Annotated in this window: 51 protein-coding genes and 2 pseudogenes (1 of these 53 cut by a window edge); 33 read left to right on the forward strand and 20 right to left on the reverse strand. The window is 64.0% G+C overall.

Annotation, left to right across the window (positions count from 1 at the left end; all coding sequences use genetic code 11):
* Positions 1–31: 31 nt before the first annotated feature.
* Together AC1DNE_RS04885 and AC1DNE_RS04890 are read right to left on the reverse strand one after the other, a co-directional pair.
* Positions 32–2,266, reverse strand: a complete 2,235-nt coding sequence (locus AC1DNE_RS04885) for a xanthine dehydrogenase family protein molybdopterin-binding subunit (protein WP_441513505.1) — start codon at positions 2,264–2,266, stop codon at positions 32–34.
* Positions 2,267–2,278: 12 nt separating this feature from the next.
* Complete coding sequence (locus tag AC1DNE_RS04890) at positions 2,279–2,725, reverse strand: (2Fe-2S)-binding protein (RefSeq protein WP_441470816.1); 447 nt, start codon at positions 2,723–2,725, stop codon at positions 2,279–2,281.
* A 337-nt stretch (positions 2,726–3,062) separates the two neighbouring features.
* Here AC1DNE_RS04890 and tehA point away from each other — a divergent pair, with 337 nt between their 5' ends.
* From tehA to AC1DNE_RS04905, 3 genes are all read left to right on the forward strand, one after another.
* Positions 3,063–4,034 (forward strand): dicarboxylate transporter/tellurite-resistance protein TehA, encoded by a 972-nt coding sequence (gene tehA / locus AC1DNE_RS04895; RefSeq protein ID WP_441470817.1) that lies wholly within the window; start codon positions 3,063–3,065, stop codon positions 4,032–4,034.
* 62 nt (positions 4,035–4,096) lie between these two features.
* Positions 4,097–4,678: an NAD(P)H-dependent oxidoreductase gene (locus AC1DNE_RS04900; RefSeq protein ID WP_441470818.1), complete on the forward strand. Its 582-nt coding sequence runs from the start codon at positions 4,097–4,099 to the stop codon at positions 4,676–4,678.
* A complete protein-coding gene (locus AC1DNE_RS04905) occupies positions 4,675–6,558 on the forward strand; it encodes a cation:proton antiporter domain-containing protein (protein WP_441470819.1) in 1,884 nt (627 codons plus the stop codon). The genes AC1DNE_RS04900 and AC1DNE_RS04905 overlap by 4 nt, the downstream gene beginning before the upstream one ends.
* Here AC1DNE_RS04905 and AC1DNE_RS04910 read toward each other — a convergent pair.
* A complete protein-coding gene (locus AC1DNE_RS04910) occupies positions 6,549–7,337 on the reverse strand; it encodes an alpha/beta fold hydrolase (RefSeq protein ID WP_441513504.1) in 789 nt (262 codons plus the stop codon). The genes AC1DNE_RS04905 and AC1DNE_RS04910 overlap by 10 nt on opposite strands.
* 279 nt (positions 7,338–7,616) lie before the next feature.
* Here AC1DNE_RS04910 and AC1DNE_RS04915 point away from each other — a divergent pair, with 279 nt between their 5' ends.
* The 5 genes from AC1DNE_RS04915 to AC1DNE_RS04935 all read left to right on the forward strand — a co-directional run bounded on the left by AC1DNE_RS04915 (position 7,617) and on the right by AC1DNE_RS04935 (position 13,273).
* Positions 7,617–8,603 (forward strand): GlxA family transcriptional regulator, encoded by a 987-nt coding sequence (locus AC1DNE_RS04915; RefSeq protein ID WP_441471081.1) that lies wholly within the window; start codon positions 7,617–7,619, stop codon positions 8,601–8,603.
* Positions 8,604–8,788: 185 nt separating this feature from the next.
* A complete protein-coding gene (locus tag AC1DNE_RS04920) occupies positions 8,789–9,607 on the forward strand; it encodes an alpha/beta fold hydrolase (RefSeq protein WP_441470821.1) in 819 nt (272 codons plus the stop codon).
* Positions 9,608–9,781: 174 nt separating this feature from the next.
* A complete protein-coding gene (locus AC1DNE_RS04925; RefSeq protein ID WP_441470822.1) occupies positions 9,782–10,540 on the forward strand; it encodes an SDR family oxidoreductase in 759 nt (252 codons plus the stop codon).
* 62 nt (positions 10,541–10,602) lie between these two features.
* A complete protein-coding gene (locus AC1DNE_RS04930; RefSeq protein ID WP_441470823.1) occupies positions 10,603–11,853 on the forward strand; it encodes an MFS transporter in 1,251 nt (416 codons plus the stop codon).
* Positions 11,840–13,273 (forward strand): MATE family efflux transporter, encoded by a 1,434-nt coding sequence (locus AC1DNE_RS04935; protein ID WP_441470824.1) that lies wholly within the window; start codon positions 11,840–11,842, stop codon positions 13,271–13,273. The genes AC1DNE_RS04930 and AC1DNE_RS04935 overlap by 14 nt, the downstream gene beginning before the upstream one ends.
* A 94-nt stretch (positions 13,274–13,367) precedes the next feature.
* Here AC1DNE_RS04935 and AC1DNE_RS04940 read toward each other — a convergent pair whose 3' ends face one another.
* From AC1DNE_RS04940 to AC1DNE_RS04955, 4 genes are all read right to left on the reverse strand, one after another.
* Positions 13,368–14,087: a hypothetical protein gene (locus AC1DNE_RS04940; RefSeq protein WP_441470825.1), complete on the reverse strand. Its 720-nt coding sequence runs from the start codon at positions 14,085–14,087 to the stop codon at positions 13,368–13,370.
* Between the two features lie 28 nt (positions 14,088–14,115).
* On the reverse strand, positions 14,116–14,946 hold the full coding sequence (locus AC1DNE_RS04945) for an alpha/beta fold hydrolase (protein WP_441470826.1): 831 nt from the start codon (positions 14,944–14,946) through the stop codon (positions 14,116–14,118).
* Positions 14,947–15,048: 102 nt separating this feature from the next.
* Entirely contained in the window at positions 15,049–15,681 is a 633-nt protein-coding gene (locus AC1DNE_RS04950; protein ID WP_441470827.1) for a glutathione S-transferase C-terminal domain-containing protein, read from the reverse strand.
* Positions 15,682–15,733: 52 nt separating this feature from the next.
* The gene (locus AC1DNE_RS04955; RefSeq protein ID WP_441470828.1) at positions 15,734–16,576 is read right to left on the reverse strand and encodes an alpha/beta fold hydrolase; all 843 of its coding nucleotides are present in this window, start codon (positions 16,574–16,576) and stop codon (positions 15,734–15,736) included.
* 273 nt (positions 16,577–16,849) lie between these two features.
* On the opposite strand from AC1DNE_RS04955, the gene AC1DNE_RS04960 reads away from it, so the two are divergent.
* Positions 16,850–17,074 (forward strand): hypothetical protein, encoded by a 225-nt coding sequence (locus AC1DNE_RS04960; RefSeq protein WP_441470829.1) that lies wholly within the window; start codon positions 16,850–16,852, stop codon positions 17,072–17,074.
* Between the two features lie 76 nt (positions 17,075–17,150).
* On the forward strand, positions 17,151–18,842 hold the full coding sequence (locus tag AC1DNE_RS04965; RefSeq protein ID WP_476810281.1) for an FAD-dependent oxidoreductase: 1,692 nt from the start codon (positions 17,151–17,153) through the stop codon (positions 18,840–18,842).
* Between the two features lie 241 nt (positions 18,843–19,083).
* Here the strand turns inward: AC1DNE_RS04965 and AC1DNE_RS04970 are convergent, their stop codons facing one another.
* On the reverse strand, positions 19,084–19,743 hold the full coding sequence (locus AC1DNE_RS04970) for a uridine kinase family protein (protein WP_142022882.1): 660 nt from the start codon (positions 19,741–19,743) through the stop codon (positions 19,084–19,086).
* Between the two features lie 361 nt (positions 19,744–20,104).
* The gene (gene bla / locus AC1DNE_RS04975; RefSeq protein ID WP_082617698.1) at positions 20,105–20,998 is read right to left on the reverse strand and encodes a class A beta-lactamase; all 894 of its coding nucleotides are present in this window, start codon (positions 20,996–20,998) and stop codon (positions 20,105–20,107) included.
* Between the two features lie 103 nt (positions 20,999–21,101).
* Between bla and AC1DNE_RS04980 the strand changes: the two genes are divergently transcribed.
* The 3 genes and pseudogenes from AC1DNE_RS04980 (at position 21,102) to AC1DNE_RS04990 (ending at position 23,129) form a co-directional block, all read left to right on the forward strand.
* Positions 21,102–21,965, forward strand: a complete 864-nt coding sequence (locus AC1DNE_RS04980) for a LysR family transcriptional regulator (RefSeq protein ID WP_061971247.1) — start codon at positions 21,102–21,104, stop codon at positions 21,963–21,965.
* 248 nt (positions 21,966–22,213) lie between these two features.
* Positions 22,214–22,660, forward strand: a pseudogene (locus tag AC1DNE_RS04985) (alpha/beta hydrolase family protein).
* 112 nt (positions 22,661–22,772) lie between these two features.
* Entirely contained in the window at positions 22,773–23,129 is a 357-nt protein-coding gene (locus tag AC1DNE_RS04990) for a DUF2200 domain-containing protein (RefSeq protein WP_061971248.1), read from the forward strand.
* A 194-nt stretch (positions 23,130–23,323) separates the two neighbouring features.
* Here AC1DNE_RS04990 and AC1DNE_RS04995 read toward each other — a convergent pair whose 3' ends face one another.
* Entirely contained in the window at positions 23,324–24,565 is a 1,242-nt protein-coding gene (locus tag AC1DNE_RS04995; RefSeq protein WP_061971250.1) for an MFS transporter, read from the reverse strand.
* A gap of 63 nt (positions 24,566–24,628) precedes the next feature.
* On the reverse strand, positions 24,629–26,044 hold the full coding sequence (locus AC1DNE_RS05000) for an amidase (protein WP_142022881.1): 1,416 nt from the start codon (positions 26,042–26,044) through the stop codon (positions 24,629–24,631).
* A 170-nt stretch (positions 26,045–26,214) separates the two neighbouring features.
* Between AC1DNE_RS05000 and gcvA the strand changes: the two genes are divergently transcribed.
* The 3 genes from gcvA to AC1DNE_RS05015 all read left to right on the forward strand — a co-directional run bounded on the left by gcvA (position 26,215) and on the right by AC1DNE_RS05015 (position 29,314).
* Positions 26,215–27,090 carry a transcriptional regulator GcvA gene (gene gcvA / locus AC1DNE_RS05005; RefSeq protein ID WP_061971254.1) on the forward strand — a complete coding sequence of 292 codons (876 nt, stop codon included), beginning with the start codon at positions 26,215–26,217 and terminating at the stop codon, positions 27,088–27,090.
* A gap of 439 nt (positions 27,091–27,529) precedes the next feature.
* Positions 27,530–28,105 (forward strand): isochorismatase family protein, encoded by a 576-nt coding sequence (locus tag AC1DNE_RS05010; protein ID WP_142022880.1) that lies wholly within the window; start codon positions 27,530–27,532, stop codon positions 28,103–28,105.
* A 201-nt stretch (positions 28,106–28,306) separates the two neighbouring features.
* Positions 28,307–29,314 carry a zinc-dependent alcohol dehydrogenase family protein gene (locus tag AC1DNE_RS05015; protein WP_476840933.1) on the forward strand — a complete coding sequence of 336 codons (1,008 nt, stop codon included), beginning with the start codon at positions 28,307–28,309 and terminating at the stop codon, positions 29,312–29,314.
* A 1-nt stretch (position 29,315) separates the two neighbouring features.
* Here AC1DNE_RS05015 and AC1DNE_RS05020 read toward each other — a convergent pair whose 3' ends face one another.
* A complete protein-coding gene (locus tag AC1DNE_RS05020) occupies positions 29,316–30,191 on the reverse strand; it encodes a LysR family transcriptional regulator (protein ID WP_476840934.1) in 876 nt (291 codons plus the stop codon).
* Positions 30,192–30,302: 111 nt separating this feature from the next.
* On the opposite strand from AC1DNE_RS05020, the gene AC1DNE_RS05025 reads away from it, so the two are divergent.
* The 7 genes from AC1DNE_RS05025 (at position 30,303) to AC1DNE_RS05055 (ending at position 36,549) form a co-directional block, all read left to right on the forward strand.
* Positions 30,303–31,049 (forward strand): pirin family protein, encoded by a 747-nt coding sequence (locus AC1DNE_RS05025; protein WP_476840935.1) that lies wholly within the window; start codon positions 30,303–30,305, stop codon positions 31,047–31,049.
* Positions 31,050–31,235: 186 nt separating this feature from the next.
* Positions 31,236–31,847 carry a glutathione S-transferase family protein gene (locus AC1DNE_RS05030; protein WP_091843849.1) on the forward strand — a complete coding sequence of 204 codons (612 nt, stop codon included), beginning with the start codon at positions 31,236–31,238 and terminating at the stop codon, positions 31,845–31,847.
* 58 nt (positions 31,848–31,905) lie between these two features.
* Complete coding sequence (locus AC1DNE_RS05035; protein ID WP_476840936.1) at positions 31,906–33,975, forward strand: 2Fe-2S iron-sulfur cluster-binding protein; 2,070 nt, start codon at positions 31,906–31,908, stop codon at positions 33,973–33,975.
* Between the two features lie 134 nt (positions 33,976–34,109).
* A complete protein-coding gene (locus tag AC1DNE_RS05040; RefSeq protein WP_476840937.1) occupies positions 34,110–34,658 on the forward strand; it encodes a carboxymuconolactone decarboxylase family protein in 549 nt (182 codons plus the stop codon).
* Positions 34,659–34,723: 65 nt separating this feature from the next.
* On the forward strand, positions 34,724–35,188 hold the full coding sequence (locus tag AC1DNE_RS05045; RefSeq protein WP_142022873.1) for a nuclear transport factor 2 family protein: 465 nt from the start codon (positions 34,724–34,726) through the stop codon (positions 35,186–35,188).
* A gap of 28 nt (positions 35,189–35,216) precedes the next feature.
* Positions 35,217–35,564: a hypothetical protein gene (locus AC1DNE_RS05050; protein ID WP_142022872.1), complete on the forward strand. Its 348-nt coding sequence runs from the start codon at positions 35,217–35,219 to the stop codon at positions 35,562–35,564.
* Between the two features lie 94 nt (positions 35,565–35,658).
* Complete coding sequence (locus AC1DNE_RS05055) at positions 35,659–36,549, forward strand: LysR family transcriptional regulator (protein WP_142022871.1); 891 nt, start codon at positions 35,659–35,661, stop codon at positions 36,547–36,549.
* 61 nt (positions 36,550–36,610) lie between these two features.
* Here AC1DNE_RS05055 and AC1DNE_RS05060 read toward each other — a convergent pair whose 3' ends face one another.
* Positions 36,611–38,026: an aldehyde dehydrogenase family protein gene (locus AC1DNE_RS05060; RefSeq protein ID WP_476841002.1), complete on the reverse strand. Its 1,416-nt coding sequence runs from the start codon at positions 38,024–38,026 to the stop codon at positions 36,611–36,613.
* 93 nt (positions 38,027–38,119) lie between these two features.
* Between AC1DNE_RS05060 and AC1DNE_RS05065 the strand changes: the two are divergent.
* The 6 genes and pseudogenes from AC1DNE_RS05065 to AC1DNE_RS05090 all read left to right on the forward strand — a co-directional run.
* Positions 38,120–38,251: pseudogene (locus AC1DNE_RS05065) on the forward strand (LysR family transcriptional regulator); the annotation flags it as partial.
* A gap of 186 nt (positions 38,252–38,437) precedes the next feature.
* On the forward strand, positions 38,438–39,010 hold the full coding sequence (locus AC1DNE_RS05070) for a LysR substrate-binding domain-containing protein (RefSeq protein ID WP_441471349.1): 573 nt from the start codon (positions 38,438–38,440) through the stop codon (positions 39,008–39,010).
* A gap of 230 nt (positions 39,011–39,240) precedes the next feature.
* Positions 39,241–39,954 (forward strand): DUF2971 domain-containing protein, encoded by a 714-nt coding sequence (locus AC1DNE_RS05075; RefSeq protein WP_441513499.1) that lies wholly within the window; start codon positions 39,241–39,243, stop codon positions 39,952–39,954.
* Between the two features lie 212 nt (positions 39,955–40,166).
* Positions 40,167–41,108 (forward strand): hypothetical protein, encoded by a 942-nt coding sequence (locus tag AC1DNE_RS05080; RefSeq protein WP_441513498.1) that lies wholly within the window; start codon positions 40,167–40,169, stop codon positions 41,106–41,108.
* Positions 41,105–41,353: an ABC-three component system middle component 6 gene (locus AC1DNE_RS05085; RefSeq protein WP_441513497.1), complete on the forward strand. Its 249-nt coding sequence runs from the start codon at positions 41,105–41,107 to the stop codon at positions 41,351–41,353. Before AC1DNE_RS05080 ends, AC1DNE_RS05085 begins: the two co-directional genes overlap by 4 nt.
* Positions 41,350–43,146 carry an ABC-three component system protein gene (locus tag AC1DNE_RS05090; protein ID WP_441513496.1) on the forward strand — a complete coding sequence of 599 codons (1,797 nt, stop codon included), beginning with the start codon at positions 41,350–41,352 and terminating at the stop codon, positions 43,144–43,146. The genes AC1DNE_RS05085 and AC1DNE_RS05090 overlap by 4 nt, the downstream gene beginning before the upstream one ends.
* Before the next feature lie 33 nt (positions 43,147–43,179).
* Here AC1DNE_RS05090 and AC1DNE_RS05095 read toward each other — a convergent pair whose 3' ends face one another.
* From AC1DNE_RS05095 to AC1DNE_RS05105, 3 genes are all read right to left on the reverse strand, one after another.
* Positions 43,180–43,947, reverse strand: coding sequence for a helix-turn-helix domain-containing protein (locus AC1DNE_RS05095; protein WP_441513495.1), 768 nt, complete (start codon positions 43,945–43,947; stop codon positions 43,180–43,182).
* Positions 43,948–44,192: 245 nt separating this feature from the next.
* On the reverse strand, positions 44,193–44,666 hold the full coding sequence (locus tag AC1DNE_RS05100) for a hypothetical protein (RefSeq protein ID WP_441470836.1): 474 nt from the start codon (positions 44,664–44,666) through the stop codon (positions 44,193–44,195).
* Between the two features lie 58 nt (positions 44,667–44,724).
* Positions 44,725–44,967, reverse strand: coding sequence for an SLATT domain-containing protein (locus AC1DNE_RS05105; RefSeq protein ID WP_441470837.1), 243 nt, complete (start codon positions 44,965–44,967; stop codon positions 44,725–44,727).
* Positions 44,968–45,318: 351 nt separating this feature from the next.
* Between AC1DNE_RS05105 and AC1DNE_RS05110 the strand changes: the two genes are divergently transcribed.
* Entirely contained in the window at positions 45,319–47,559 is a 2,241-nt protein-coding gene (locus AC1DNE_RS05110; protein ID WP_476803855.1) for an AAA family ATPase, read from the forward strand.
* 127 nt (positions 47,560–47,686) lie between these two features.
* On the opposite strand, the gene AC1DNE_RS05115 is transcribed toward AC1DNE_RS05110, so the two are convergent.
* Entirely contained in the window at positions 47,687–48,424 is a 738-nt protein-coding gene (locus AC1DNE_RS05115; protein ID WP_441513492.1) for a hypothetical protein, read from the reverse strand.
* Between the two features lie 480 nt (positions 48,425–48,904).
* Positions 48,905–52,627 (reverse strand): vitamin B12-dependent ribonucleotide reductase, encoded by a 3,723-nt coding sequence (locus AC1DNE_RS05120; protein ID WP_441470887.1) that lies wholly within the window; start codon positions 52,625–52,627, stop codon positions 48,905–48,907.
* Positions 52,628–53,492: 865 nt separating this feature from the next.
* Between AC1DNE_RS05120 and AC1DNE_RS05125 the strand changes: the two genes are divergently transcribed.
* From AC1DNE_RS05125 to AC1DNE_RS05135, 3 genes are all read left to right on the forward strand, one after another.
* The gene (locus AC1DNE_RS05125; RefSeq protein ID WP_441471085.1) at positions 53,493–53,903 is read left to right on the forward strand and encodes an NADH:ubiquinone oxidoreductase subunit NDUFA12; all 411 of its coding nucleotides are present in this window, start codon (positions 53,493–53,495) and stop codon (positions 53,901–53,903) included.
* Positions 53,904–54,197: 294 nt separating this feature from the next.
* Positions 54,198–54,833, forward strand: a complete 636-nt coding sequence (locus AC1DNE_RS05130) for a DUF2155 domain-containing protein (protein WP_441470888.1) — start codon at positions 54,198–54,200, stop codon at positions 54,831–54,833.
* Positions 54,834–54,836: 3 nt separating this feature from the next.
* Positions 54,837–55,415 carry an FUSC family protein gene (locus AC1DNE_RS05135; protein WP_441470889.1) on the forward strand — a complete coding sequence of 193 codons (579 nt, stop codon included), beginning with the start codon at positions 54,837–54,839 and terminating at the stop codon, positions 55,413–55,415.
* Here the strand turns inward: AC1DNE_RS05135 and aat are convergent.
* Together aat and gyrA are read right to left on the reverse strand one after the other, a co-directional pair.
* On the reverse strand, positions 55,412–56,083 hold the full coding sequence (gene aat / locus AC1DNE_RS05140; protein WP_441470890.1) for a leucyl/phenylalanyl-tRNA--protein transferase: 672 nt from the start codon (positions 56,081–56,083) through the stop codon (positions 55,412–55,414). The genes AC1DNE_RS05135 and aat overlap by 4 nt on opposite strands.
* Positions 56,084–56,299: 216 nt before the next feature.
* Positions 56,300–56,622 carry the final stretch of a DNA gyrase subunit A gene (gene gyrA / locus AC1DNE_RS05145; protein ID WP_441470891.1) on the reverse strand. Its footprint extends 2,476 nt past the window's final position, so the window shows 323 of its 2,799 coding nt (coding positions 2,477–2,799); the start codon falls outside the window, past its right edge; the stop codon is at positions 56,300–56,302.

The following is a 56,622-nucleotide window of genomic DNA, read 5'->3' on the forward strand; positions in this document are numbered from 1 at the left end:
CGCGACGGCGAAGAGAGTTCTCTCCTCCGGCTCAGCTTCCGAATTTCGCCTTCGACAGAGGCAGGCTTCGGATGTGCCGGCCGGTCAGGGCGGCAACCGCGTTGACCACTGCCGGGGGAACGCCGGGCAGTCCAGGCTCCCCGACGCCGCCCATCGGCGCTCCGCTCTCGACGATCTCGACATGAACCTGAGGCATCGCGGCTCGGGACAGGATCGGATAGTCATCGAAATTGTGAGACTGGCGTAGGCCCCCATCATAGACGAGTTCCTCGAACAGCGTGGCGGAGAGCCCTAGCGCTGCCGCCGACTCGACCTGCGACTTCACGATCGCGGGGTTGACGATGCTGCCGGGATCGAATGCGATCCAGAGGTTGTGAACCTTGACCTCGCCCGCTTCGAGCGAGACCTCGGCGATCGTCGCTGTTTCCGAGCCGAAGGGCGAGGCCATGGCTACGCCGCGCGCCCGCTTGCCGCCCTCCGCATCATAGGGGCCGCGCTTCCAACCGCCCGAGATCGCGGCCACCGTCTCCAGCAGCTTCCGATGGCGTGGCTTGTCCTTCAGCAATTCCATGCGGAGCTGGAAGGGGTCCTGTTTCCCGGCATCGGCCATCTCGTCGAAGAAGCCCTCGTAGAAGTAATCGTTCATCGAGTGACCGACCGAACGCCAGAAGGCGATCGTCACGGGATGGGGGAAGCGGACATACTCCATGCTGCGGGACGCGATGGCATAGGGCTTCTCGACGATGCCCTCGACCGCGGAGCTGTCGACCCCGCCCTTCGCGCCGGCGCCGAAATAGCGTCCCAGCGGTCCTTCTCCAACGGTACGGACCTGGATGGCGGTCGGCTTTCCATCGGGGCCAATCGCGGCCCGGAAGCGGCTGAAGCTCAACGGGCGCAGCGCGTCGCGCTTGAACTCCTCCTCGCGGGACCAGAGCAGCTTGACCGGCTTGCCGGTTTCCTTCGCCAATAGGATCGCCTGCTGGAAGGGATTGCCGGGCCCATAGACGAAATGGCGCCCGAAGAACCCGCCGAGCATCGGCGAATGCAGGATCACCTTCTCCGGCGGCAGTCCGGCCGCCTGAGCCGCGACCGACTGGAACAGCTCGGGCATCTGGTTGGGAAGCCAGAGCTCCAGCGAACCATCCGCGTTGAAGCGCGCGATCGACGAGGGCGGTTCGAGCTGGCCATGAGCGAGGTATGGCGCATCGTACTCGGCCTCTACGGTCTTAACGGCCTTGGCGAAGGCTGCCGCAACATCGCCCTCCTTTTCGGCCGAGACGGCCTGGGCGGTGTTGCCTTTGAGCTTGGATAGCAGGCCCGCCGAAGAGTAGTCCGCCGCGACGGCGTCGAAGCCACTCGCAGGCGGCGCGGACCAGGTCACGTCCGCCGCCTCGACCGCCTTGCGAGCCCGGTACCAGCTGTTTGCGGTGACGGCGACCGCGCCGGGCAAGCGGTGCACGCCATGGACTCCCGGCATGGCCTTGAGCGTGTCTTCATTCGCGATCCCGGTCGGGTTCGTGCCGAGATGCGGCGCATGCTGCACGGCCGCGTAGAGCATGCCGTCGACTTTCTGGTCGATCGCGTAGATCGCTTTTCCGGTCGATTTCTCACGAACGTCGAGCCGGGGTACGGGCTTTCGCAGCCAGCGGAAGGTTGCGGGGTCGCGCAGCTTCACCTCGGCGGCGGGGGTGAGCTTCAAGGCCTCCTCGGCGAGTTCGCCATAGGCTACGCGCCGACGGGATGCCGCGTGAACGACATGGCCGTCTTCGGTCGTGAGACTGTCGGGCTTGACCTTCAGGCGCGCCGCGGCTGTCCGAATGAGCATTTCGCGCGCGCTGGCGCCGAGCCGGCGCATCGGCATGTAGCTTGAGCGCGTCGAGAAGCTGCCGCCCGTCATCCGCAATCCGTCGATGACGGCGTAGTCGGGTCCGGGTGGCGCGCATTCCACCTCGAAGCGGGCCGGGTTGACGTCGAGCTCCTCGCCGATCGTCTGCGCCATGCCGGTGTTGATGCCCTGACCGCCTTCGACGAAGGGGCTGAGGATCTTGAAGCTGTTGTCCTTGCCGATGACCAGGAAGGCGGCAACGCGTGTGCCCGGCTTGACCGCCTGAGCGGTCTGGGCGCGCGCTGGGATGGCGGGCAGCAGAGCGCCCAGCACCAGCGAGGCCGCGCCACCGAGAACGCCCCGGCGAGAGAGATTGGCGACGCCTTCGACGGGGATCAGCGCAGTTGCGTTGGTGGACTTGATCGCTGCGAGCATGTTCATGTCGATCCCTCCTCAACCAGCGGCCTGATGGATCGCCGCTGCGATCCGATTGTAGGTCCCGCAACGGCAGAGATTGGTCATGGCGTCCTGGATGTCCGCATCGCTCGGCTTCGGCGTCTGCTTGAGTAGCGCGGTCGCGGCCATGACCTGTCCCGACTGGCAATAGCCGCATTGCGGCACCTGCTGCGCCACCCATGCCTCGACGACCTTATGGCCGACAGGATCCTGCTCGATCGCCTCGATCGTGCGGATTTCCGCGGTGCCGACGCTGTCGAGCGGCATCTGGCAGGACCGGACGGCCTGACCGTCCATTAGTACAGTGCAGGCGCCGCATTGGGCGATGCCGCAGCCGTATTTCGTCCCGGTCAATCCCAACGTATCGCGCAGAACCCAAAGCAAGGGCGTCTCCGCTTCCGCATCGACCTCATATGCAGCCCCGTTGACCTTGATGCTTGTCATGACCGCTTCCCACTGCGCGAATGAAGCATGAACCTTAAAGGGGGCGGGGCCAGCGCGCAGGACGAAGACGAGGCGATTTCGGACAAATCCCTTCGAGAGCCACGAGCGCGTCTGTGGTGCAAAGACAGGCAATCGGGACGTCCCGCGCAGGGATGTTTCGCGCCCACGTCCCGAATTGCCTCGTCTTCGTCCTGCGGTCCTGCTGGGTTTGCCGCTAAGGTCCGCCATGTCCCGACCGGGCCGATGAGATGCGGAGATATTCCTCGCTCGCGGAGGCGCGCGTCTCATTAAGCCACCTAGCCGAACAACCCAAAGCCCAACCCGGATGGACAGATCCATGAGCAAACCCCTCGCCATCCCCGCCTCCTTCTTCGGCATGGTCCTGGGGCTGATCGGGTGGGGCAATAGCTGGCGGGCGGCGCATGAGGTCTGGGGGCTGCCGGCTGCGATCGGCGAGGCCCTGATGCTGGCAGGCGGTTTCGTCTGGGCCGTTCTCCTTGTCCTCTTCGCCGCCAAATGGCTGGCGGCTCGCAGCGAAGCCATCGGGGAGGCGAACCACCCGGTCCAGTGCTGCTTCATCGGGCTGGTCGGAGTTGCGACGATGCTGGTTGCGATTGCCGCCAACCCCTATTCCAGCCCCGTCGCGGTGGCGCTTTTTGCGGCGGGATTGACCTTCACTCTGGTCTTCGCCCTGTGGCGCACCGGCATCCTCTGGCAGGGCACGCGCGATCTGGCCGCGACGACGCCAGTCCTCTATCTGCCGACGGTCGCAGGTTCCTATGTCACCGCGATCGGCCTGACGACATTCGGGCTCGGAGACTGGGGCCGCCTCGCCTTCGGGGCTGGCCTCCTGAGCTGGTTGGCGATCGAATCCGTTCTGCTCCACAGGCTCTACACAGCGCCGGAGATGCCGCCGCCGCTGCGGCCGGTGCTGGGCATCCAGCTGGCTCCGCCTACGGTCGGCGCCGCGGCCTATCTAAGCGTCACGAGCGGCCCGCCTGATATCGTCGTCTACGGCCTGATCGGCTACGGCTTGCTGCAGCTCCTGCTGCTCGCGCGGCTGGCACGGTGGATCTTCGCTGCCGGTGTCACAGCCTCGGTCTGGGCTTTCACCTTCGGGCTCACCGCGCTGGCAACGGCGATGGTCAAACTCGTCGGCCGCGGCGATGCAGGTCCGGTCTCCGTCCTGGCGCCCGTCGTGTTTGCATTCGTCTCGATCGCGATGGGCGCGATCGTTCTGCGGACACTCTGGCTCCTAGTCAGGGGAAGGCTGCTGCCAGCCCCACCGGCTCCGTCGGCCACGCGCTGACCGCCGCGACGTCCTCCTCCAGATCAAACGCCCCGACGACGATGCAAAACTCAGCAGACCACATGATCTTGAGCCCGGTCGCAGAGGAGACGAACCCGGTCGAGCCGACTGGCCTGCTTGTCATCGCTCACCCGCGGCTCGACCGCAGCGTCGTGAACGCCCGCCTGGCGAAAACGGCGGCCGAGCAGCCCAGGATCGAGATCCACGATCTCTACCAAGCCTATCCAGACTATCAGATCGACGTCGCTGCGGAGCAGGAAAGGCTGCTGCGCCACAAGGTGATCGGGATCCAGTTCCCGCTGTTCTGGTATTCGGTGCCGGCTGTCCTCAAAGAGTGGTTCGACCTCGTCTGGCTTCACGGCTTCGCCTATGGCGGCAGCGCGCCGCGCCTTGCCGGCAAGACCTTGTTCTGTGCGGCCTCCACCGGCGGCGATGAGCGGAGCTACCGCGAGGACGGTCGCAACGGTTACAGGGTGGAGGAATTCCTGCGGCCGCTGGAGCGGACAGCGGCGCTCTGCCAGATGCACTGGGCCGCGCCCCATCTGCTCCATGACGCCCCTCGGTTGCGTGGAGAGCAGCTGGAGCAGGCAGCGCAGGGATATAGGCGCTATCTCGACAATCTGATGCGGGAGACCGTCATATGAGCACCGGCGAAATCCTGGTCCGGACCTTCGTCTATCTGCTTGCCGGCGTCATCGCCGTCCCTCTGGCCAAGCGTTTGGGGCTCGGATCCGTTCTCGGCTACATCATCGCAGGCGCCGTGATCGGCCCGGGCCTGCTCTCCTTGACGGGCGATATTGCCGCCGTCAGCCATGTCGCCGAATTCGGCATCGTCATCCTGTTGTTTCTCATCGGCATGGAGGTTCGCCCTGCGCTGCTGTGGCAGATGAAGGGACTAATCTTCGGGCTCGGCATGGCACAGATGCTCGCCGTGTCGGTGGTGATCACGCCCATAGCCATGATGCTGGGGCTCTCCTTCGCGGTCTCGGTGACGCTTTCTCTCATCCTCGCGATGAGTTCGACCGCGCTCGTCATGGCCACACTGGAAGAGAAGGGGCAGCGGTCGGGGACCATCGGCCGTGCCTGCTTCGGTGTGCTGCTGTTTCAGGATCTCTCCATCATCCCGCTGTTCCTCGTCGTTCCGCTGCTGGCGTCGAACGCATCTGCGGCAGCGGAGGGCAATCCGGCCGCCTGGCTGCGCGGCGCCGAGGCCTTGGTGGCAGTAGTCTTCGTCGTCCTCGCAGCCCGGTTCGCCGTCAGGCCTCTGTTCCGATTTATCGCGGCAACGCATTCGCGCGAGGTCTTCACCGCAGCGGCATTGATGCTCGTCGTCGGCGTGGCGGCTCTGATGACCGTCGTCGGTCTGTCGCCGGCTCTGGGTGCCTTCATCGCCGGGGTTGTCCTCAGCGAAACCGAGTTTCGGCAGGAAATCGAGAGCGACATCGATCCGTTTCGCGGCTTGCTGCTGGGGCTGTTCTTCATCACGGTCGGAGCGGGACTCGATCTCCAACTGCTGCGAAGCCAGCCGCTTTCCGTCATCGCGATCGCGGTGGGCCTGATGCTCGCCAAGACGCTCGCGATGTACGCGGCCTCCCGCGCCTTCCGTTTCCGTCCCATCGAGGCGATTTCGCTGGCTGTCCTGCTCGCGCAAGGCGGGGAGTTCATCTTCGTCTTCATCGGCTTCGCCAAGCAGTTTGCGCTGCTGCCCGAGCAGCTGTCGCGCCTGCTGCCTGCCGCCGTTGCCATCTCGATGCTGCTGTCGCCGCTGCTGATGCTCTTGCTGGACCGCATCATCCGTCGCCGGATCGCTCCGTCGCAGCAGGCCGCGCCAGACGTCCAATTCGAGGATCGCGTCGATGTCATCGTCGCCGGGTTCGGCCGTTTCGGGCAGATCGCGGGCCGGTTGCTGCAGGCCAACGGCCTGCGGATCTCGATCATGGACACGAGCCTGACCCAGATCGAAATCCTGCGCCGCTTCGATCAGCGCGTGAATTTCGGGGATGCAACCCGGCTCGACCTTCTTCGCGCCGCGGGAGCGGAAACGGCAAAGATCCTCATCGTCGCCATCGACGAGCGCGAGCAGATCAGCCATCTGGTCGAAACGGCTCGGACGTCGTTTCCGCACCTCGTGATCCTCTCGCGTGCGTGGGATCGGCGCCATGCCTACGAGCTGCTGCGCCTTGGAGCGGATCACGTCGAGAGCGAGACCTATGAATCCAGTCTTTCGATCGGGAAGGAAGCCTTGATCCGTTTCGGTTTTCGCGCTCACCGGGCGCATCGGTCTGCAGCCTTGTTTCGAATGCACGACCGCTCGCTCTTTGGTCGGAGCCGGCCATCGAGTGCAGACGAGAATGGGTTCCTGCAGGCGTCGAAGGCCGCCGCATCGACCCTGGCCCAGCTCCTTGCCGCAGATCTTGAAAATGAGCGCTCGCACCGGGGCCAGGAAGAGGACTGGGGCACGCGCGGGCTCTACGGGGAACTCACCGCCGACACACGGGAAGCCTCGGGCGGCGGTCAGACCTGACGATAGCCGCCCGTGACCCAGGCCGAAACGGCATCCATATAGCCCGCGGCATCATCCTCCCAGACGAAATGGCCGGCATGGAATACCCGGTGGGCGGCATGGGGAAGGTTTCGCGCCAGAAGCTCGCCGTTGGCCGGCGGCACGATGGGGTCGTCCTTGCCGGAGATCACGAGGACGGGCGTCGTCACCGTCGGCAAGAGGGCCTGGAGCCTCGGCAGATCGCGCGGATAGGCCCTGACATAGTCCGCGGCCTCGATCCAGCGCCGCCCCAGTGAGGACAGGCGGAAATCTTCCATAGCCTCGGCCGGTGGGGTCGCACGCGTCAATCGGGTGATCGTGCCGACGACCTGGGCGCCGCCGTCGGGCTCGCCATACGTCCCCGGCTTCGCCTCGATCACGCTCCGCAAGCCCTTGCCGAGCAGGCCCATGTCGACGCCGCCGCTGCCGACCACGAGGCTTTCGAACAGGTCGGGCCGGGTGGCCGCCGCGAACAGCATCGCCGAGGTGCCCACGTCGGGACCGATGGCATGCCACCGTGCGATGCCGAGCTCTGCGGCCAGGCGGATGACGAATTGCCCCATGGCTGCCGGCGACATCAGTTCGGAGCGATGATCCGAGCGCCCGAAGCCCGGGAGATCGACCGCAATGACGGGGCCGAGCTGCATCAGGTCGTCCCAGATCGCGTGAAATGCGTAGATGCTCTGCGGCCAGGGCGCAGTGATGAGGATCGGTAGGCCGAGCCCCGGGCTTCGCAGAATCCGAAGCTTATACCCCTCCACGGGGATGAACCCAGGCTTGAGAGGATCAAAAATGGCTTTGACCATGATGCCGCCTCGCTGATGCACCTTGCGGGATGTAGACGGATATTCGGCGGCTCGATCCGTCAAAGACACGCCGATTTGGGACAATCCGCGCGATCCGTCAGCCTTGTGTCTTGAAGCCTGCGCGCCGCTGGCTATGTCGCCCAATGGTGGCCGACTGGCGTGACGGCTTTCGAGCCCCGCTCTGCCGTGCATGAAATCATGCTATCAAGCGAAACCGGTGAGGTGGAGGTGCGGATGAGACATGTCGGCTTCATCATGGAAGACGGTTTCCAAGTCATGGGCTTGGCTGCCTTGTCTGCATTCGAGTTCGCCAACCTGCAGCTTGGCCGCCACGCCTACTCGGTCTCCGTCATGTCGGAGAGAGGCGGGGGCATCTTATCTACCTTGGGCATGAAGGTTGAAACCGTCCCGCTAGGGGAATTTCCCGACACCCTCATGGTTCTCGGCGAGTTGCGTCCGCGGCCCCTTACGACGGCGTTGCGCGATTACATCGCCGCTGCCGGCCAGCATTCCCGCCGTGTCGCTGGCGTCTGCACAGGCGCATTCGCGCTGGCGGAAGCAGGTCTGCTCGATGGGAAATCAGCCACGACGCACTGGGCCCATGCCAAGACGCTGCAGGAGCGTTACCCCGCCGTGCGGGTCGACGACGACCGCATCTTCATCAAGGACGGCAATGTCTGGACATCGGCAGGAATGAGCTCCGCGCTCGATCTAGCCCTGGCGCTGATCGAGGATGACTATGGCGCGGAGCTGGCCCGGGGAGTCGCGCGCCGGCTCGTCATCTATCATCGGCGGCCCGGTGGCCAGTCGCAGTTCTCGGCCTTGCTTGAACTTGAGCCGCGCTCCGATCGCGTGAAACGAGCGCTCGTCTATGCCAAAGAGAATCTCCGCAACGCCTTGACCGTCGAGGAACTCGCGGATGCGGCGAGCCTGAGCCCACGGCAGTTCACCCGCGTGTTTCGCGAAGAGACCGGGCAATCCCCGGCGAAGGCTGTCGAGCGGCTGCGCCTGGAGGCGGCGAAGGCGATGCTGGAGGATGGCAGGCATCCGATGGATATCGTCGCTCGCGATACCGGCTTTGCCGATCGCGATCGGATGCGCAGGGCTTTCCTGCGCTTCTTCGGGCACCCGCCGCAGACGCTGCGTCGCAATCTACGCCTGGCGGAAGCGCAGGAACAGGCAGGCGACGTGACATCTGGCATGGCCGAGGCTGGCGAGTAGTTCCCCGGCCAGCGAAGCCATCGCACCCAACTCGGTTCGCATAACGCGTCAGGTGCCGCTCCGGCAGCCAAAAGAAGACGCCATGGCGGCGGCCATGTCCGGAATTGCCGCCTTGTTGACTTAGGAGCGGACGACTGTGGGGCCTAGCTTGTCTCGACCGTCAAGGTCGAACGCCGGAGGCAAGCGTGGCCGTCAAATCCGAGATCAATGCGCTGGAAACATCCTTCGGGCGGTTGGCATGGCGTGAAGACGGACCGATCGGCGGTTTGCCGCTGGTCCTCCTTCAGCGCTTCCGCGGCACGATGGACGATTGGGACCCGGCCTTCATCGCGGCGATCTCACAAGACAGGCGGGTGATCCGCTTCGACAGCGTGGGCATAGGGCGCTCCGATGGGAGCGTGCCGGAGACGGTCGCGGGACTCGCCGCCGTCGCGGCCGAATTCATCCAGCGTCTCGGCTGCTCGCAGGTCGATCTGCTCGGCTGGTCGCTGGGTGGCGTGGTCAGCCAGCAATTCGCCCTCGATTTCCCGGCGCTCGTCCGCCGGCTCATCGTGGCGGGGTCGAGCCCGGGGCCGGTCGCCGACGGTCCGCAGCAGCATCCGCGAGTGCCGCAGATCATGACAAAGCCGGAAAACGACGCCGACGATTTCCTGTTCCTGTTCTATCCGGAGAGCGAAAGCGCGGTCGCTGCCGGCCGCAGCTCGCTCGCCCGCATCGCCACGGCGCCAGGTCGGGGGCCGCCGGTCAGCGCTGTGTCGTTCATGGGGCAGGTTAAGGCGGTGTCGAGCTGGCCTGGCGTACTGCACCGCGCCAAGGAGCTGAGGCTGCCGATGCTCGTCGCGAACGGCGCTCACGACGTGATGCTGCCGGCCTATCGTTCCTATGTGCTCTCGCAGCAGGCGCCAGATGCCAAGCTGGTGCTTTATCCGGACGCGGGACACGCCTTCCTGTTTCAGCACATCGACGACTTCGCGGCCGAGATCGATCGCTTTCTCGAAGGCTGAGCCCAGCCCGCAGACCGCGCGGCCGTCAACGTTCGGCGATAGCGAGATTTCGCGACGCAATGTCTCAAATCGACGCTTATGTGTCATTTGAGACATTGCGATTGTTTGCGATTGTCGGTCCATCGGCGGCGGGGAGTGCCCGGTCTGCCTCAACGAGAGATACCAGGTGACGCCATGCAGATGACCGGCAACACGATCTTCATCACCGGGGGGACCTCGGGCATTGGGCGGGGCCTGGCCGAGGCATTCCACAAGCTCGGCAACAAGGTGATCGTGGCGGGGCGCCGCCGGGCGCTGCTCGACGAGGTGACGACGGCCAATCCGGGCATCGATGGGATCGAACTCGACATCGCCGATGCCGCCGATATCGAACGGGTGGCTGGCCGCCTGACGCAGGCCTATCCGACCCTGAACGTGCTGATCAACAACGCCGGCATCATGCCCTTCGACGATGCGGGCGGCACGATCGACGATGCGACGTCGCGCAAGATCATCGACACCAATCTGCTCGGGCCGATCCGGCTGACATCGGCGCTGATTGGGCATCTGAAGGCCCAGCCACGTGCGACGGTGATCCACAACACCTCCATCCTGGCCTATGTGCCGCTGGCGACAACGGCTGTGTATTCGGCCACAAAGGCAGCCCTGCACTCCTATGCGCTGTCGCAGCGCTTCATGCTGCGCGAAACCGGCGTTTCGGTGCAGGAGATCGCGCCACCCTGGGTCGATACCGACCTCATCAAGAAGAGCGGCGACTCTCGCGCCATGCCGCTCGACATCTTCATCGAAAAAACGATGGCCGGTCTCGCCACCGAGGCGGCAGAGGTGATCGTCGACGAGATTAAGGCGCTGCGGGATAACCCAGGCAGCGGTGAGCACGCGCTGGTGCAGGGCTTCAATCTCGAACTGATCGCCAATCCCATTCCGGTCTGATCCGTAGAGGCGCCCCCATGTCGGTCCGGCAGGGGGAGCCTGCGGCGTTTGGAGCGCTCTCGATGATTCATGACAAGCCGCTATCCTCCGCGGCTAAGGCCCCCGCCGCCGTCGAAGCGATGGCGTCGAAGCCGGTTGAGGAAGGCTCTCTTCTGCCCCCGGCCTTTCTCGCGCTCGGCACCTTCGCCATCGGAACCGAAGGGTTCATGATCGCGCCGCTTCTGCCGACCATCGCCGACGACCTCGGGATGAGCCTCTCGGCGACGGCCACGCTGGTCGTCGTCTTCACGCTCGTCCTTGCCGTAAGCTCGCCGATCTCGACCGTCTTGACCGCGAGCTTGCGGCGGCGCGATACGCTGCTTCTCGCCATGGCGATCTTCACCGCCGGGAACCTCATCGCAGCGCACTCCTCGTCCTTCGCGGCGCTGATGCTCGCCCGCATCATGATGGCGGTCGCGTCGGGGCTCTACATTCCGGGAGCGAACTCGCTGGCGGGAGTCATCGTACCTGCGGGCAAGCGCGGACGTGCGCTCGCCATCGTCAGCGGCGGCATGACGATCGCCATCGCGCTCGGCCTGCCTCTCGGCGCCATCGTCGGCCATGCTTTCGGCTGGCGAACCACCTTTCTCGCCGTGGCTGCGATGGGACTCGTCGCGATCGTCGGAATCGGTCTCGGGATTCGCTCCGACGCCGGGTTCGGGATTGCGGTGGCGAGCCTGAAGCAACGGCTCGGGGTGGTCCGGCGCCCTGCGATCCTTCGCCTCCTCGCCGTAAGCCTGTTCTGGGCGATCGGCGCCTTCACGGCCTACCCCTACATCGCTCCCTATCTGAAGGCGGTGCTCGGTTTCGGTGCCACCGGAATCAGCGCGACGGTCTCGATGTGGGGCCTCGCCGCAGCGATCGGCGTCACGGTCGGCGGCACGCTGAACGACCGCTTCGGATCGAACCGGGTGGTGCGGAGCTCTCTCATCGCTCTTTCAATCTCCTTTGCAGCTCTCGCCGTTGCGACGTTGTTGGCGCCGGCAGGGGCCCTCGTAGTCGCGCTCCCTGCCATCGCGGCCTGGGGCTTCAGCGTGTGGTCGCTGTTTCCTGCCCAGATGGCGCGGCTGATCGCGGCCGGGCCAGTCTCGGAGGCATCCGTTGCGCTCGCGCTCAACACCTCGACCACGTATCTCGGCTTCTCCATCGGATCGGCGATCGGTGCCGGTATCATCGGTATCGGCGCGGTCTGGGCCATCGGCGCGATGGCGGCGCTGGCTGAACTGGTGGCGATGATGCTCGATCGACGCGGGGCAGCCCATGCGACGCGGTGACGACGCCTCTGCGCCGGGGGCGCCCGGCTCACTGCCCGGTTCCTCGGCCGAGCTCGCGAACCGCGCGGGGTCGGCTGTGCCCGTCGATCCGCGCACCAGACGCATGCTCGAAGCGCCCGTGCTGCCGCTGCTGGTCCGGATGGCCTGGCCGAACGTGCTCATCATGCTCGCCCAGGCATCGAGCGGGCTGATCGAGACCTGGTTCGTGGCCAAGCTCGGGACGGAGGCGCTGGCGGGCATGGCGCTCGTGTTCCCGACCGTCATGCTGATGACGATGCTCTCGAACGGCGCGATCGGCGGCGGCATTTCCTCGGCCGTGGCGCGTGCGCTCGGCTCCGGACAGCGCGCACGGGCTGACGCTCTCGTCCTGCACGCGATCGTCTTGAACCTCGCCCTCGGCCTCGGCTTCTCGGCCCTGTTCCTCATCTTCGGCCGGCCGATCTATCGTCTGCTCGGCGGCTCCGGCGGCGATCTCGAGGCGGCCTTGACCTATTCGGGCGTCGTCTTCGCCGGCAATGGCCTGATCTGGCTGATGAACGGGCTCGCCAGCGTGATCCGCGGCACGGGCAACATGGCATTCCCGGCCATCGTCAGCTGTGTCGGAGTCGCCCTGCTGATCCCGATCTCGCCCCTACTGATCTTCGGCTTCGGCCCCATTCCGGCTCTCGGCATCGCGGGAGGAGGGGTGGCGCTGCTCACCTTCTACGCCGGCGGAACGCTCGCCATGGCGTGGTACGTCCTCTCGGGGCGCAACCCGGCGCGGTTCCACTGGGTGCGCCTGCATTGGGAGCCGCTCGCCGGCATCCTGAAAGTCGGCGCGCTCTCGGCGCTGCAGTCGCTCCAGACCAACCTCATCGTCGCTGGCGCGACCGCGATCGTCGCCGCCGCGGCCGGGGTGGATGCGGTCGCGGGCTTCGGGACAGGCGTCCGGCTCGAATATCTGCTGGTCCCAGTGATCTTTGGCATCGGCGCGCCGATGGTCGCGCTCGTCGGCACCAATATCGGCGCGGGCCAGCGCGAGCGGGCACTGGAGATCGGGCTGAGCGGAGCGGGCCTGTCCTTCGCGATCACCGAAGTCATCGGTATCGTGGCCGCGCTGTTTCCCGCCGCCTGGCTCGGGCTGTTCAGCGCCGAGCCCGCGATGATCGCGACCGGCAGCGCCTATCTGCGGATCGTCGGCCCCTTCTACGGCTTTTTCGGGCTCGGACTGTCGCTCTACTTTGCCAGCCAGGGCGCGGGAAAGCTGCTCTGGCCGCTGGGCGCCGGCGCGCTTCGCCTCGTCGTCGCACTGCTCGGCGGCTGGCTTGTCTTGCGGCTCACGGGTTCGCTCGAAGCCTTCTTCGCCTCGCTGGCGCTCGCACTCCTGGCCTATGGGCTGGCGATGTTCGCTGCGGTGAAGGCGGGCGTCTGGTTCAAATAGCCCGGATCCGGAGTCGTGCACCGGAGTGGGCGAACCATTGGCGAGCGGATCATGCGCAGGGCCGCGGCATAGAGGCAGCGGCCCTGCTGCGGAATCAGGCCAGCCGGATGTCCGAAAGGTCGATCGAGACGACCAGCGGCTCGGCAAGCGAGGTTCCATCCGGCTGACGCGGGTAGATGCGCCGCTCGGTCGGGAAGCGGAGACCCTGCACCTCGACATAGCTGCCGATATAGTGTGCGCCCGGCGTGTTCCCGGCGATCTCGACATCGTAGTCGTGACGCTTCAGCAAGCCGGCATCGTCGACGTAGAGCGTCTGCACGGTGCTGTGCGTGGCGATGTCGGAGGGAAACGCCACTTCGAGCTTCTGCCAGGTCTCACCCTTCTCCCGCCACTCCCCGACGGATCGGCTGACGACGCCGGGCGCAGCCAGCAGGAACGGCATGTTGAGATAGGTCCACATCGCAATCCCGGCGAAATAGGCCAGTTGAGGCTCTGTCCATGGTGTTTCGAGCGTATGCCCGGCGAAGGAGGCGCGAGGCTCGTCCAGCTCCTCGACGATCTTCCCGGCGGCGTCCCTGATCTCKACGCGGCCCGGCTCGAAGCGGGTCACCTTGCCCTCCGGCCCGAACGGCGAATGAGAAGCCCACTCCCGCCCGAGCCCGACCGTGACGTTCGTCTCGTCTAGCTTGCCGCCATGCCCCTTGAGCGGCCAGAGCACGCCGCCCTGCCGAAGGTGGGCGGTCAAGGTGGTGAAATTCTTCCATCTGTCGAGCCCGCCATGGGCATCGATGATCTTCCGTGCCAGAGCGTCCATGTCGTCATCCTGTCGTTTGCTGTGTAGTTCAGGCGCCGAGAAAGGTCTCGACATGCGAAACGAATGTTTCCGGATACTGGAGCAGCGCGCCGTGGCCTGAATCCGGATAGATAATCAGCGTGGTGCTGCTCATGTTCTTGAACATCTCGTAGGCATTGATCGACGGGAACATCGTGTCGTCGCTGCCATGGACGATGAGCGTCGGCTGTCGGATCGCCCTGAGCGAGGCGTGATCCGGGTCCGGCTCCGCGCACCAGCGGATGATGGCCTGCGCCTGCGGGTTGCTGACGGCCTCGCCCCGGTCCGGATCACGGTCGCTCGTCCGGGCGCCGGCGCGGTCGATGAAGGCGGCGCCGGCGGCCTGGCTGGCTTCGGACGGCGTGAAGAAGAGGGGAAGCCTGACGTCGCGTGCGTTCCGGGCGAAGGCCTCTTCGACCACTTGCAGCAGATGCTCCTCGCCGCCGCGCGGAGCCGTACCGGCGAGGATCATCCGGCGGACATCGACCGCGCCGCGCGTCGCCATCACCTGGGCCAGAAAGCCGCCGAGCGAGAAGCCAAGGAGATCGACCTGCTTCAGGCCGAGCGCTGCGATGAAGGCTTCGGCATCGGTGACCTGCTGCTCGACGCTGTCAGGTGTTTCGCCGGAGGAGGTGCCGACGCCGGCATTGTTAAAGGCGATCACCGGCCGCCGCGCCGCCAGCGCATTGACCACCGCCGGATCCCACGCGTCCATTGTGCCGGTGAAGTGCTGCAGCAAAACGAGCGGAATACCCGCCTCCGGCCCGAGCCGGCGATAGGCGAAGCGCACACCGCCGCTATCGATATAGCGCGTCGGAGTCCGTTCGAGAGTATCAGGCATGGTCGGTTCCTTTCGCTTCGAATGAAGATGAGCCCTTCCGAAAGCGGTGGCGCCTGCGCAGCCGCTCGAAAGTTGTTCGGGTTTGTGTCGGCGGATGGACGCTCAGGGTGCCGGTGTCGGATCGTCGAGGCTGACCATGCCGCGTCCTTCGGCGTGAAGCGCGGCCTTGACCGAATGCCTCGTTCCGACCAGCCGAAGGAAAGCCGCCAGCCGGGGATAGGCGTCGAGCGCTATGCCGTAGAAGCGCGTCCAGCTGGCGATGACGAAGAGATAGGCGTCGGCAGCGGTGAAGGTTTCACCGGTGAGGAACGGGCCAACCATCCCTTGTTCGGCGAAGGCGAGACGTCCCCGGATGCGGGCGAGGACGAGCTCGCGCATCGGCGCGTCGATCTTCCAGTTGAGCGGGATGAAGCTCTTGTGCAGCTCGGCGGCGACGAAACTTTGCCACTCCATGACCCGGTAGCGCGCCATGGTGCCGGGAGCAGGCATGAGATCGCGTCGCTCCGCCCGATCGCAGATGAATTGCGCGATCACCATGTTCTCGGTCAGCCGCTCGCCACCGGGAAGCTCCAGCAGCGGCACCATGCCTCTGGGAGCCACGTCGCGATAATCCGAGCCGTCCGCCCGCTGCTTTGCCGTCACGTTGACGACCTCGAGATCGAAGGGCTCCCCGATCTCGCGCAATAGGATGTGCACCGAGAGCGAGCTCGCACCCGGATGGACATAAAGCTTCATGCAACAGCCCTCCTGGCAGGTGCCTCGGCACGAGTGCCGAGGCACCGCTTCATCAGGCCTTCACGAAGGCGAGCAGATCCGGATTGATCACGTCGGCATGGGTCGTGAGCATGCCGTGCGGATAGCCCTTGTAGAGCTTCAGCGTGCCGTTCTTCAGCAGCTTCACTGCCTTGAGGGCGGCATCCTCGTAGGGCACGACCTGGTCGTCGTCGCCGTGCATCACCAGCGTCGGCACGTTAATGGCCTTCAGGTCCTCGGTCTGGTCGGTCTCGGAGAACGCCTTGATGCCGTCGTAGTGGGCCTTGGCCGAACCCATCATGCCCTGGCGCCACCAGTTCTGGATCGTGCCCGGGATCGGCGTCACGCCCGGCCGGTTGAAGCCGTAGAACGGCCCGGTCGGCACATCGAGGAAGAACTGCGCGCGGTTGGCCGCGAGCGCGGAACGGAAGCCGTCGAACACCGCCATGGGCAGTCCTTCGGGATTCTTTTCGGTCTTCACCATGATCGGCGGGATAGCCGACACGAGAACCGCCTTGGCCACGCGGCCCTGCGGCTGACCGAACTTGGCGACATAGCGCGCGACCTCGCCGCCACCGGTCGAGTGGCCGATATGCACGGCATTGCGCAGATTCAGGTGCTCGGCCACCGCGGAGGCGTCCGCAGCATAATGGTCGATGTCGTGCCCTTCGCTGACTTGCGATGAGCGACCATGACCACGCCGGTCATGCGCCACCACGCGATAGCCGTTGTGAAGGAAGAATAGCATCTGCGCGTCCCAATCGTCCGATGACAGCGGCCAGCCATGGTGGAAGACGATGGGCTGGGCGTTCTTCGGTCCCCAATCCTTGTAGAAGATCTCCACGCCGTCCTTGGTGGTGACGTAAGCGGCGCTCATGGCATGTGTTCCTTTCGATGCTTGGACAGTGGAGAAGGGAGTAGCGAAGGCGGGGGCCGGAAGAATTGCGGCTGCCGCTATACCGACCGCTGCGGTCAGGACCGTGCGGCGGCTCTCGGTGGAACCTGGATAAGACATGACGGTGGCCTCGAAAAACTTGCTCCAAAGAGCAGTAAAGCCAATCCGGATTCACTGACGGACAAAGAAGCCTGAGATCGGGACATATCGACCTCTGCCGCTCGTAGGAGCCGACGATGCGTCGAGAGAGTGCGGGTGCGCCTGACGGGCTTCGCTCCGGAGGCGCTCACGCTGATGGGGGCCATGAACCTCGCGGCGCTCAATATCGCCAACGCCATCGGCGCCTGGGCGGGCAGCGTGACGATTGCGGCCGGCTACGGCCCGCTGTCCGCTGTATGGGCGAGCTTCGGGCCGACGCTCCTGGCCCTTCTGGTCTTCGCGCCCATCTTGCCGAAGGCGCCGCAGTTCGCGCCGGCGTGATTGCGGTCAAGCTCCTCATCTGGTCGGATGGCGTCGCGCGCGAGAAGTGGCATAGGCCCGATACGGAGGTCACCCCATGGCAATCGGCGATGCTCGGCGAGAGCAGATTTTTCCGACACTGTCCGCCCTTCAGATTGCGACGTCGCGTCGCTTCGCCAGCGGCGCACCGCGCCGCTTCGGTCCGCGTGAGGTCGTCTACGAGATCGGCGCCCGCGACGCCCCCTGCTGGCTGATTCTCGATGGCTCGGCTGACGCGATCCGACGCGGCGCGGCCGGCCGGTCGTCGCTGGTCACGACCTACGGTCCCGGCCAGTTCACCGGCGAGACCAATCAGCTCTCGGGCCGTCCATCCCTCATGTCGGTCGTGGCGGGGGATGCTGGTGCGGTCGCGATCCCTTTTGATGCGCCGCATCTCCGCGCGCTCGTCATCGGATCGGCGGATGTCGGTGAAACGATCATGCGCGCCTTCATCCTCCGGCGCGTCATGCTGATCGAGGAGGGGCAGACCGGCGGCGCAGGATCAATCCTGGTCGGACGCCGGGATGATCCGGGCATCGTCCGGTTGTCGGGTTTTCTCACCCGCAACGGCTACCCCCACACCGTCATTGCCGCGTGCGAGCCGGAGGGGCGCGAACTCGTCGAACGGCTCGGCGTCGCCCCCGAAGACCTGCCGCTGATGATCTGCCCGAACGGCACATTGCTCAGAAGCCCGAGCAATGCCGATGCCGCGACCTGTCTCGGCATCACGCCGGATCTCGATCCGAAGACTGTCCATGACGTGGCGGTCATCGGGGCCGGGCCAGCCGGGCTTGCCACTGCCGTCTATGGCGCATCCGAAGGGTTGTCGGTCCTGGTCCTGGACAGCCGCGCCTTCGGCGGCCAGGCGGGCGCGTCCGCCCGGATCGAAAACTATCTCGGCTTTCCGACCGGCATCTCCGGACAAGCCCTCGCGGGCCGGGCGTTCAATCAGGCGGCGAAGTTCGGCGCCGAGCTTGCCATTCCGCTGACCGTCGAATTGCTCCGCTGTCACGGAGCGGATGCGGAAGCCCCGTTCACCCTCGAGCTCAGCAATGGAGGCACCGCGCGGTCGCGCACCATCGTGATCGCCTCCGGAGCGCGTTACAGGCAGCCCGACATTCCCAACATCGAAGCGCTGGAAGGGGCGGGCGTTTCCTACTGGGCATCGCCCGTCGAGGCGCGGTTGTGTGCCGGCGAGGATGTCGTCCTGGTTGGCGGAGGAAACTCGGCGGGCCAGGCGGTTGCCTATCTCGCGCCGCAGGTCAGGCATCTGCACCTGGTGGTGCGCCGCCCCCTCGAGCAGACCATGTCCCGGTACCTGATCGATCGGATCGCGGCCTTGCCCAACGTCGAACTCCATGTGGACAGCGAAATCGTCGATTTGCACGGCGACCGGGCGACTGGCCTGACCGGGACGAGGTTTCGGGACCGCCGGACAGGTGCGATCCGGGAGTGCACATCACACCACCTCTTCCTGTTCATCGGCGCCGATCCCAATACGCACTGGCTCGACGGCTGTGTGGCGCTCGACGCAAAGGGCTTCGTTCTCACGGGGGAGCGCGCCGGCGACGGCGAGCGGCTGCCGCTCGAAACCAGTTGCCCAGGCATCTTCGCCGTCGGAGACGTGCGGGCCGGTTCGACCAAGCGGGTCGCCGCCGCCGTTGGCGAAGGCGCCGCCGTCATCGCCCAGATTCATTCCGTCCTGACACGGAACGTCGGGCCCGCATTGAATGCGGTGCGGCAAGCTTGATGGAGCGTGGCCTCTGCATCGCGTCACGGCCAGCGGAGTTGAGGTGCATGCCCGGTCCCAAGGAGTTTTGAAAGCCTCCGAGTGGCGGGACCGAAACGCGCCATAAGCGGAACTTGCAACTCTGCCAGAAAGCCGACATTCCGCGGTGCCGGTCGAGACAAAAGCTCGTCGAGCCGGTTCGCGTGTCAGCGCAGGGATCTCTGCCACAATTTTTCAGCAGCTTCATCAGGTCCAATCACGGTCAATCATCCGAATTGGCCGCGTCGAAGACCGCATCGAACCGGACCAGGGGCATAACCTCACGGAAGTAGTGCTCTTCGGCTTCATGCCATTGGCGCTCCCAGGGACCTATAATGCCCTCTCTCACAAGCAGTCTTGCTTTGCGGAAAGCGTCTGAAGCTGTCACGAGAACTTTCATGTCGATGAGGTCCGCGAGTTCCGGCCGAGCCGAATAGACGCCCTCGAGGATAACGACGGATCGCGGTGAAAGCTCAGACACGCTTGACTGCAACCTGCCGTCAAAAGCTTCCCAATCGAACGCGCGCCAACTGGCAGCGCGACCCTGCCGCAAGGCGCCCAGCACAGCGCGCTGGCGGGGCCAGTCGATACAGTCGGCAGCGCGGATGGCGGGGGCATCTGATCGCAACCCAGTGCCGCCGGCAAAGAAGTCGTCACCCTCAATGAGCGCCGCTCCCACCTTATCTGCTAGCAGCGCTGCCAGAGTCGACTTGCCCACGCCGCTGCGTCCGTCGAGCGCAATCACATAGGGCCCATCCGCCTTGGCCGCGTGCAAGTGGATCTGACGAGCGAATGTGCTGGTATCGGAGAAATGCATCAGCGTCTGGCTTCCTGGTAAGTCCGGCGCGATACGCCTCGGATGAAGAAGCTGCTGTCCCGCCATGCCGGTCAGCGTTCCCGTGCAACACTCTGCAAGCAGGTGGCTCTTTCCTCGTTTAGTTATAATCGACCCAGCTATTCTGCGGCGGGATCAATCTCCGCGAGGAACCATTCTCTGAAAGCGCGTATCGCACGGGCTTCCGGTCGCGATTTGAGGCGTGAAAGCCATTATGCATCGGTGGTACCTCCAATTATAGCGGTTGTCGCAGCGTGATCCATGCGCGGGCATCATCGTGGATCACGTTCGACTCGCATCCATCGTGCGCTATCAATGGGCATTCGACTTCCACCGACAACCGTTACCCCGACCTCAGTGGTTGCAGTTTGCCACGGAAAATATCGGCGAATGCTGACGACCGGCTCCCCTAGCGAGATGGAAGCCCGAATGCCTTCATGGCTTGACGCGTCGCATCCGCTACGACGGCATCAATGGCGCCCGGTGTTGCGTCTTGTGCGCCCGTGAAGAACACGCAGATCAGGATCGATGGTCCGCTTGGCGGCCAAATGATGCCGATATTGTTGTGCGTCCCCCGCGCGCCCGTGCCGGTCTTGTGGCCGACGGTGTAGCCGGCGGGGACGCCGGCCTTGATCCGGCCGGCCCCGGTGGGTGTCTCGGTGATCCAACGCGTAAGCAACTGCAGGTGCGCCGCTGAAAGCAAGTTGCCGCGCAAGACGCGGTCGAGGTTGGCCACATATTGCTCGGCCGTCGTGGTATCGCGCATATCGCCGGGCAAGGCGCTATTCAGCTCAATTTCCAGTCGATCCACGCGCGTGACGTGGTCGTCAATGCTGCCATACCACTGCTGGAAGGCAGCCAGTCCGCCCATTTCGCGGATCAGAATATTTGCCGCGGGGTTGTCACTAACCTCGACTGTCGCTTTGCACAGCTCTTCCAGCGTGAGCGTTCTGCCGATGGCCGGCTGCGTGACCGGCCCATGCGGCACCATGTCGGCAGCCGTGATCGGGACGTCTCGGTCTAGCCGATCGCGCCCCTGCTGCACGGTCTGCATCACATAAGCTGCGAGAAACAGTTTGAATGTCGAACAGAAAGCGAAGCGTTCGGTTGAGCGCCAGCCGACCCGCTGGCCGTCCCGCGTCGCGAAAAGCCCGAGACGGCCTCCATGGCGGGCTTCAAGAGACTTGAGATCGAGACTAGTCCCAGGAGCAGCCGCGGCATGCCCGGCGCCGACTAGAGTGGCGCCGGCGCCGATCAAGAATGAGCGCCGGTCCGCAAGGAAATCAATGGTGCGAGTTGTCATGTGCGTTGCGTCTCCAGAGGGAGGCGCAGAGGTAGCGAGGCCGCATGGCCCTAGCCAAATGATCGTTACTCAGATTTGATATGAATAAAATTGGGGCTTCTGGATGGATGTTTCGAGATTGCCGCTCATCGCGCTGCGCGCCTTTGAAGCGTCGGCGCGGCTCGGTAGCCTGACCAAGGCGGGGATGGAGCTGCGCGTGGGCCAGACCGCAATAAGCCATCAGATCAAGCTGCTTGAGAAAGATCTCGGCTTCACGCTGTTCGAGCGCTTGCCGCGTGGCATCGCTCTGACCGAGGAGGCGCAGGCGCTGCTGCCGGTGTTGACGGATGCGCTACGTCGGGTCAGCGACAAGGTGCACCAACTGCGTACCGGCGGCACGGCCGAGATTCTCACGATCGGCGTGGTCAGCAGCTTCGCCCTCGGGTGGCTCCTGCCGCGCCTGCAGGACTTCAACGCGCGGCACCCGCAGATCGAGGTGCGGATCAAGACGAACAACAACCGTGCCGACACGCTCCTCGACGGCCTCGATCTTTTCATTCGTTTCGGTGACGGTGCCTGGCACGGCACAGAGGCGGTCGAGCTGATGCAAGCCCCGCTCGCTCCGGTCTGCAGCCCTGGCCTCGCCATGTCAGTCCGCACTCCGGCTGACCTGCTGGCCCAGCACCTCCTGCGCTCATACCGCCAGGACGAATGGCCGCTCTGGTTCCTTACCGCGGGACTGACCCCGCCGGTCGCGCGGGGCTGGATTTTCGATAACTCGCTGGCCTTGGTCGAAGCGGCAGCGCAAGGTCTCGGTGTTGCGCTGGTCCCCGCCGCGATGTTCTCGCGCGATATCTCTTCCGGTCGGATTGTACAGCCTCTCGACGTCGGTATCGTTACCGGGGCCTACTGGATGACGCGATTGAGGTCACGGACCGAAACCGGCGCCATGGTGGCCTTTAAGAGGTGGATTGTCGCCGAGCTTTAAGCTGAGCATGGAGACGATTGTTTTCAAAGGCGTGCGCCAACAATGGACACTAGTGGTCAGTGTGAAAGCGGGCAGAGATCTGGACAACGCAACCGAAGAGCCGGCACTGACCTGAGAGAGAGGCACGGGCCCGGCCGCAAGCCGAACAGTGCCGAAGGAGTCGCCGCCACTGCTCATTGGGAAGGCTCCGACGCGGGAGATCTGCTGCGGTAAGTTTGCGGCTGACAGCGGCCCCGTGGGACAGCGCAATGTTTCTTTTCGACGGCCCCGACCAGGCCGACGTGACGATCCTCCTGGCGCATGGGGCCGAAGCTCCGATGGGCTCGCGATCAATGACGGCGTCCGCAAATGCCTTAGCCGGAGAGGGCTTTCGCGTTGCCCGCTTTGAGTTCGACTATATGGCGGCGGCGGACCGCAGTTGGGCGCATGCCGTCGGCCCGCGCTGAAAAGCTAAACCCGCGATATATCGCTGCCGTCGACGCGCTCGGCAGGGAGAGCTTGTTATCGGTGGCAAGTCGATGGGCGGGCGCGCCGCGAGCATGGTCGCGGACACGCTGTTAGAGAGTGGACGGATTCGTCGCCTTCTTTGCCTCCGTTATCCTTTCCATCCGCCCGGCAAGCCGGAGCAATTGCGCACCGGCCACCTTGTCGATCTGAAAAATCCCACCCTCATTGAGCGGCCGATCATCTCGTGACCATGTCCGACGCAACTCTTACCTGGGCCGGGCAGCTCAAACCCCCGGCAGGGTCGCGATATGAAGATGGACATCGGGAAACGCCACGAGCAGCGCCGGGAAAGAGCAAGTGATGACGCAGCACCGCATCTACAGAATGAGCTTTGCCAAGATTTATCCTCTTCTGGTCGCCAAGGCGGAGAGGAAGGGGCGCACGAAGGTGGAGGTCGACCAGATCATCCACTGGCTGACCGGCTACGGCCAAGAGGCACTTGCCTCTCAGCTGGCGAAAAACTCGGACTATGAGACCTTTTTCGCCCAGGCGCCGGCACTCAATCCCGCGCGCCTCAGCATAAGGGGAATTGTCTGCGGTGTCCGCGTCGAGGAAATCGCCGAGCCAGTGATGCGGGAAATCCGCTACTTGGACAAGCTCATCGATGAACTCGCCCGAGGGAAGGCGATCGACAAGATCTTATGCCGTCGACCATAGTCAGCGCGCTTGCCGGGGGGACGCCATTCTTAGATTTTGGACAAGGAACCGAACCTGTTCGCGTATAGCGACGCCCTTCAAGGGCGCGCGCTCCGGGTCACCAAATACGCTGCGTTAGACTGCGAAGGAGTGTTCGGAGGTGCGGCCAAGGCGACCGAATTCCACCGCGGCTCAATAGGGTGGGATGGATTGGCTCATCTGCTCACCCTGCCAGCGGAGGCTCGACGTGCCGCCAGAAACATGACGGCAGCGGCACCGGCGTTTGCGAGAGCGCTGACGGCAATGGGTATGACGTAGCTATGGCTGCGATCGTAGATGAAGCCTGCCGCGCCTGGGCCAACGAGCGTGCCTAGGGCAACGCTCGAATAGAGCACCCCGATGATGCGGCCGGCATGACGCGCACCGAACAGATCGGCGACCACTGCTGGCAAAATCGCGACCCACCCTCCGTAGAAGAGACCGAAGATCAACGCAAACAGTATGAGCTGGCTCAAGGAGCCACCAAGGATCCAGGTCGGAAGTGAGGCGGCCATGCCAATGTACATGGCGATCAGGAAGCTCTCGCGGCCCATCCTGTCCGCGATGCCGCCGAGGAAGAAGCGGCCGATCGTGCTGCCGATGCCGATGGCACCAAGCAGCCAGACTGCCGCCGAAGCGGGAACACCATGGTCGACCGCGTAGGGCGCGAGATGCACGAACGGTACGAAGACACCAAGCGCGCTCAGGAACGACGCAAGATAGAGCCCCGCAAATCGTCGCGTCCGGATTGCTTGGCCCACGGGCGTATCATTGCCCGCCTGCAGGGAGCCAACGACGATGGTACGTGTGATGCCGTCGGGCTGCAGGCCGCGGCGGCCAGGCTCGTCCTCCATGACGAACGCCGCTGCCAGGCCGACCACGATCGCGAGGACGCCGAGCGTGGTGTAGGCGTTCCGCCAGCCGATGTCCGCGATCAGCCAAAGCGCGAACGGCGGCATCACGAGCGTCCCGACGCCAATGCCGCTGACCGCCAACCCGGATGCGAGACCACGGCGCTTGACGAACCAGCGTTGCACAGCGCCAAGTGTGGGCACATAGGCACAGCCGACACCGACGCCGATACCGATGCTATAGGCCGCATAGACCTGGAGAATGGTTTGCGCCTGTCCGGCCAGAATGAGGCCGAGGCCGACTAGCGTCATTCCGATTGCGGAAAGCGCCTTCACGCCGATTCGATCCGCGAGCGGCGCGGAAACGATGCCGAGCGAGAAGTACATAAATCCGGCCAGCGAAAAAACCGCCGAGACCGAACCGCGCGATGCCGCGAACTCGTGCTGGAGCGAGTCCAGGAACGAGCTGAATGTGTATGCGCTCCCGAAGCCGACGAAGGTTATGACGAAGGCTGCGGCGACCACAAGCCAACCGTAAAAAATCGCCGATTGCCTTTCCAGGTTCATGATTATCCTCTGTTGGCGGGCCGAGCCGTCTCGGCGTGCGATATGCGGGCCGCTCCCAAGACCTTAGGATCGCTTCGGGCCACTGAGGCCCGGTTGACGACGATGCCAGGACGTTGCGCCCTGAAACGCTGCGCCGAGAGCAAGAAGCGCGCTTTCGTCGAACTCGGCAGCGATCAATTGCAGGCCGATGGGCATGCCTTCCACCGAGGCGCTCCCGGGGAAGGCCAGCGTTGGATGGCCGCTCATGTTGAAGGGGCAGGTGTAGCGTTGCAGCTTGGCGATCAGCTCCGGCTGCTCGCCAAGGGTTGCGATCGTCTTCAGCGTGAGCGGCGCGAAAGGATGGACGGGCGTCAGGATGGCGTCGACCGATGATAGCAGGGCCTCGACCTGGCCACGGAATGCCGCGCGGCGACGAAGGATTTCCTGATAGGCCATCCCCGAAACGGCCATTCCGTTCTCGATGACGGACGATAGGATGGCGCCATACTGTTCCTTATGGAGGGCATAGGGCGCTTGATGGGCAACTGCCGCTTCAACCGCGCAGTTCGGTGTCCAGTCCGCCACGATCTGGCGGACATCGGGAAATGACACCTCGGCGATCTCGGCGCCCAGGTTCGAGAATATCGCGCAGGCTTCCGTCAGTGCGGCCTGTGTCCAATCGTCGACGTCTTCGGAGTTCCAGTGCGGGTCGATCCCGATACGCTTGCCGCGTACATTCCCGCTTGCGTCGGCCAAGTAGTCGGGAACCGGACGAACGCTCGTCGTCGGGTCATTGAGGTCATGCCCGGCAATGACATTGAGGATCGCCGCGACGTCGATCACGTTCCGGGCAATCGGGCCGATATGGTCGAGCGAGGGAGCGAGGTCGAATGTCCCATAACGGCTGACGCGCCCCCAGGTCGGCTTCAGGCCGCTGACGCCGTTGGCGGCCGAGGGCCAACGGATCGACCCGCCCGTGTCGGACGCGATGGCGCCGAAGCACAGGCCGGCGGCGGTCGCGACCGCTGATCCGCTGGAGGAGATGCCCGCCCAATAGTCGCCGTTCCATGGGTTTTGCACTGGCGGAATCGATGGGTGGTAGTCGGAATACGCCCCCTCGGTGAGCTGGGTCTTGCCGATCAGCACTGCCCCTGCGTCGATGAGCTTTCGCACGACGGTCGCATCGCGCGCCGGCACATAGTCCTTATGGACCACGGTGCCGGCCGCCGTTGCGACGCCCCTGATCCAGCAAAGGTCCTTTACGGCTATGGGAACGCCATGGAGGGGGCCCCGGTGGATTCCCGCCTCGATCTCGCGGTCGGCAACCTCCGCCTGGCGGAGGGCGCTCTCGTCCAGGACGCTTGCATAAGCCTGCAATTCACCATCAAGACGCCGAATGCGCGAAAGGAGCGCCTCGGTGACATCCTTTGAGGCGATGGCGCGGCGAGAGATAAGCTCTCCGACCTCTGTGAGACCATAGAACTCCACGTTGAAAGACATCCGATCCAACCTCTCCAGCGGCCACGCACGACAGTCTATGATTTAGAATTCATGCGATTCTTGGCGGCTTGCTTGCAGCATTGACGCTTGATATCGGCGGGAATTATGCTGACGCTCGCTGCTTGGACAAACCAGAAGACTTAACCCTGATGAATCAGATTTTCTAATTCATGCCGAGTCGATTGCCTCCCCTTAACGCGCTGAAGGCATTCGAGGCCGCTGCCCGCCACCTCTCGATCAAACTGGCCGCGGAAGAATTGTGCGTGACGCCGGGGGCCGTCAGCCAGATGATCCGGGTTCTGGAGGAAAATCTCGGCGTGAAGCTCTTTGAGCGGGTGACGCGAGGGATTTTTCTGACTGACGCGGGCCGCGATTATCTGCCATCGATACGCAATGCATTCCGCCAGATCGCCGGTGCATCCGAGCGGATCGCAGCCCAGCTGGATTCTGGGCTGCTCACTGTCAGCACCACGCCCTTTTTTGCATCGGCATGGCTGGTGCCGCGATTGTCATCCTTTCGAACGGCGCAGCCCAGCATCGATCTGCAGATCGTCACCAGCAATGCACTGGTTGATTTTTCTCGCTCGGACACGGATGTTGCGATCCGCCATGGGATGGGCCGATATCCCGGACTTCGCAGCGACCGCGTCGTCACGGTCGAGATGATCGCCGTGGCCACCCCCGATCTGATCGACCGAGCCGGCCGTCCGAACCGGCCATCGGATCTCGTGCGTTGGCCGCAGGTTCACGATGCCGAACGAAAGGGCTGGAGCCTGTGGTTTGACACGCACGGCGTTGCTGAAAGGACGACTGCGCGTGGCCTCTCCTTCGATGACAGCGGCCTCTTGCTAAAAGCGGTGCTCGCCGGTCAAGGCGCGGGACTGCTCCCGGCTGCCCTGCTTGAGGATGAACTGCGCGACGAGCGTTTGATCCAGTTGTTTCCGCCCGCTCGAATGGAGGAGTTTGCCTATTATCTCGTCTGTCCGGACAACCGACAGCAGCAGCCCAAGATCGCAGCGTTCCGGGATTGGATCTTGAACACATGACGGCAAGAGGGGACGGAGTTACATCCTCAGGTACTGACTTCAGCAGAGAGTAGATATCCACGCTTCAACTGACCAAGGCCCCGTTAGGGTGGTGGGAAATTGCCATTGGCGACAGCGGGCTAGCGCCAAATGCTGACATTGGACTGACGCCCAAAAGCAGACCTTCTTTAGACTGGCGTTGGTCTCATGGAGGCAAGCGGCCGATCCGGGCGCGATAGGCTTTGGTTCGTTACCGTGAGTTGAACAGCTTGGGCTTAGCTCCTCCGGTGGCCCGATGCGTTCCTGCCTGAGGAACGCAGAAGTCCTCGTTACGAATCTAGTGTTCCTCGTTGAGAGCGGCGATTTTCTCCTTGTCCCCGGCAGAAGACATGAGGTCGGTGCTTGAGGACAGGGCGAGGCGCCTATGCCTTGCCACTTATCGAGACGGCGGAGAACGACCATGCACAAGAATGTTTACACTCCCGAGAATGCAGCGATGCTGCTGATCGATCATCAGGTCGGCACTATGTCGTGGACCCACTCCCACGACATCAATCTGGTCAAGGCCAATGCTGTGAAGTTGGCGAAGATCGCGGTCGGCGCCGATATCCCGGTGCTTCTGACCGTCAGCATGGAAGATCATGCGCAAGGGCCGCTCATTCCCGAGCTTCAGCAGATCCTGCCGGAGGCTTACGCGAAGCGCATCAAGCGGCCCGGTATCGTCAATGCGATGCATCACGACGGCTTCAACGCTGCGGTCAAGGCGCTTGGCCGCAAGAAGCTGATCGTCGCAGGGATCACGACCGAGATCTGTGTCCTCTTCCCGGTGCTGCAGATGTTGGACGAAGGTTACGAAGTGCAGGTGGCGGCAGATGCTTCGGCCTCCTACACCAAATATGGCGACGACCTCGCCTTGCGCCGGATGGAGCGTGCGGGCGCGGTGATCATAACGCATGACCAGTTGATTTCGGAGCTGGCCGTCGACTGGAGCACGCCACTGGGCCAGCGCCTGTCCGGCATCCTGGCTTATCACTGAGCGCTACTTGCCGCGCTCGTAAGCCCTTCCGGCCGAGAAGCGATGTCGTCGGCCCGCTTTCAGCTATGGCCATCCGGGCGGTATCGTACCTGCTCGTATGGCCATGGCGAAGACGATGGGCCTCTCTGGCGTTCGACCGAACCCTTCGCTCCCCCGTCATTTACCGCGCGGCGCCGCAACTCCTGAACGAAGGAACACCCCATGAAGGCGATGACCGTTGGTTCCCCGGCAACCCTGGAGACCCTGGGTTTCAGCGAAAAGCCGGACCCAGGCCAGCCCGGAGAAGGCGAGATCCGTGTCGCATTGCACGGTAGCTCACTGAACTTTCACGATTTGGGTGTGGTCACGGGACGCATGCCGGCGGAGGCTGGCCGTATCGCGCTAGCGGATGCCGGTGGAACGGTCGAGGCTGTCGGAAACGGTGTCACCGAGTTCGCAGTGGGAGACCGGGTGGTTTCCTGCTTCTTTCCCGACTGGCAAGACGGCGCGCCGACGATCGGCAATTTCGCGCGCACGCCCGGCGATGGGATCGACGGCTTCGCGACCGAGTTCGTTGTCACCCGCGCGACCGCCTTCACCCATGCGCCGCGCGACTATGATCATGTCGAGGCCGCGACGATAACGACGGCCGGTTTGACGGCATGGCGAGCCCTGATAGCCGATGGTGGTTTAAAGGCTGGCGATACCGTGCTGCTGCTCGGCACAGGCGGGGTCTCTATTTGGGCCTTGCAAATCGCAAAGGCGATGGGTGCGACCGCGATCGTCACGTCCTCGTCCGGCGAGAAGCTTGAGCGTGCACGCGACCTCGGCGCCGACCATGTCGTCAACTATCGGGAGGTGAAGGGTTGGGGCCGTGCTGTCGCGGATTGGACCGGTGGCCGGGGCGTCGACCACGTCCTTGAGCTGGGCGGTGCCGGCACTCTCGCCAACTCGATCGCGGCGGTCCGCGTAGGCGGGCACATCGCGCTTATCGGCACTGTAACAGGCGTCGCGGGCGACGTGCCGACCGCCGCACTGATGGCCAAGCAGGCGCGATTGCAAGGCTTGATCGTCGGATCGCGGCGGCAGCAGCAGGAGTTCGTGCGCGCCATCGATGTGACCGGAATCCGTCCGGTGGTGGACCGGCGTTTCCCGCTCGGCAAACTTGCGGAAGCCTTCCGCTTTCAGCAGTGCTCCGGCCATTTCGGCAAGATCGGCATCGAGTGGTAGGTCATTTCGCAGCCGGCCCGATCCTCTCGATGAGGATTTCCGTCAGCACTCTCACTTTGCGCGGGAGGTGCTGACCGGGCGGGCGCACGACGAAGATGCCAACCGATGGCAGCGACCACTCGATCATGATCGGCACCAGCCGGCCCGCCGCGACATAGCGCTCGGCAATCAGCTGCGGGAGTGCCGCGATCCCGATGCCGGCCGCGGTCGCCTCCGCGATCGCCACGGCGCTGTCTGCCTTGAAGCGACCATGCGGGTGAACTTGCGTGACCGTGCCGTCGCGCTCGAATTTCCAGCTCTCAGTTCCGATCATCACCGCCGAATGACCGGCTACCTCCGCGGGAACCGATGGTGCCCCATGGGCGACCACATAGTCGGGGCTGGCAAAGAGTCTGACGGGCAGCGTGCCGATGCGTCTCGCCACCAGGTTTGAGTCCGGCAGATAGCCGACCCGGATACCGCAGTCGAAGCCCTCGCTGACGAGATCGACATAGCGGTCGTTGAACAGAGTGTGGACGTGCAGAAGCGGATGGCGCTTCGCCATCTCGGCAAGGACAGGCGCAAAATATTCGGGGCCGAAGGATGACGGTGCCGCCAATCGCAGCAGTCCGCGCAGTTCGCCCGCAGGCATGATCTCTTCGCGCGCGGCATCCAGCTCCGAACATATCCGAGCGGCGTGCTCCCGAAACGTCACTCCGGCCTCGGTCAGCGCCGCACCGCGGGTGGTTCGCGCCAGCAGTTGTGCCCCCAGCTCCTCTTCCAGCCGCACGAGACGCCGGCTGACGATCGACTTGGCCAAGCCGAGCCGCCTCGCTGCAGGCGATACGCCTCCAGCGTCAGCGACTTGAACGAAGGTCCTCAAATCGTCGACATCCATGGCGTTCCTCTTGCCGAGACTCAGCTAACCGTCAGACGTGGCTACTCGCCCGCATATAGCGACGCTACCTCTTCTGGCGAGAAGTCCATCCCGGACCTGAGGAGTGTCATCATGCAACCGACCAAAATCATGCCGTCGATTACAAGGGGCGACTGGAAGCACGGCTTCGGCATCAAGGTGTTCTATCCGGGCTCCCTGTCGAACGAGGTCGACAGCGGCATCGGCGCGATCGGCCGGATTGACCGCGCTCAGATTCAGCCCGGACACATCATCGGAATGCATCCGCACAAGGATGACGAGATCTTCACCTACAAGAGGGYGGGCCGTATGCTTCATCTCGATACCGTCGGCAACCGCGAGGAGGTGACGCCCCGCCGTTTGATGATGATGAACGCCGGGCATAGCTTTCAGCACGAGGAACATGTCCTGGGCGACGAGCCCACGCAGGCGCTCCAGATCTTCCTGCGTCCGCGCGAGGGCGATCTGGAGCCGAAGGTTCAGTTCCACGAGATGGATGCGGAGCGCAGCGACGATGCCTGGCGGCTTCTCGTTGCCCCGCAGGGAGCGGCTTTCGAAGTTCGTTCGCAAGCGTGGGTTCGAGATGCGCATTTGCACGCCGGTCACACTCTGGCTTTGCCCGACGTCATAGCGCCCGGTTTCGTCAGTCTCCTCTTTGTCTTCTCAGGCAAGGTGCGCGTCGGCGACCTCGCGATCGATGATGGAGAACTCTACCATCTTGGCGACAGCGAGGCTGGCATCGCGGCGGTTACCGACGCAGACATCGTTCTGTTTACCACTGATACCACGGCTCCGGTCTTCAAGGGCGGCATGTTCAGCGGGAACGTCGCGCAGGCATGATCGAGCGGCCGATATCGGGCCAATATTGGGCGTTTCGCCTGGATGGCCAGGCGCATGTGAATCGGCCATTCTTCCACGTCGCGTAACAATGAACTGCCGAGCTTGAGCATTCTGCTAGAGTGAAACCTGCGGCACCTTGGTGATGCGGATCGGGAACAGGCCCGTCCATCATCGCAGGAGTGAGCCGTGAAGCTCTATCATCATCCCCTTTCGGGCCATGCCCACCGCGCCCGCCTCTTCGCTTCTCTTCTGGGGCTGCCGCACGAACTCGTCGAGGTCGACCTCAAGGCCGGCGCGCACAAGAAGCCCGACTTCCTCCGGATCAACCCGTTCGGTCAGGTTCCCGCTCTGGAAGACGGCGAGGTCGCCATCGCCGACTCGAATGCCATTCTCGTCTACCTGGCCAAGAAGGCAGGACGGAACGATTGGCTTCCCGACGATGCAAAGGGCGCCGCCGCGGTCCAGCGCTGGCTGTCGGTCGCTGCAGGCGAGGTCGCCTACGGTCCGGCTGCCGCACGGCTCATCACGGTGTTTGGGGCCAAGTACAACCCCGAGGAGGTCATTGCCCGCGCTCATGTGCTGCTGGCGAGGCTTGAGAGCCAGCTCGACGGTCGCGATTGGCTCGTCGGCGACGGCCCCACCATCGCGGACGTGGCGATCTACAGCTATGTCGCCCGCGCGCCGGAAGGCAATGTCGATCTGACCGGCTACCCGAATGTCAACGCGTTTCTGCGGCGCGTCGAGGCCCTGCCCGGGTTCGTACCCTTTGTGCAGACCCCCGTCGGCCTGGCTGCGTGACGATGTGCCGGAGCGCGCCGCTGGCGCGCCCGGACCTTTCATTCGAAGGAGCGGGGACATGGATACGACACTCGCGAAGCTGCCTGTATGGCATGAGGGAGAACGGTATCTGCAGGAAAAGGCCGGCATGGCCGAGCGCATGGCCGTCGTCGGGCAACGGGTGGTCCGTGACTTCATGCCGGACCAGCACCGCGAGTTCTATGCGCAGTTGCCCTTCATCGTGCTCGGCAGCGTCGATCCTGCCGGGGATGCGTGGGCAACGTTCATCGAGGGGTGGCCCGGCTTCATGTCGTCACCGTCGCCGACCGTTCTCGATATCACAGCACATCCGGCCGCGGGCGATCCGGCGGCCGCGGGCATGGCGGATGGCGCTCCCATCGGGCTGCTCGGCATCGAAATGCATACCCGCCGCCGCAACCGCATGAACGGCTTCGTCTCGACGCCCGCCGCAGGCCTCAGCGTTGCGGTCGACCAGAGCTTCGGCAATTGCCCCCGCTATATCCAGTTGCGGGATTTCTCGTTCAGCCGGGAGCCCGGCACCCAAGCGGGATCGATTGCCGAGAGCCTGGCGTCGCTGGACGATGCTGCGCGCGAGACGATACAGCGTGCGGACGCGTTCTTCGTTGCCTCCTATGCCGATCGAGAAGATCGCCGCCAGGTGGACGTCTCGCACCGCGGCGGCAAGGCCGGCTTCGTCCGCGTCGGCGAGGACGAAACGCTGACCGTCCCGGATTTCGACGGGAACCTGTTCTTCGCCACCCTCGGCAACATTCATCTGAACGGCAAGGCCGGGCTCCTGTTCGTCGATTTCGAAACCGGCGATGTGCTCCAACTGACGGGAGACGCGGCGCTTGTTCTGGACTCGCCGGAGATCGCCGCCTTCCAGGGAGCTGAACGGCTCTGGACCTTCAAGGCGCGCCGGATCGTCCGACGCCGCGCCGCGCTCGCCCTGCGCTGGAACTTCCGGCAGAACGGCTGGTCTGCGAACTCGCTGATGACCGGCGATTGGGAGCAAGCCGCCGACCGGCTTCGGGCAGCGGAGCTGGCGACGCGCTGGAGGCCACTGCGCATTGCGAGGATCGTCGACGAGAGCGCCTCGATCCGGTCGTTTTATCTGCAGCCCACTGACGGAGCGGGACTGCTCGCGCACCTCGCCGGGCAGCACCTCCCGATCCGTCTGACGCCCAAAGGTGCCGAGCGGCCGGCGGTGAGGACCTACACCATGTCGGCAGCACCCTCAGACGGCGTCTACCGGATCAGCGTGCGACGCGACGGTCTGGTCTCGACCCACCTGCACGACAATCTGCGGGTGGGCGATACTATCGAGGCGCGCGCGCCTGCAGGCTCCTTCACCATCGACGCAAGAGCGACACGTCCTGTCGTGATGCTGGCGGGTGGCGTCGGTATCACCCCGCTGCTCGCGATGCTCCGGCACATCGTCTACGAGGGGATGCGCAAGCAGCGCATCCGGCCGGTCACCATATTCCAGGCCGCTCGTACCAAGAAGGATAGGGCATTCGACCACGAGCTTTCCGAGTTGGTCGCGGCTGCACAAGGTGCGGTCAAGCTGGTGCGCCTCCTCAGTGATACGACCGATGCAGAGCCAGAGCGTGATTACGACGTCTCGGGCCGGCTGGACGTGGCTGCGCTGAGTCGCTTCCTGACCTTCGGCGATTACGACTTCTTCCTCTGCGGTCCGCCGTCCTTCACCCAGGCTCTGTATGACGGCCTGCGCGGCCTCAACATCGCAGACGACCGTATTCATGCCGAAGCCTTCGGACCGTCGTCACTCAAGCGCACGGCTCCGGCAGTCCCGATCGAGCCAGCCGTCAAGCCACAGTCCGCGACTCATGCGGTTCCTGTCGTCTTTACGGAATCGCTCAAGGAAGCCCGCTGGACTCCGGGCTCCGGCACGCTCCTGGAATTGGCCGAGGCCCGCGGGCTGGAGCCCGCATTCAGCTGCCGCGAGGGCCATTGCGGCACATGCCGGACCAAGCTTGTCAAGGGCCGTGTCGCTTACGTCCGGGAGCCTGCGGCCGCATTGGAAGAGGGCGAGATCCTGCTCTGCTCGACCGTTCCGGCCGAGCCGGAGGGGAGCGGCGACAACAGGATCCAGCTGGCGGTCTAATCTCGTCCGCCGTCATTGCTGTCTGGCGCGCAATAAAGCCTTCCGCCGTTCGAGCATTCAGCACGTTGACCCAACGGATCATTCTTCAACTCAGACGAGAGCAGTTCTCTCGCCTTCAAAACAGGAGAAACATCATGTCCTACATCCCGACCCCCGCGACGATCGAGGAGGCACCTGAAGCCTCACAGCCTATCCTCGAGACGATCCGCAAGCAGATCGGCACGGTGCCGAACATCTTCCGGCTGGTTTCGACCAGCACCGCAGCTCTGACGGGGCTTACCGGCTTCCAGGCCGCCTTGGGCAAGGGCAAGCTTGCGCCGGCGACTCGCGAGCGGATCGCGCTGGCGATGGCCGGCGTCAACGGCTGCGATTACTGCCAGGCGGCGCACACCTATTTCGGCGGCAAGTTCGCCAAGCTCAGCGACGATGAGATTGCGGCCAATCTGGAGGGCACCTCCCAGGATCCCAAGGCGGCTGCGGCGGTCGCCTTCGCGCGGGCCCTGGTGGTCTCGCGGGGATCGGTCGGCCCGGCCGCGCTCGATCAGGTTCGGGCCGCCGGGTACAGCGATGCCGAGATCCTCGAAATCATCGGCCATGTCGCTGTCAACACCTTCACCAACTACGTCAACGAAGCGCTCGGCACCGAGGTCGATTTCCCCCTCGTCGAGCGTCTCGCGGCCTGAAGTCGACGGCCGGCGCGCTCGATGCGCCCGGCCGCCGCTTTCCACCCAATTCCAGGAGATTGAAAATGTCCCGCCCGCCGCTGCCGCCCTTCACTGAAGAGAGCGCCATCGAGAAAGTCCGCCTGGCTGAAGACGGCTGGAATACGCGCGATGCCGCCAAGGTCGCGCTCGCCTACACGCTCGACACGAAATGGCGGAACCGGGCGGAATTCTGCAACGGTCGCGATGAGGCCCAGGCCTTCCTGACCCGCAAGTGGAATCGGGAGCTCGACTACCGCCTTATCAAGGAGCTCTGGGCCTTCCGCGGCAACCGGATCGCCGTGCGCTATGCCTACGAGTATCATGACGACAGCGGCCAGTGGTTCCGGGCTTATGGCAACGAAAACTGGGAGTTCGCCGAGGATGGGCTGATGCGGTCGCGCCATGCAAGCATCAACGAAATGCCGATCAGCGAGGCCGAGCGCAAGTTCCGCTGGCCTCTGGGCCGTCGCCCTGACGATCACCCCGGCCTCAGCCATTTCGGCTTTTGAAATCCTTCGTTCTTGCGGAGACGCGGCCGTGATTCCCGATCCAATCAACGAGCGCGTTCGCGTCTCGATTGAGCTTGCCTTGATTGAAGGCCCCGATGACCCGTCCGCATATTGGCAACAGTATGCGGACGCCAAGCGGCTCGGGATGAGTGAGGCTGAGATCGACATTGCAAGAGAGGGGCGGAGCTTCGATGTCCAGACCGCTACGGTTCAGGCGGTCGCGATCGCGGCACTGTCCGAAGATGAGGCGCTGCGAGCTGCCGCTCGCGCGAGGGCGGAGAGCCTCGGCCTGTGCGAGGACACATGCCGAAAGATCGAGACCTTCGCCAGACGCTTCATCGCGACATTCAAACAAGGCTCGGCCAGCAGGGCGTAAGCCCATGGCGGCCCAGTTTTGCGCAACCTCTTTGCGACCCGCTATAGGCTGCTGACAGCATTGCAGCGGGCAGACCGGCCGTAGGGGGCAATTGATGGATCGCTGGCAGGCCATGCGCATCTTCGTGAAGGTAGCGGAGACCGCGAGCTTTTCGGAAAGCGCGCGCCAATTGCATATGAGCGCGCCTGCCGTGACGCGCTCCGTGGCTGCCCTGGAAGACGCCATCGGCGCGCGCTTGTTCGTGCGCACGACCCGATCCGTAAAGCTCACCGAAGCCGGCGACCGCTACTTCGACGATTGCCGCCGAATCCTCTCGGACATCCTGGAGGCGGAAGCTGCGGCTGCAGGGTCCTATGCGACGCCCTCAGGAACGCTCGCGGTCACCGCGTCGCTCCTGTTCGGCCAGATGTACGTCCTGCCGATCGTCACGGATTATCTTGACGCCTATCCGACCATGGCGGCAAGGACCCTGTTCCTGGACCGCCAGGTCAATATCGTCGAGGAAGGTATCGATGTCGCGGTCCGGATAGGGCATCTCGCAGATTCCGGCTTCACCGCAGTGAAGGTCGGCTCGGTTCGGCGGGTTGTCTGCGGCGCCCCGTCCTATTTCGAGAAGCATGGTGTCCCAACGACCCCCCAGCAGCTCAAGGACCATCGGATCGCGGCCTCGACGAGTGCCTGGGCTTCGCCGGAGTGGCGGTTCGCTCGCGACCAGCGGGTCACCGTCCATCCCTCGCTTCAGTGTAATACCAACGACGCGGTCATTGCGGCCGCCATTGCTGGGTGGGGGTTGACCCGCGTCCTGCATTATCAAATCGGTCCGGCATTGTTGGATGGACGCCTCCAGGTCGTGCTCAGCGACGACGAAGAACCGCCCTTGCCGATCCACGTCGTGTATACGGAAGGTCGCCAAGCCCCGGCCAAGGTACGCACATTTGTGGACGCCGCCGTGACGGCGCTCCGCGCCAACCGTCTCCTGAACTGATCCCCTGCCAGGAAGGCCAGTTCGGCCCGTTCATTGCCGTCCGGGCCCCGTGCGCCAACCCTCACCCCAAAATGGAGCGCGGTTCCAGGAATGCCTCCAGTCCGAATGAGCCGTACTCGCGTCCGATACCCGACTGCTTGAAGCCGCCGAAGGGCGCGTGCGGTTCGTGTTTCGCTCCATTGATGACGACGCGGCCCGAATGCAGCTGCGACGCAATGCGCCGGCAACGCTCTGGGTCGGTACCGATGACATAATTCTGAAGGCCGTAGTCCGTGTCGTTTGCGATGCTAATCGCGTGGTCCTCGTCACGATAGGGCAGAACGCAAAGCACCGGTCCGAATATCTCCTCCCGTGCGATCCGCATGCTGTTATCGACCTCGCCAAAAAGCGTCGGTTTGACGAACCAACCGCTATTCAGGCTGTCGGGCCTGCCTTCGCCACCCGCGAGAACGCGAGCCCCCTCTTGTGGGCCGAGCGCGATGTAAGACTGGACGCGCTCCCACTGCCTGGCGCTGACCATCGGGCCTATGCGCGAAGCCGGATCATTGCCGGGTCCGACCGACCAGTTCGCCAAGCCTGCCACCAAGCGCTCTTGCATCGTCGTCAGCTTGTGTTCCGGGACCAGAATGCGCGTTCCTGCGATACAGGCCTGCCCGCTATTGATGAAGCCGTTGGCGAGCACTTGAGCCGCGGCAGCGTCTGGATCGGCATCGTCGAGAACGATCTGCGCGCCTTTTCCGCCTAGTTCGAGCGTGACCCGCTTCATTGTATCCGATGCTGCGCGAAGGATCGCCCGCCCGGTCTCAGTCGACCCGGTGAATGTAATTTTGGCGATGTCGCGATGACGGGTCAGAGCGTCCCCGGCCAATGCTCCAGTCCCGTTGATGATGTTGTAGACGCCGTTCGGCAGTTCGGCCTCATCGAGCGCCTCCGCGAGCACCTGCGTCTGCCAGGCGCTCATCTCCGAAGGCTTGATCACGATCGAGGTGCCCGCCGCGATGGCTGTGGCGAGCTTCGAGCAGATGAAGCCGAGATTGCTGTTCCAGGGCGTGACAGCGGCGGCCACGCCAACCGGGCGCATCTCGACCAGTGCCGATCCGATTTGGCGCTGCCAAGGATAGGCCTCGACCGTTCGTGCCATGTCGAGGAAGACCTGTCCTGCCCGGCTGGCGCTGGCCTCCACGAATGGCGCGGGTGCGCCGTATTCTTCGCTCATGGCCTCGGCGAGATACGCGCTGCGTCGCGAGACGACATCCGATAGCCGATGCAGCATCGCGACGCGCTTGCTGTTCGACATCGTCGAAATCTCCGCATAAGCGGCCACAGCCGCTCGAACCGCTGCATCAACATCCGCGGCATTCGACAAATGGACCGTGCCGATCTGCTCCTCCGTCGCGGGGTTGAACAGCGGCCCTAGGTCAGTGCCTTGCACCGGCACGAAGCGGCCATCGATATAGTTCTGATTGATTGTTCGCATCGAAAGCTCCTGTGTCTGGCTTTCGATATGCAGGGCGACGTGCGATGAAAGAAGCCACGTCAATCTCATCGGATCAATGAGAAGAATCGAGCAATGAAGCTGAGCTTTGCGGAGGCCGAGGCGGTTATCGCCGTGGCGCGCCATGGAGGATTCCGCGCGGCCGGGCGCTCGCTCGGGCAGACCTCGTCTGCGCTGAGCCATGCCGTCGCTGGTTTGGAGAACCGGCTGGCGGTCAAGCTGTTCAATCGCACGACCCGGAGCGTCTCGCTGACGGCAGCCGGTGAGCAATTCGTCAACGGCATCGGTCCGGCCCTCCAGTCGATCGGTCAAACGATTGACGAACTCGGCGCGGAGGCGAGCGAGCCGTCGGGGACGTTGCGCATCACCACATCCTTGGGCGCAGCGCGCATGATGCTGGAGCCGATCCTGCTCGCCTATTCGACACGCTACCCCAAGGTGACGCTGGAGATCGCGACCGATGCGGCCTTTGTCGATCTTGCGGACGGATCGTTCGATGCCGGTGCACGGCTGGCCGACGCAGTGCCCCCTGATATGGTCGCCGTGCCGATCTTTCCCTGGCTCAGGATGATCGTCGTCGGTGCGCCCAACTATTTTGCAGAGCGCCAAAGGCCTTCATCCCCGCTCGACGTGGCGAAGCATCAGTGCATCCATCATCGGATGGCCAACGGTCGCCTTTATCGGTGGGAGTTCGAGCGCCGTGGCGAAGCAATGACTGTCGATGTACCAGGCGTGCTCATCTTCGACGCCACAGAACTCGCTCTATCCGCTGCTCTGGCAGGCGTCGGTCTCGCCTACGTCGAGGAGACTTCGGCCCGCCCGCATGTCGAAGCTGGCCGGCTCATCGAGGTGCTTAGCGAGTGGACGCCGCCTTTTCCGGGCTTGTCGCTGTATTTCTCTGGGCGCCGGAACATCCCGCTGAAGCTTCGCGCGCTCATTGATCTGATCAGAGAGGGAGGCCGATAGCTTACGGCACATTAACAGAGTGGGATGAACGAGAAGCGCCAGGAGCCGACTCTGGCCACTTGCCTAAAAACGGACTTTCCTGCCCGAGTGCGGCGGGCTGCTCATTCCAGCGTGGAATCACTTCGCACACGGCGGTCCATCGCCCAATCAAGCCTATGGGTCGCATTTTCAAGTCGTTCTCGCAGTGGTCCTACGTCGCTGGTATCCAGCATTTATAGCGGGAGGATCGCATGCCGGGCCGCATAGTCGACTACGTCACACCTACGCAGCTTTATCGCTATCGAAGCTTCCGACGCTTCGACGACGATACCGTTGAGGTTCAGCGCCGCGAACTGGCGGCTATCCAGGAGGGGTATATTTGGGCCGCGGCGTACCATCAGATGAACGATCCGATGGAAGGCACATTCTTCGCTCGCCGCCACGGTCCGGGCGATCTCTACTTCCAGACCATTCTCGAATCGATTCGCGAGGGCAAGCAGCGGACCGGGATCGCCTGCTTCAGCGAGACGCCAACTAATGAGCTCATGTGGGCGCACTATGCCGACGAGTTCCGCGGCATTTGCATCGCATACGATTTCTCAGACCTGCGCGATTCCCTTGAGGGAAACGCTGCGTTCTCGCGGCTCTTCTACACCGAGAGCCCACCGAACCTTGATCTCGGAGAGAACGATCTCGAAACCGATGTCCGTAGAGTGCTGTCTTCGAAGAGCCAGAAGTGGGGTTACGAACGTGAGTGGCGCATGTTCACGCAGCGGCTGGGCCGGATCGGCTATCGCAACCCAGCCACTGTCCGCACGATCTACTTCGGTCATCGGATCGACCCGGACATCCGCCACACCATCGAAAGGCTGGCGCGGCAACAAAACATCGATTGCTCTGAGATGCAGCTCAATGGCTATCGACTAAGCTTCGACAACACTGAAGCTCGCATGCGGCGCCGCTGATCAGAAATGAGGTCCATTAACCTGCCGACGTCGACGCTAGAAATACCCTTGATCACTGGCCTGACGAGATGGTGGCGTGGAAGCGAGCAATTTCTCGAAACATCGTAGGCTAACCAGGATTGACGCGGCTTGGGCATAACGCGGGCTAGGACGTTGCCTGAGAGATGCCTTGGCCCTTTAGTGAGTGTTCCCTCCAACAATCGCGAGCGGTCATGTCCGACTGGATGACCCCACACCAGCGTCTGCAATGGCAGATGTCCCTTGAGCTCAAGCTGCGCCGAATTCACGGAGACGGCTTCCAGGAGTTCTTTTCCGAAGTGATGGAGCGGCTCCATGGCGCCGACTTCGTTCCGGCAAGAGCGATGGGCAGCCTCGGTGACAAGGGCTGCGACGGTTACCTGCGAGGTTCGGGGTTCGTCTTCCAGTGTTACGGCAAGCGCCACGACACGCCGGTGAGCGCCGCCACAGTGACGAAGAAGATGAAGGACGACTACGCCGCCGCGGCGTCGAAGCTGCCATCAATCATGAAGGAATGGCACTTCGTCCATAACCTGTTCGACGGCGTACCCGTCGATGTCATCGAGTTGATCGAGGCTTTCGGCCGCCAGTACTCGAAGCACCGTTTTGGACTGATCGGGCCGCCGGCGTTCAGCGACCGCGTCCTCGGCCTGTCAGAGAACGACATCGTGTACCTTCTCGGCCCGGTCGCCTCGGCCGAGGACAGCATGAACATGCAGGTGGAGGAGGTCGCGACGCTGATGGCCGGCGTCATCAAGGGCATGGACGAGGCGCCCTTCGCCGATGCCAAACCCAACCAGCCGCCCGTGAATAAGCTTGAGATCAACCGGATCCAAGGACACTGGCGGCGGACCTTGATCGGCGCGAGTGGCAATGCGACCGTCGTGGCGACCTATGTCGACCAGCATCCCGATCCGGAACTCGGGAAACAGGTAGCCAAGGTATTCTCGCAACGCTATGCCGACCTCGACGCCCAGAACCTGCCTCCGCACGCGATCCTGACAGCGCTCTACGAAGGCATCACTGGGATCGGCAGCGTCCCGCCGGAGCGGCAAGTCGCCGCGCAGGCGCTTCTCGCCTACCTCTTTGAGGCCTGCGATATCTTTAAGGATGATCCGTCCAAGGCCGCCGCATGATCCTTCCCGGGAAACATCTATCACCGCATCGCGCCATCGTCGGCGTTGGCGCGGAGATCCTTGCCCAGCTCGACCGACCCCGGGACGTTTCCGAGCTCTGGGAACGCGTGCGCGCGTCACGAGCGGCGCTTCAGGAGGCCAGCCCGATCTCGTTCGACTGGTTCGTCCTCGCTCTGACCTTCCTTTATGCGATCAAGGCCATCGATGAGACAGGCGGGCTGATGCGGCCGGCGGAGCCGGCATGATCATCTCGATCAACAGCGACCTGAAGACGTTCAAGCCCGTGCGCTTCCATGGCGGGCTCAACGTCCTGCTGTCTGATAAGTCGTCGAAGGAGGACGACGCCAAGACGCGCAACAGCGCTGGGAAGTCGAGCCTCATCGAGATCATTCACTTCCTGCTTGGGGCCAAGGCAGATCCGGATAGCCTCCTACGCCACAAGGCCCTGATCGAGAACACCTTCCGCGGGACCTTCCGCGTGGCGGGCCGCGACGTCGAGGTCGAGAGGAGCGGATCGAAGCCGAGCCGCATCTACATCGACGCGGCGAGCGTCGAGCACTTCAAGCTGACGGCGAAGAAGGACAAGGCGGGCGTCGGCTCGGCCTCGAATATCGGCGGGCTGTCGATATCCAACGAGGAATGGAAGGACTTCCTCGCCCATCACATGTTCGAATTCCCGTCCGTGATGAAGGGCTCGGCGTTCGAGGAGAGCTTCTCTCCAAGCTTCCGGTCGCTGATCGGCTACTTCGCCCGCCGTCAGGGCTCGCGCGGCTACTCCTACGTTGAGCGCCAGGCCGAGGCCCAGCAGCGCCCGGATTGGCAGGTGAGCCTCTCCTACCTGCTCGGCCTGGACTGGCGAATTCCCAGGGCGCTTCAGTCCATTCGGAAGCGCGAGAAGCAGCTCGAAGAGCTGAAGAAGGCGGTTGAAGACGGCGCGTTCGGACAGGTGATCGGGAGCGTCGGCGAGCTACGATCGGCGCTCGCCGAGGCTGAGGCGAGGGCTATCAAGCTCAAGGAGGAACTGGGCCGGTTCCAGGTCCACGAAGCCTATCGCGAGATGATGGACCAGGCCACCAGGGCCAAGGTGGAGATGCAGGCGATTTCGCGACGTGCGGTGCCGCTTCGCGAGACCGTCGCGCACCTACGCAACGCCATCGAGGTGGAACGCGTTCCCGAGCGAAGCGACGTCGGCCGGCTGTACGCTGCCGTGGGCATCGAATTGCCGGACGTGGCCATTCGGCGATTCGACGATGTTGCCCGCTTCCACAAGAGCGTGATCGATAACAGGCGCACCCACCTCAGTGAGGAGGTCGATGAGACCGAGCGGCAGATCAAGAAGGGCGAGGACCGGTTCGCGATCCTGGACGCCGAGCGGAGCGAGATCCTGCAACTGCTGGAAGGGCGTGGGGCTCTTGAGGATTTCGTCGGCTTGCAGAAGCGGCTGGCCGATGCCGAGGCCGAGGCCGCCTCGCTGCGCGATCGCTTCCAGTCGGCAACGGTCCTTGCCAGCGAGGGCACGGAGCTCACCATCGAGCGAGCGAGCATCAAGCAACGGCTCCAGCTCGATCACCAGAACCGACACGAGCGGCTGAACGAGGCCATCCTCCTCGTCGGAGCGGCGATCAAAAAGCTCTACGAGGACAGGAAGGGCAAGTTCGAGGTCGAGGCCACGGAGAACGGTCCAGAGTTCCGGATCACGATCCAGGGCGACCGTGGCGGGGGCATCTCAAGCATGGAGATCTTCTGCCTAGACTACGCCTTGTTCTGCATCTGGTCGAAGCGAGGGAACGGACCAGGCTTTCTTATCCACGACAGCCACCTCTTCGACGGTGTCGATCCCCGGCAGGTTGCGCGTGCCATAGGTCTGGGTGCCGCTGCCGCCAGAGATTACGGGCGGCAGTACATCGTCACGATGAACAGCGACATCTACGATTCACTGAAGCTCGAAGACGGCATCGACCGTGAGGCCGCGATCATAGAACCGAGGCTATCGGATCGGGACGAGACGACCGGGCTCTTCGGCTTCCGATTCGACTGATCGCGCCGGCAGCATCCCGCGAACGATCTCTATCTAGAGGTCCGCCTCGTCGGACAGGTGTTCCAGATAGCCGGGACCGGGACGCAAGCAGCGCTTATCGACGAAGATCGCCCGGCGCTTGGGCGCGCCGGGATCGGAGAGCTTGGGCGTGAGCGAGATGATCGCCACTTTCCAATCGGCGGATCCCGGGATTGGCGCGTCGGCGATGCCGACGAGAACCGTGACGCCGCGGCGGCGCAGATCGGCAACCGCGGCCAGGATGCCGTCGCAGAGTGCCCGCCGACGGATCGGCCTGCCCCCGTCGACGGGGGCAGGCCCCAGTGCGAAGGACGCCAAGTCTAGCCACTCCCGCAGGCCCGCTACCTGCTCGTCGTAGGCGGCCCCTACCTCGGGGCGGTGGATGTAACAGGCCTGGGTGGCTGCGATCATTCTAATCTGGCGGTGGGTTTCGAACGGGCGCACCTCGACCTGCTGGAGATTTCCGAGCTGATCGACCATCTGCGTGGCCGCCTCTTCCTTGGGGATTGGCAGGCGGGGCGCTGAGAAGGCGCCGGGTTCGTAACCGAGTGCCTGAGCGATTCGGTCGAGGCTTTCGATACTGACCGGCTCAGCGCGCTCGACGCGCTCGACCGTGGACATGCTGACGCGCGCGAAGTCGGCGAGCGTGTCTTGCTTCCACTGTCTTAGCCCGCGGGCCATGCGGACGACCATCGCGACGACCTCTGCGGGTGGCGTGGCGGCGACGCCCTGAGCCGGCGGCGGCATTGAGACGATACGGTCGATGAGTTCTTTCGGGTTCATGGCCACTCCCTGCGTTGGACGACTATGAGAGTGACGCCATTCGCTCGATTAAAAGAGGCCGGAAAACCCTTCAGCTCTCAACAGGCGAGCCCCATCATTTACGCTAGGGTGTAAACAATCGGCATGCCCGAAAGCGGACATTGCCAGCGTCAGCAATGGGCCGGTTCCGGCTGAGCGACTGTCGGCCACCTTGGAGAGGCCGAAGTAGGCATTTCGGCCAACGGAGCCCGTATATCGACGTGAAGTCACGAACTATCGCCCTCGCGTTCGTACTGGGCTAGCTCGGCGTTAGGCTCTTCGAAGAGTTCATCCGACATGCTCTCGAGCGTCCCAACGTTCAGTGCATTGTCATGAAGCTGTAGTCGTTCGTCGTCTCGAAGCCCGCCATTCTTGTCGACGCTGAGGAGCGCGCCAGATGGTTGCTTGGTAACATTCCAATGAGGAGCAGCCTCAATGCCCGCGGCCAGCCTCCACGCATGCTTCAGCCTCTCGGCAACTCTGCCTTGACGTTTGCGGCGCTTACGCATGGCGGTCATCGATGCGGTGACCATTTCCCGCGTCGGCGCTGCTGGAACGAGCCGCCACTGGGCGGCATCAAGGTCCTCGAGTAGGAAGCGTGCCAACCGAGCGGTGTCTTCATCGGAAATCTTATGATTGAGCTGCTGAAGGTTGTCGCGGAGGCGGTTTTTCACCATTGCGAGGATGGTGTTGTTCGTCATCGCCCGGCCCTTCATGTCCCTTTGCCGCTCTTGTTTCAGAGTGGCTGACATGCACGAGTCAGTGATGAAGCTTCTCGTCTGGCTTGAGGAACGTCATCAGCGCCGTGAGCACGGTGACGCCAGACGACATCAATCCTGCGGAGACAGCGTAATCCTGGAAGAAGGCGCCCCCCGCTAGCGCGCTCAGCCCTACGGAGGGAATGCCGAAGATATAGTTCCACCTCGTCCAGCGGGTCGCGGCGTTGAAATGAGCCTTGCCGGAGTGGGTGCAATCCTCCTCCATCCGCAGCAGCTCGGCCACGACCTTATCAGATATTGCAACAGACACGGGCACGCTCGCGAGCTTCCTTTAGATATTCGTCGCGAGGCTAGGATGAAACCGGAAGGAGCAATACTCGGCGAGAGCGACATCTGGTAGTTGTCCACCTCAAACTGGGCCGAGGAACTCGGATCCCTAAAGAACACTTGGGATTAATCGCGGAGTTGCCGCTGGTGGAGGAGCTCGCGACGCGATCTAATGGTGTTGCCTGGGAGATTCGCGAATGGCCGGCCATCATCCTGGCGCTGCGTGGCGGCGCGTCGACCTGCAATGCCGTACGCCACGGGACGTGGCTCGGGATTTCCCTGCCAAGTCGGTTGGTGAGCGATCCCAATGACCACGGTCACCAGACATGCTCTGAGAGTATACGCCGCCCTTTCGGGGTTGAAGGTGAACCAGGACGGCGACGTGCTCGACGCCCTCATCCCGTTCCTCGAACCGGTCCTGGCCGCGATGAACGGCACCATCTTCGACGGCGGCCTTCTCTCGCTAGGCGTCCAGAAGATCTATGGGTGGAGGTTCAACAAGGATGTCGCCGAGAGCTTTACAGGCCGCCTGCTTGCGAAAGGTTATCTGAAGCGACAGGCTGGCGCCGTCTTCACGGTCTCGTTCCAGCCTGCGGCTGACGATGACGAGAACCAGATCGAGATTGTTCAGGTCCTGGATCGGATTGTGGACGATTTCGAAAAGTTCCCACCGAAGGTCACTGACCTGTTCCAGTTCTCCCTGGATCGCGAGAGCTTGAAGGACATTCTGATACGCTTCCTGGTTTCCTTCGACGCGTTCACGGAGGAGGCGTTCGCCCTGCATGTCGAGCGCATCCGATTGGGGATGGCGAACCAGGCTGTCCTCGATCGGCTTGAGGAGGGCGGACGGACGCTGAGCCGCGAGGAGCAGTACCTGTGCGCCCGCTTTGTTCACGACTTGGTCAAGAACAAGAGCGAATTCGTTCCTCACCTCGCCAGGTTGGCCTCGATCGGATTGCTCACCGAGGTCGTCGAGGATTTCGTCAAGCCGACCGGGGAGACCAAGAAGTCCGACCTCACGCTGATCCTCGATACCCCGGTTGCGCTCGATCTTTTGGGATTGTCGGGGAAGGAGGCCTGCGAGGACATCGCCAACGTCGTGACCTCGCTGCGCGGCATCGGTTGCAACGTCATCGTCCTTCCGGTCAGCGTGGAGGAGATGTCGAGAAACCTGCAGAGCATGCTCTCCCAGCCGCTCTCCGCCCGCCATGGGCCGACGCACTCGGCCCTGATGAAAAACGAGATCAACGAGGATTTCGTTAGGTCGGTGATCCGGGATCCCGAGCGCGCTCTCCAGCAGGTCGGTGTTACGGTGCGTCCGATCGACCTGACCACGACGCCCTCCCAGACGAAGTTCTTCGACAAGGCGACCTATGACGACTTTTTCGCCGGTATCCGCTGGAAGGTCGATTCCGTCGACGCCCGGGAGCACGATGCAACCTGCGCAGCGCTCACCATGCGGCTGAGGGCGGGGCACAAGAGCGCCGACCCGTTGACCTCCAGGTTCGTCTTCGTCACCACGAACCCGATCTTCGTGGACTACGCCCGCGACTTCTGCCGCAAGAACCGGATGATCAACGATCGGCAAACACCGCCCGTCATCATCAAGCGCGAGCTCGCGATGACGGCCTGGCTTCGGACCGGCCTCGTCAGGGACGATGCTAAGGCCAAGCAGGTCGACATTCCGCGCGGGCATCTCATCGCCTCCTGCGAACGCGTCCTCAGGCCGCGTAAGGAAGTGCTGAAGGCCGTCCACGACAAGCTGAAGGAGTTTGACCCCGAACGCGCCCAGCAGTTCGAGCTGCTGCTCTCCGACCAGCGCAGTGTCGAACGGCTGATGGACGAGACGCTCGGCCTCGAACGCCTAGCGACCACCGCCAATCCCCAGATGCTCCTGGAAGAGATGCGCAACGCGACCGCCAACGAGGTCCGCAGCGAATATGAGAGGAAGGCCCGGGTGGCCGCGCAGCGTCACGGGCAGGAAAAGCGGGAGCTCAAAGAGGCCCATGAGGCAGATGTCGCCGAGGCGAAACGAGCTTTGGGGCAACGAGACGCTGAGCTGGAAGCGTTGCGCGCGGAGCGCAAGCGACTCCACGGGATCGCCTTGGCGGCCAGACAGGGCGAGATCGACAGAGTTGACACATTGATCTCGGGATCGAACAGGTTCATCGGTCGCCTCGAAACAGGACTGACTTGGTCGACGGTTGTCATCCTTTCGGCCGGAGCTGCTGGATCGGTGGTCGGACTGCCTCAGTCCGCTGCAGTCGCGACCGCCGGCATCTTGGGTCTCACCGGCCTTTACCATACGGTCCGCGAGTTGCAGCAGAAGCCGAAGATCGGGTTCCAAAACCTGCTGGACGGTGTGGCCCGTTTCCGGCTGCGACGGGGTCTGAAGACGCTCGGCCTCGATCGCGCCAAGTTCGAAGACGCGGTCGAGCTCCGGTACGGCAGGATTTCCTGGGTTACGGAAAAACGGGCCGGCCTGCTGCCGACGAATGATCGCAAGTTGGTCGCGGCGGCCCCACCGCGCGATCTGGAAGAGGCGTAGGGGCTCAAACGGGCATTCGCCATTCCGGCGCATCGTGCGCTGGGGGAGTGGAGGGTATCGACCGTGCCGACGCGTGAGCAGGTGTTTTTCGTCGCGGACAGAATAACCCATAGCTCTACGTACAGCGCTACGCGGAATCGTAGCCATCGGGGGCTGGGTCGTGCAGGTCCATGTCCATCGACGGCAGAACGTCGAGGAAGTGGACGTGCATCGCCTGTAGGCGCGCCATGACGGCGCCGAGCAGCGATTTGTTGAGAATCTTGGCCTGCTGGACGCGCTGGTAGTCCAGCATGATCCCCTCGTTGAACCTTGGCGGGAACAGGGTTGTGAAAGGCTCGCCAGCGCCGTCGCGGCCCTTCATCACCACGGGGGCTCTGTACGCGACCTGGCTGGCGTCGCTGTGAGCGAAGATGGTGTTCCGCTTGCTGATGAGGTCGTCGTGCAAGGCGCGGGTGAATGGCGAGAGCTTGATCCCTAGGGCGCCGTAGGAGAGGGAGGGAATGTCTCCCCTCGATTCCGAGAAGGGTCGGCAATAGGAGACGATCAAGGTCGTTTCGTAGCAGAGGAACTTCCTCACGGCCGCGAGGGGATATCGTCCATCGTGGTCCACCTCCTCCTCGATGAAGGCGATCGCGCTTCCGGCGTGCGACAGGTCCCTGACGCTCAGCACCAGGCGCTTGAATAGGCCCCGGTCCTTCAGCAGATTTTCGGGCATCCGATCCAATCGAGGTTGGTCGAATGCACGGACACCCCCGCTTCCTGAGCGGTCGTCGATGCGTTCGTAGTAGAACCACTCGTCGGGAAAGCCGTACTGCTGCTTGAGGAGTGCCTCATAGGCTTGCGTCGCCTCATTCCCATCCGACATTTGCATCACACCTCGGGAAAATGGTCGATCCGATCGTAGCGGAGCGCTCGGCAAGAGCGAAGCGAGCTCCCATCCTCGGGACCATCGTCATCGGATTGCGGTGCTCAGCGACGGGTGGATCGGCCGACGCCGAGAGGCGCCGCTGCCTCTTGTCACCATTGCTAGGATGGTGTTGTTCGTCATCACTCAGTCCTTCATGTCCCTTTGCCACTCCTGTTGATCAGAGGGGCTGACATGCACGAGTCAGTGATGAAGCTCGTCGTCTTCGACCTCACGTTTAGTTCAGGCCTGACGGATGCTGGCCGACGCGCCGTGTTCCAGGCCGTTGGAAGCTAGCGGCCCCGAATGCCCGATCTGATTGGCTGAAAAGCAAAGCGCCGCCCGGCTTGATGGCCGCGCGGCGCAAATCTGTTTGCGGAACTTTTCCTAAAATCGAGGCAACATTATGCCTCTCTTTTCATCATCAATTAACTCGGCATACTAGGAACAGCCTGTCGTGGATCCGCAGGTGTTGCACTTCAGGCAGGTGCCGTTGCGGACCAGCGTGAAGTTGCCGCATTCGCCGCAGCTGTCGCCGACATATCCCTTCATGATCGCCTCGGCCCGGCGCTCCGACTGGGTCGGCTGGGCGGCGGGCGCCGCGAAGCCGAGCTTGGCCATCTCCGCTTCGCCATAGGCCTCCGGCTCCTCCTTCAGCGCGGTCGCGCCAGCCGTGGCGAGAGCCGTCACAGTGGAGGCTGAGCGGGCGACCGCGTCGTTCGCCGCCCCGCCGCCCTGGATGGCGAGCAGGTTGATCGGCTTGCCGCGGCGGAAGCCGGTCGAGGCGAGGGGGGTCGACAGGATCGGAGCCGCATCCGGCGCCTTGTCCTGGCCGACGCCGCCGCCCATCACGTCATGGCCGATCTCGCTGGGGTCGACATGCGCGAGGTCGTTCCGACCGAGATATGAGATCGCGAGCTCACGGAAGACGTAGTCGAGGATCGAGGTCGCGTTCTTGATCGACTGGTTGCCGGCGACGAAGCCCGAGGGCTCGAAGCGGGTGAAGGTGAACGCCTCGACATACTCCTCCAGCGGCACGCCGTATTGCAGGCCGAGCGAGACCGCGATGGCGAAGTTGTTCATCATCGCCCGGAAGGCGGCGCCTTCCTTGTGCATGTCGATGAAGATCTCGCCCAGGCGCCCGTCCGAATACTCGCCGGTGTGGACATAGACCTTGTGGCCGCCGACCGTCGCCTTCTGGATGTAGCCCGTGCGGCGGTCCGGCATCTTCTCGCGCTCGCGCTTGCGCTCGATGCGCTCGACGATGCGCTCGACGATCTTCTCGGAGATCTGGGTGGCGCGCGCCGCCATCGGCGCGGCGACCAGCGTCTCAAGCGCGTCGTCGGCGTCGTCGTCCTCATCCGAGATCAGCGCCGAGTTCAGCGGCTGCGAGAGCTTGGAGCCGTCGCGGTAGAGGGCGTTCGCCTTCAGCGCCAGCTTCCAGGAGAGCATGTAGGCGCTCTTGCAGTCCTCGACCGTCGCGTCGTTCGGCATGTTGATGGTCTTGGAGATCGCGCCCGAGATGAAGGGCTGCGCCGCCGCCATCATGCGGATATGGCTCTCGACCGAGAGGTAGCGCTTGCCGATGCGGCCGCAGGGATTGGCGCAGTCGAAGACGTTGTAGTGCTCGGTCTTCAGGTGCGGGGCGCCTTCCAGCGTCATCGCGCCGCAGACATGGACGTTCGCGGCCTCGATTTCGGCCTTGCTGAAGCCGAGGAAGGGCAGGAGCTCGAACGACATGTCGTTCAGCTTCTCGGCCGGGACCTTGAGCGTGCCGGTGAGGAAATCCTCGCCCAGCGTCCACTTGTTGAAGACGAACTTGATGTCGAAGGCGCTCTTCAGCCCCTTCTCGACCGCCTCGATCTTCTCGTCGGTGAAGCCCTTGGACCGCAGCGTCGACGGGTTGACGCCCGGCGCCTGCTTCAGCGAGCCGTGGCCGACGGCATAGGCCTCGATCTCGGCGATATCGGCCTCGCGGTAGCCGAGCGCACGCAGCGCGTCCGGCACGGCGCGGTTGATGATCTTGAAGTAGCCGCCGCCGGCGAGCTTCTTGAACTTCACCAGGGCGAAGTCGGGCTCGATGCCGGTGGTGTCGCAATCCATGACCAGGCCGATCGTGCCGGTCGGCGCGATCACGGTCGACTGGGCGTTGCGATAGCCGTAGCGCTTGCCCTGCTCGAGCGCCTCGTCCCAGACGGCGCGCGAGCGCTCCGCCATGGTGATGGCCGAGCCGCCGAGGCGGGCCAGCGTCGCGTGGTCGAGCGGGACGGGCGTAACGCTCAGGCCCTCATAGCCGTCGGCGAGGCCGTGGGCGGCGGTGCGGTGGTTCCGGATGACGCGCAGCATGTGGCTGGCGTTCTTCTTGTAGCCGGGGAAGGGGCCGAGCTCGCCCGCCATCTCGGCCGAGGTCGCATAGGCGACGCCGGTCATGATCGCGGTCAGCGCGCCGGCGAGCGCGCGGCCCTCGTCGCTGTCGTAGCCGAGGCCCATGGTCATCAGCAGACCGCCGATATTGGCGTAGCCGAGGCCGAGCGTGCGGTACTCGTAGGAGAGCTCGGCGATCTCGCGGCTGGGGAACTGCGCCATCGTCACCGAGATCTCGAGCACGACCGTCCAGAGCCGGCAGAGATGCTCATAGGCCGCGACGTCGAAGGCCTTGGTTTCCGTATCGTAGAACTGCAGCAGGTTGGCCGAGGCCAGATTGCAGGCGGTGTCGTCGAGGAACATGTACTCGGAGCACGGGTTGGACGCCCGGATCCGGCCCGAGGCCGGGCAGGTGTGCCAGTCGTTCATCGTCGAGTTGAAGTGCAGGCCGGGATCGGCCGAGGCCCAGGCGGCGTAGCCGATCTTCTCCCAGAGGTCGCGGGCCTTCAGCGTCTTGAGGACCTTGCCGGAGGTGCGGGCGGTCAGGTTCCAGTCATTGTCGTTCTCGACGGCGCGCAGGAAGTCGTCGGTCAGCGAGACCGAGTTGTTCGAGTTCTGGCCGGAGACGGTGAGATAGGCGTCGGAATCCCAGTCGGTGTCATAGGTGTCGAAGGAGATGTCCTTGTAGCCCTGCTTGGCGAACTGGATGACCCGCTTGATGTAGTTGTCCGGCACCAGCGCCTTGCGGGCGAGCTTGATCTCGCGCTTCAGGGCGGGGTTCTTCTCCGGGTCGAAGCAGGAATCGGCATCGCCTTCGCAGTTCACGCATGCCTTGAGCACAGCCTTCATGTGCTTCTTGACGGTCTTGGAGCCGGTGACGAGGGCAGCGACCTTCTGCTCTTCCTTCACCTTCCAGTCGATATAGGCCTCGATATCCGGATGGTCGGCATCGACCACGACCATCTTGGCGGCGCGGCGCGTCGTGCCGCCCGACTTGATGGCGCCTGCGGCGCGGTCGCCGATCTTGAGGAATGACATCAGGCCGGAGGACTTGCCGCCGCCGGCGAGCTTCTCGCCTTCGCCGCGCAGCATCGAGAAGTTCGAGCCGGTGCCGGAGCCATACTTGAACAGGCGGGCTTCGCGGACCCAGAGGTCCATGATGCCGCCCTCGTTGACGAGGTCGTCCTGCACGCCCTGGATGAAGCAGGCATGCGGCTGCGGATGCTCGTAGCTCGACTTCGACTTCACCAGCTTGCCGGTCTTGAAGTCGACGTAGAAATGGCCCTGGCTGGGACCGTCGATGCCATAGGCCCAGTGCAGGCCGGTGTTGAACCATTGCGGCGAGTTCGGCGCGACGCGCTGGGTCGCGAGCATGAAGCGCAATTCGTCATGGAAGGCCGCGGCATCCTCCTCGGAGGAGAAATAGCCGCCCTTCCAGCCCCAATAGGTCCAGCAGCCCGCAAGGCGGTCGAAGACCTGCTTGGAGGAAATCTCGGAGCCGTAGCGCTCGCCTTCCGGCAGCTCGGCAAGAGCAGCCTCGTCGGCGACGGAGCGCCAGAGGAAGGAGGGGAGGTCGTTCTCCTCGACCTTCTTCAGGCGCGCCGGCACCCCGGCCTTGCGGAAGTACTTCTGGGCGAGCACGTCGCTCGCGACCTGCGACCAGGCCTCGGGGACTTCGATGCCTTCGAGCCGGAAGACGACGGAGCCGTCCGGGTTCTTGATCTCGCTGACGGCCGATCGGAACGGGATCGCGGCGTAGGGCGACTGACCGGCGGAGGTATAGCGGCGCTCGATGCGCATGATCTTCGTCCTTGCATGCCGCGGGTGGATACCCCGCGCGGCCGGTTGATCGCCGGCTCCTGATGTCAGTCCAAACTCGGTTCGATGCCTCGTGGGTCCTTAGCGGTGTCGCCCCGCTTGCAGGCCCGGACGCGCCCAAAATGCCCGCGCAAATCCGTTCGCTTCCGCTGATGTCAGCGGATGCGGCGGCAGGCCCGTAAGCACTCTGGAAAACTAGGGTTCGCAGTCATCCAGAGGGGGTGCCGCCGGCCGTCATGCGATGGTCAAAATCTACAGCCGTTCGCTTCCGTGCGTCAAGGAATAGTGGAGCGAGACCCCTGTGGACACGACATCTGGTAGGGATGTGTGGGTTATGGGGATAAGTTTCAAGGCCCCGGCTAAGCCTTGGAAATGGCGGGAAGAATCGCCGCTGCGCGGCAAGATTGCCACAGCGCCGTCCGAAGCGCAGTTCCTAAAATCCCCACTATTCACGGTAAATGAGATGTGAACCTGGGCGCCGGCCGCGGGCTTGCAGACGGCGCTTGCGGCGACCGCTCCAAGTGCTTGAAGTCGGTGCGCTTCGGCGCTGAATCATGGCGGTGGGCGAGCCGAATCGCGGCGAAATTCCGGCGGAGCGCAGGCGGGAATCAGCGGCGGATAGCAGGAGGAATCAGGCCGTATGCCGCGCGGCCGAGGCGGCGCCCCGCCGGACCATCGCTTCGTACCCTCCTGTGGATATCGCCAGGGTGCATTCGGCGGCGCCGACGCGGCGAAGCGCCCCAACGACAGCGTTCCGGACTGGACAGAGCAGGGTCCTGCCGCCATAAGTCGGGCCAAGACGCGCCGGCCTCTCCGCACGGCGCTGCAAGCGCATGGACTGAAGGCAATGAAGGACTGGCTGCTGCAGATCTTCACCTGGTGGAACGGCCAGACCATCGGGACGCGCTTCCACACCTGGCGCTTCGGCGAGAAGGTGGGCGAGGACGAGTTCGGCAATGTCTATTACCGCACCAAGGGTGGGGTGAAGGACAAGGCGCTCGGCTTCCAGCGCCGCTGGGTGATCTACAGGGGCGAGGCCGAGGCCTCCAAGGTGCCGCCCGGCTGGAATGGCTGGCTGCATCACACCGTCGACGTCGCCCCCTCCGAGGAAAGCTACCAGCCGCGCGAGTGGCAGCAGCCGCACGAGCAGAACTGGACCGGGACGGCGCTGGCCTACCGCCCGCAGGGCTCGACGCTGGCCGAGGGCGAGCGCCCGGCCGCGACCGGCGACTACCAGGCCTGGACGCCGGGCCGCTGAGGCAAGGCATCGGACCGAAAGGGGAAGACCACTTCCCGGAAAAATCCGATGCGATGGCAGTCTACATGGACCACCGTTATCGCGTCCGATCGGACGCGTGGTGATCCAGGTCGCAGGGCAGGTTGCGAGATATCAGGGCCGCTCCTTTCGGGCGGCCTTTTTGCTGGGCGGCAGGGCGGCCGCAGCGGCAGCTGAAATGGCCGTTTCGGGCGCGATGCCCTTTTTCCGCTGCCTTTGCCGTGTTACTGCGCCCCGTCGCGGTCTTTCCGCGCTGTGGAAGAGATTCGCGCCAGCATGCCGTCCTTGTTCCGCCTTTCGACCCTGGCAGGCCTCGCCACGAGCGCGGCCGCGCTGCTCGCTGCGATGGGACCGGCGCAGGCCGACCGCGTCCGCAACCCGACTGCGGTCTTCGCTGGGCTCGACAAGATCACCGGCCGCATCATCTCCTTCGAGGTGGCCGTGGACGAGACGGTGCAGTTCGGCGCGCTGCAACTGACTCCGCGCGTCTGCTGGAGCCGGCCGCCGACCGAGGCGCCGCAGACCGACGCCTTCGTCGAGGTCGACGAGGTGACGTTCAAGAACGAGTACCGGCGCATCTTCACCGGCTGGATGTATGCGGCGAGCCCCGGCCTGCACGGTGTCGAGCACGCGATCTATGATGTGTGGCTGACCGAGTGCAAGGGTGGCACCGAACTCGTGGTCGATCCGAAGGAGCCCGAGCCACCGCCGGCGCCAGAGGATCCGCGCCGCCCGCGCACGCCGCCACGCGATCCCAACCAGCCGCCGCCCTTGCAACAGCCTGTGCCGCCCCCCGGCGGGCGCATCGATGTCGAGCCGCCGCGTGGCGTGCCGGTGCAGCCGCAGCGGCCGAGCCAGCGCTTCTTCCCGACCAATCCCGGCCAGGGCCGCGACCCGACCGGCGGCGGCTGATCCGTGCCGCCCGACGGCGCCACCAAGGGAGCCGGGCGCGAAACGACGCGCATCAGGCGCCTGCGCCGTCATCTCGCCGATCTGCGCAAGCGGCTTCCCGCTGGCCAGCGCTTCCGCGATGGTCTCGAACACGCGCTGATGTCGAGTGCAGCGGCGCTCGCCGCCTATTTGCCGACGCAGGCGCTGGGGCTGCGTGAAGGCTTCTGGGCCGCCATCACCGCGATTGCCGTGGTTCAGACCGAGTTCGGCGCGACGCGGACGACGGCGCGCGACCAGTTCGTCGGGGCTGCCATCGGCGGCGCGATCGGCGTTGCGGTCGTGCTCGTCACCGGCCAGCACATCCTGAGCTATCTGCTGGCGGCGGCGCTTTCGGTTCTGGCCGCCTGGCTATTGAACGTCGCCAGCGCCGCGCGCCTCGCCGGCATCACCGCGACGATCATCCTGCTCGTCCCACATCCCGGAACCAGTGCGCAGCAGATGATGCTCTCGCGCGTCGTCGAGGTCGGCTGGGGCGTCAGCGTCGCAATCGCCGTCGTCTGGCTGGCGGAGCGCCTCGATCCGCGCGGGCCGGCTTCGGGCTAAAGTTCGGCCAGCGCCTGCTGGCCACTGACGACAGTGCCCATCGGCCAGGCCAGCCAGTTGCCCTGGTGGCGCAGCGCATCGTCGAGCCGGAGCCGATAGGCCTCGCGCGGGATCTCGACGGTGCCGAACTGTGCGAGATGGCCGGTCTGGAACTGGGTGTCGAGCAGGCGATAGCCGCCGCGCCGCAGCCGCGCGACGAGATGGACGAGCGCGACCTTGGAGGCGTCGGTCTCGCGGTGGAACATGCTTTCCCCGAAGAAGGCGGCACCGAGCGACAATCCATAGAGCCCGCCGACGAGGCGGCCCTCGCGCCAGCACTCGACCGTATGGACGTGGCCGAGCGCGAAAAGCTCGCCGAAGATGGCGCGGATGCGGGTATTGATCCAGGTTTCCGGCCGGTCGGGCCGGGCCTCTCCGCAGGCTGCGATCACCGCCTCGAAATCGCTGTCGACCCGGATCTCGAAGCGGTCCGAGCGGACGGTGCGCGCGAGGCGCGAAGAGAGGTGGAAGCCTTCGAGCGGGATGACGCCGCGCAGCTCCGGTTCCACCCAGAACAGGCCGGGATCATCGGCGCTTTCCGCCATCGGAAAGATGCCGGCGGCGTAGGCGCGCAGCATGATCTCCGGCGTGATCGCGGGCGAGCGGACGGGCACGGAACGAGCCTTCATGACCGGATGGGAGCGCGAGGAGCGTTACGAGTCAAACGAAGTCGCGAGGACTATCCGTCAGGCTCGGGCTTGACCCGAGAATCTCCTGAACGAGATTCCTGGGTCTACGCTTCGGTTCGCGCGGGAATGACAGACGTCATTCCCGTCACCTTTGCGCAGACAGTGAGGCGAAAGCTGAGTCATCAGCTGAACACCTCACCGCAAAGCACTGACAGATCAGCCTTCCGTCTGATCATCGCTCGGAGCCTCGTCGCCGGCCTCCTCGCCATTCTCACCGTCGTCGTTGATGCATTCGACCGAGACGACCTTCTCGTCTTTGGCGGTGTTGAACACCGTGACGCCCTGCGTCGAGCGGCCGGCGATGCGGATGCGGTTGTCCGGCCCGGCATCGACAGGCACGCGGATGACCTGGCCGCCATCGGTGACGAGCATGAGCTGGTCGGTATCCACGGCCGGGAACGACGCGACGAGCTTGCCGTTCCGGTCGTTGACCACCATGGCGACGATGCCCTTGCCGCCGCGTCCGGTGACCCGATACT

This window comes from Allobosea sp. 05L423 (genome assembly GCF_056397745.1).

Excerpts from the sequence above, each read along its gene's own strand:
- AC1DNE_RS04885 (WP_441513505.1), bottom strand. The coding sequence starts at position 2,266 with ATGAACATGCTCGCAGCGATCAAGTCCACCAACGCAACTGCGCTGATC.
- AC1DNE_RS04890 (WP_441470816.1), bottom strand. The coding sequence starts at position 2,725 with ATGACAAGCATCAAGGTCAACGGGGCTGCATATGAGGTCGATGCGGAA.
- tehA (WP_441470817.1), top strand. The coding sequence starts at position 3,063 with ATGAGCAAACCCCTCGCCATCCCCGCCTCCTTCTTCGGCATGGTCCTG.
- AC1DNE_RS04900 (WP_441470818.1), top strand. The coding sequence starts at position 4,097 with ATGATCTTGAGCCCGGTCGCAGAGGAGACGAACCCGGTCGAGCCGACT.
- AC1DNE_RS04905 (WP_441470819.1), top strand. The coding sequence starts at position 4,675 with ATGAGCACCGGCGAAATCCTGGTCCGGACCTTCGTCTATCTGCTTGCC.
- AC1DNE_RS04915 (WP_441471081.1), top strand. The coding sequence starts at position 7,617 with ATGAGACATGTCGGCTTCATCATGGAAGACGGTTTCCAAGTCATGGGC.
- AC1DNE_RS04925 (WP_441470822.1), top strand. The coding sequence starts at position 9,782 with ATGCAGATGACCGGCAACACGATCTTCATCACCGGGGGGACCTCGGGC.
- AC1DNE_RS04930 (WP_441470823.1), top strand. The coding sequence starts at position 10,603 with ATGATTCATGACAAGCCGCTATCCTCCGCGGCTAAGGCCCCCGCCGCC.
- AC1DNE_RS04935 (WP_441470824.1), top strand. The coding sequence starts at position 11,840 with ATGCGACGCGGTGACGACGCCTCTGCGCCGGGGGCGCCCGGCTCACTG.
- AC1DNE_RS04945 (WP_441470826.1), bottom strand. The coding sequence starts at position 14,946 with ATGCCTGATACTCTCGAACGGACTCCGACGCGCTATATCGATAGCGGC.
- AC1DNE_RS04950 (WP_441470827.1), bottom strand. The coding sequence starts at position 15,681 with ATGAAGCTTTATGTCCATCCGGGTGCGAGCTCGCTCTCGGTGCACATC.
- AC1DNE_RS04955 (WP_441470828.1), bottom strand. The coding sequence starts at position 16,576 with ATGAGCGCCGCTTACGTCACCACCAAGGACGGCGTGGAGATCTTCTAC.
- AC1DNE_RS04965 (WP_476810281.1), top strand. The coding sequence starts at position 17,151 with ATGGCAATCGGCGATGCTCGGCGAGAGCAGATTTTTCCGACACTGTCC.
- AC1DNE_RS04970 (WP_142022882.1), bottom strand. The coding sequence starts at position 19,743 with ATGGCGGGACAGCAGCTTCTTCATCCGAGGCGTATCGCGCCGGACTTA.
- bla (WP_082617698.1), bottom strand. The coding sequence starts at position 20,998 with ATGACAACTCGCACCATTGATTTCCTTGCGGACCGGCGCTCATTCTTG.
- AC1DNE_RS04980 (WP_061971247.1), top strand. The coding sequence starts at position 21,102 with ATGGATGTTTCGAGATTGCCGCTCATCGCGCTGCGCGCCTTTGAAGCG.
- AC1DNE_RS04990 (WP_061971248.1), top strand. The coding sequence starts at position 22,773 with ATGACGCAGCACCGCATCTACAGAATGAGCTTTGCCAAGATTTATCCT.
- AC1DNE_RS04995 (WP_061971250.1), bottom strand. The coding sequence starts at position 24,565 with ATGAACCTGGAAAGGCAATCGGCGATTTTTTACGGTTGGCTTGTGGTC.
- AC1DNE_RS05000 (WP_142022881.1), bottom strand. The coding sequence starts at position 26,044 with ATGTCTTTCAACGTGGAGTTCTATGGTCTCACAGAGGTCGGAGAGCTT.
- gcvA (WP_061971254.1), top strand. The coding sequence starts at position 26,215 with ATGCCGAGTCGATTGCCTCCCCTTAACGCGCTGAAGGCATTCGAGGCC.
- AC1DNE_RS05010 (WP_142022880.1), top strand. The coding sequence starts at position 27,530 with ATGCACAAGAATGTTTACACTCCCGAGAATGCAGCGATGCTGCTGATC.
- AC1DNE_RS05015 (WP_476840933.1), top strand. The coding sequence starts at position 28,307 with ATGAAGGCGATGACCGTTGGTTCCCCGGCAACCCTGGAGACCCTGGGT.
- AC1DNE_RS05020 (WP_476840934.1), bottom strand. The coding sequence starts at position 30,191 with ATGGATGTCGACGATTTGAGGACCTTCGTTCAAGTCGCTGACGCTGGA.
- AC1DNE_RS05035 (WP_476840936.1), top strand. The coding sequence starts at position 31,906 with ATGGATACGACACTCGCGAAGCTGCCTGTATGGCATGAGGGAGAACGG.
- AC1DNE_RS05040 (WP_476840937.1), top strand. The coding sequence starts at position 34,110 with ATGTCCTACATCCCGACCCCCGCGACGATCGAGGAGGCACCTGAAGCC.
- AC1DNE_RS05045 (WP_142022873.1), top strand. The coding sequence starts at position 34,724 with ATGTCCCGCCCGCCGCTGCCGCCCTTCACTGAAGAGAGCGCCATCGAG.
- AC1DNE_RS05055 (WP_142022871.1), top strand. The coding sequence starts at position 35,659 with ATGGATCGCTGGCAGGCCATGCGCATCTTCGTGAAGGTAGCGGAGACC.
- AC1DNE_RS05060 (WP_476841002.1), bottom strand. The coding sequence starts at position 38,026 with ATGCGAACAATCAATCAGAACTATATCGATGGCCGCTTCGTGCCGGTG.
- AC1DNE_RS05070 (WP_441471349.1), top strand. The coding sequence starts at position 38,438 with ATGCTGGAGCCGATCCTGCTCGCCTATTCGACACGCTACCCCAAGGTG.
- AC1DNE_RS05075 (WP_441513499.1), top strand. The coding sequence starts at position 39,241 with ATGCCGGGCCGCATAGTCGACTACGTCACACCTACGCAGCTTTATCGC.
- AC1DNE_RS05080 (WP_441513498.1), top strand. The coding sequence starts at position 40,167 with ATGTCCGACTGGATGACCCCACACCAGCGTCTGCAATGGCAGATGTCC.
- AC1DNE_RS05085 (WP_441513497.1), top strand. The coding sequence starts at position 41,105 with ATGATCCTTCCCGGGAAACATCTATCACCGCATCGCGCCATCGTCGGC.
- AC1DNE_RS05090 (WP_441513496.1), top strand. The coding sequence starts at position 41,350 with ATGATCATCTCGATCAACAGCGACCTGAAGACGTTCAAGCCCGTGCGC.
- AC1DNE_RS05095 (WP_441513495.1), bottom strand. The coding sequence starts at position 43,947 with ATGAACCCGAAAGAACTCATCGACCGTATCGTCTCAATGCCGCCGCCG.
- AC1DNE_RS05100 (WP_441470836.1), bottom strand. The coding sequence starts at position 44,666 with ATGACGAACAACACCATCCTCGCAATGGTGAAAAACCGCCTCCGCGAC.
- AC1DNE_RS05110 (WP_476803855.1), top strand. The coding sequence starts at position 45,319 with ATGACCACGGTCACCAGACATGCTCTGAGAGTATACGCCGCCCTTTCG.
- AC1DNE_RS05115 (WP_441513492.1), bottom strand. The coding sequence starts at position 48,424 with ATGTCGGATGGGAATGAGGCGACGCAAGCCTATGAGGCACTCCTCAAG.
- AC1DNE_RS05120 (WP_441470887.1), bottom strand. The coding sequence starts at position 52,627 with ATGCGCATCGAGCGCCGCTATACCTCCGCCGGTCAGTCGCCCTACGCC.
- AC1DNE_RS05125 (WP_441471085.1), top strand. The coding sequence starts at position 53,493 with ATGAAGGACTGGCTGCTGCAGATCTTCACCTGGTGGAACGGCCAGACC.
- AC1DNE_RS05130 (WP_441470888.1), top strand. The coding sequence starts at position 54,198 with ATGCCGTCCTTGTTCCGCCTTTCGACCCTGGCAGGCCTCGCCACGAGC.
- aat (WP_441470890.1), bottom strand. The coding sequence starts at position 56,083 with ATGAAGGCTCGTTCCGTGCCCGTCCGCTCGCCCGCGATCACGCCGGAG.